We start from the raw sequence: 57671 nt of genomic DNA, 5'->3' as shown, positions 1-57671 counted from the left end.
CCAGCCGCCGTGCAGGTTCAGGTCGGAGTCGAAGTCGTTGCCCACCACGACGTTGCCGGACGCGGACCATTGAAAGGTGAAGTGCCGCAGGTTGCGCGAGGTGTTGCCGGCGTAGAGCGAGTCCCACACCCGCGAGCCGCGGAAGTAGCCGTTGCCGCCCTTGCCCTTGTTCCACGAGCCGTCGAGGTGGTTGTCGACGATCTGCAGGTTCTTGGCCTCCTCGGTGACGATCGGGTGCGACCCGGTCATGTCCGCGCGGATGCCCTTCACCCACGAGTTCGCCGCCCACTTGAAGACGATGCCGTGCATCTCGTCGGCCGGAGCCATGTTGCCGTAGTTGTTGACGGCCTCGGCGGGGTCGAGGTTCGGCATCGCCTGCGTGAAGCCGAAGTTCTCGAACCCGACGCCGAGGACCGGGTCCACCAGCGGCGACACCTTGGAGTCGTAGGTCGCCCCGCCGATCGCCGGTGAACCGTCCGAGGTGGAGTTGACCGGCACGTCGAACTCCAGCGGCTTGTCGAGCGTGACCGTCGTGCCGGAGACCGAGGTGACGGTGAAGATCTGCTGGCGCATGTGCATGTTCAGCAAGGGATACGTCGTTCCGGTCGCGAACTGCTGCTCGTAGAACTTGACCGAGTTGGCGGCGCGGACGTTGACCAGCGTGCCCGCCTTGATGTTCGTGACGGACTGGACCTGGATGATCCGGTCACCGGCCTTCGCGGCGACCTTGACCTTCGCGCCCGCCTTCCAGTGCACGTTGATCGTGCCCTCGAAGATGTCCTTGCGGTTCTCCGGCGCCGAGGCGTAGTCGCTCGCGTAGCTGGTGTGCACGCCGCGCGACTGCACCCGGAACAGGCCGCGGCCCGGCCACAGCCAGCCGCCCTTGCCCTGCCCGAACGTCATCCCGTCCTCGTCCCAGTCCGACCCGTCCGGCGTGAGCGCGTCGTAACGGGTGGTGGCGTCAGGGGAGTAGACGACCCTGGTGGTGGTGGCGCCGGCACCCCTGATGATCAGGTAGTCGGCGTCGACGTGGACCTCCTTCGACACCCTGAGCTCACCGGCCGGCAGGGTGATGAGGCTCAGCTTCGAATAGCTCGCGCTCGGCGAGCACTGCGTCCGGATCGAGTCGACGGCGGCCTGCAGCCCGGCGGTGTCGTCGGCCGAGTCATTCGGCTTGACGTTGAACTGCGAGGCGAGTTCGGCAGCCGTGATCTGACAACTCGCGCTCGGGTTCAGCTCATTGTTTCCGGGTAGCACGCCATTGCCGCGATACCCCGCTTTCGACCAGTCGTACAGGCCGGAAATAGGTGAACGCCGGTTTCCTGAAGAGACATCTAATCCGGTCAGCGCAGGTGCGGCAGTCGCAGTGGTTGCCGGAACGGCGAGTGAACCGATTAAGAGCAGGGTTAGCAGAGAGGTGGAGGTTCGCATCATTGACAACCCTCGTTCGGCAGGGCGGGGCCATTTCTTTGTAGTCGAAGGTTGCATATGTGTCAAACATTCACATTCTTGAAAAAGGGAATCCTGAAATGGTTTTCACTGACGGATTGTTGCCCGTTCGGACACCAAGGTGGGCCTGCCCGTGCCGCGGGCCGGAGTGCCGGGACTTCTTCCCTGTGGCATGGAATCTTGCCTCTTCTGTCATCCGGATGGACGCAGAGAACGCACGAAAGTGGGGGTATCGGCGGGGTAGTGCGGGGCAGGGAGAGCACCCTGATGCACCCTCCGGCGCACCCGTTCGTGTCCGAACCAACCCCTGATCGGCGGATCGCCGCCTGGGCCAAAGGCTGCAAAGGTCGGTTGCTGTTCGGCAGTGAGCGTTCCAACGAACAGGAGCACCACAGGATCATGGCGAGCCCCACTGTGAAGCCGGTTCTGCGCACCGACTACCAGCGTTCCGTCGCGGACTACTGGAACAAGGAGAAGGACCCGGTCAACATCAAGCTCGGTGAGGTCGACGGTCTTTACCACCACCACTACGGACTAGGTGCGTACGACCCGGCCGTGCTGGAGATGGGCGACGACGCGATCATCGCCGAGATGCACCGGTTGGAGACCGCGCAGGCCGAGGTGCTGCTCGACGCCTTCGCCGACATCCCGATCGGCGGCCACCTGATGGACGGCGGTTCCGGCCGCGGCGGCACGAGCTTCATGGCCAACGCCCGGTTCGGCTGCCGGGTCGACGGCGTGAGCATCTCCGAGCAGCAGGTGGCGTTCGCGAACAACCAGGCCGTCGAACGCGGTGTCGCGGACCAGGTCCGGTTCCACTTCAAGAACATGCTCGACACCGGCTTCGAGACCGGCTCGTTGAACGGCATCTGGACCAACGAGACCACGATGTACGTGGACCTCCAGCAGCTGTACGGCGAGTTCGCGCGGCTGATCGCGCCCGGCGGCCGGTACGTCTGCATCACCGGCTGCTACAACGACCTGACCGGCGGCCGTTCGCGCGCGGTCAGCCAGATCGACCAGCACTACATCTGCAACATCCACCCGCGCAGCGAGTACTTCAAGGCCCTGGCGGACAACGGGTTCGTGCCGATCAGCGTGGTCGACCTGACGCCGGACACCATCCCGTACTGGGAGCTGCGCGCGAAGTCGTCGGTCGCGACCGGCATCGAGGACCCGTTCCTCACCGCGTACAAAGAGGGCTCGTTCCACTACCTCTTGATCGCGGCGGACCGCGTCTGATGAGCAACCTGCTTTCCGGGCCGTCCGGGCTGGGCACTTCTGCTGCCCGGCTCGGGCGGCCCGAGGCCGTCGACCTGCCACCGGTGCCCGGCTACGCGGAACGTCCGTGGGGTGACGGCACGGCGCCCGCTCTTTACGTCCCGGTGGTGGAGCGCGAGGACGACCTGCTGGCCGCCGCGGTCGACGAGCGGCTCGTCGGGTGGGCGGAGGGGTGCGGTTTCGAGGAGCCGGAACGGTTCCTGGGCGGCAAGTTCGGCCGTCTCGCCGTGCTCACCCACGTGGACACCGACGACGTCGAACAGCTGCTGATCGCCGCGAAGCTCAACGCGGCGTGGTGGGCGGCCGACGACCTGTACGCCGACAGCACGGAGATGGGCGCGATCCCGGCCGAGCTGCCACCGCGGCTGGCACTGGCCATGGCCGCGATGGACCCGGTGGCGCCCGCCGCCGAGTTCACCGAGGAACTGGAGGAGGTCCTGGCCGCCGACCCGGTGCTGGTGGGCCTGCGGTCGGGCATCGCGCACCTGTCGTCACGCAGCACACCCACTGTGGTGCAACGGGTCTGCTACTCGACGTTCGCGATGTTCGTGTCGTGGAGCGCCTACGCGGCGTGGCGGCACACCGGCAACTACCCGCCGGCCTGGCAGTACCTCGCGACCAGGCAGCACGACACCTTCTACACGTCGATGACGCTGATCGACGCGGTCGGCGGCTACGAGCTGCCCGCGCCGCTGTACTACGACCCGCGCGTGCGGCAACTGCTGACCGCCGCGGGCACGGCGTCGGTGATGGTCAACGACCTGGTGTCGGTGGAGAAGGACGCCGCCGACGAGAAACCGGTGTGCAACATGGTGCTGCAGATCGCGGCGGACCGGGAGTGCTCGATCGCCGAGGCCACTGCCCGGACCGTGGAGCTGCACAACCAGCTGGTGCGCGACTTCGAGGCCGGGCACAAGGCGCTGCTGGCGGTTCCGTCGGTGGAGCTGCACCGGTTCCTGAAGGGCACCAAGGCCTGGATGGGCGGCGGCTTCGAATGGCACACCACGCATCCGCGCTACAAGTAGCCGCTCGGGGTCCCGCAGTGTTGGCGGGACCCCGAGCGGGTATGCGCGATGCATGCGATTAGGTGTGCTCGACATCGGATCGAACTCCGCGCAGCTGCAGATCGTGGACGTGCGGCGGGGTGCGCCGCCGTTGCCCGCGCACGCGGTGAAGTAACCCACGCTGCTCGGCGAGGAGATCCTGCCGGACGGGTCCATCAGCGACGACGGCGTCGAACGGGTGGTCAGGGCGGTGGGGGACGCCGTGACCACCGCCAGCTGACACGGTGTCGACCAGCTGTATCCGTTCGCGACCTCCGCGGTGCGCGACGCCACGAACCGCGAGGAGGTCGTCGACCGCATCCAGCGGGTCGTCGGGATCCGGCCGCAGTTCCTCGACGGTGAGCAGGAGGCCAGGCTGACGTACCTGGCGGCGCACCGCTGGTACGGCTGGTCCGCCGGCCGGTTGCTGCTGTTCGACATCGGCGGCGGCTCGATGGAGATCGCACTGGCCGGGACGCCGACCCGGACCTGGCGTTGTGAATGCCTCTGGGCGCCGGGCGGCTGACGCGCGCGATGCTGGCGCACGATCCGCCGAAGCGGTCGGAGGTCAGGGCGCTGCGCCGGTACGTGCGCGAGACGTTGAGCGAGGTGGTCGACCGGCTGCGCTGGGAGAGCGTGCCGCGCAACGTGGTCGCCACGTCCAAGACGTTCAAGCAGCTGGCCCGGTTGGCCGGTGCGCCACCGCAGCGCGAGGGCCCGTTCGTGCGCCGTGTGCTGACGATGAACGACGTCCGCGACTGGATTCCGCGGCTGGCGCGGATGTCGGCGGCGCAGCGGGCGCGGTTGCGGGGTGTGTCGCAACCCAGAGCTCGGCAGATCCTGGCCGGGGCGGTCGTCGCGCACGCCACGATGAGCGCGCTCGGGGTGGAGCGGCTGCGGGTGTGTCCGTGGGCGTTGCGCGAGGGGATCATGTTGCGGCACCTCGAGACCAACGCGAGTGGCAGCGCCGAACTGCCGTTGCAGGCGCTGGTGCGCAACGACCAGCCGGACGCCACGGTCACGCCGTTGCACCAGTGAAGCGGTCACCCCTTCACGCCGGTGTGCGCCAGACCTTCGATGAACTGCCGCTGCGCCAGCACGAACACCACAAGGATCGGCACGGCGGTCATCGTGGCGGCGGCGAGCTGGACGTTCCACATCGGACCGCCGTAGATGTCCACGAACTGGGTGAGCGCCTGCGGCAGCGTGAACATGTCCGGTGTGGACAGATACACGATCGGCTCCAGGTAGAGGTTCCACGAGTGCAGGAACGTGAAGATCGCGACCGCACCCAAAGCGGGCCTGGCCAGCGGCAGCGCCACCCGGTAGAAGATGCCGGCGCGCCCGAGCCCGTCCATCCGCGCGGCCTCCTCCAGTTCCGGCGGCAGCGCGATGAAGAACTGGCGCATGATGAAGATCGCCAGCACGCACGGGGCCCCGAAGATCGGCACGATGATCAGCGGCCAGTGCGTGTTGGTGAGGCCGAGCGACTGGAAGAGCTGGAACAGCGGCACGATCGTCACCTCGCTCGGGATGAGCAGGCCCGTCAGCACCACCACGAACAGCACGTTCTGGCCGGGGAAGCGGATGCGCGCGAACGCGTAGCCGGCCAGCGCCGCCACGGCCATCGTGCCGATCGTGACGACCACCGCGATGTAGAGGCTGTTCCAGTACTGCTGCCCGAACGGCTGCATCCGGAACACCTGCTCGTAGGTGGAGAACGTCCAGTCCGACGGCAGCAGCGACTCGGAGAAGATCTCGCTGATCGGCTTCATCGACGAGGTGACCATCCACCACGTCGGGAACACGAACGGCACGCACAGCAGGCAGAGAAGTCCGTAGAGCGCCACCTTTCGCTTGTTGACGTCACCGCTCATGCAGCACCCACTTCCGGCGCATCTGCCACTGCAGCAGGGTCAACGCGGCGACGATGACGAACAGCAGCACCGAGAGCGTCGCGCCGTAGCCGAAGTGGTGGAACTGGAACGCCTGCTGGTAGAGGTAGTAGATCAATACGGTGGTGGACGTGCCGGGGCCGCCCTGGGTGAGCACGGCGATCTGCGCGAACACCTGCAACGAGCCGACGATCGTGATGATCGACGTCAGCAGGATGGTGGGGCTGATCAACGGGATCGTGATGCGGCGGAAGCGGGTCCACACACCGGCGCCGTCGATCTTCGCCGCCTCGTACAGCGGCGCGGGCACGCCTTGCAGCGCCGCGAGGAACAGCACCATGTTCAGGCCGACGTTCTTGATGACCTGCACGACGATCACCGAGATCATCGCGGTCGAGTCGCCGCGCAGCCAGTTCGGGCCGTCGACGCCGAAGAACCCGAGCAGGCCGTTCACGCTGCCCTCCGGTTGCAGCACCAGTTGCCAGACCAGGGTCCACGCCACCAGCGACACCAGGACGGGGGAGAAGAACAACGTCCGGAACACGGTGGTGCCGCGGAGTTTCTGGTTCAGCAGCACGGCGAGCAGCAACGCCAGCGACAGGTTCAGCACCACCAGACCAGCGGCGAACCAGGCGGTGGCGACGAGAGAGTCCCGCAGCTTCTCGTCGCTCAACAGTTGCTGGTAGTTCTCGGCGCCGATGAACTCGAACGTGCCGCCGAGCACGTTCCACTCGTTGAGGCTGTACCAGCCCACCAACGCCAGCGGGATGAGCACGAACGTGAGGCTGCCGAACAACGCGGGCGCGACGAACAGGTAGCCGACCAGGTTGTCGCGCCTGCGGTACGTCCAGAACGTCACTTGCGCTCCAACAACGGCTTGATCTTCGTGCAGACGTCGTCGAGGACCGCGCCCACCTGAGCATCCGGCTTCCACAGCGGGTCCAGCGCCGCGCGGATCGTCTGGTTCAGCTCCTCCTGGCCCTGGTGGCTCGGCTTCACCACGCCCTTGCTGATGCCCTCGACCACGACCGACTGCAGCTGCTCCGGCCGGATCAGCGGGTTGCTCTTGGCCAGGGTCTGGGCGTTGAGCAACGACGACCGCACGGACGGGAAGAACTGCGCGAGCTTGGCGGAGTTGGCCTCGTTGGTGAAGAAACCCAGGAAGTCCGCGGCCGCCTCGGCGTTCTTCGACCGCTTCAGGACGCCGACACCGGCCTGGCCGATCACCGCGTAGTCGCCCTTCGGCCCGGACGGCAGCGGCATGAGCGTCCAGGTGAACTTGGCGTCCTTCAACGCCCCCGCGCGCGAGATCTGGCTGATGGCCATCGCGGCGTTGCCCGCGAAGAAGTCCACGGTCGTGCCAGGGCCGGGAATCGCCTTGTCGGTGAAGATCGCCTTGTGGACGAACGACATCGCGTCCTTCATCTCAGCACTCGAAAACCCGCACGACCGGCCGTCCTCGCTCCACGCGTTGGCGCCCCAGCCGCGCCAGATCGCCGAGAGCACCGCCCAGTTCTGGTACTTGAAGTCCGGCAGCACGAGGCCTTTGCCGGCAGCGGAGGCCGCGATCGCCTGGTCCCACGTCCACCGCGCCGGCACGTCCTTGACCAGGCTGGTGTTCACGAAGAGCCCGAACGGCGAGGTGGAGAACGGGTACGCGTAGAGCTCGCCGTCCTTCTCCCACAGCTTGGTTGCGGACGGCGTGAGCTCGTCGGCCTTCTCGATCTTGCCCTTGATCGGGGCGAGCGCGCCGGAGGAGACGAAGTCCGGTGCGGACTCCTCCAGGATCCACGCCAGGTCCGGCGCGTTGCCGCCGGCGATCTGGGTGGTGAGCGTGGTGGTGTAGCCGTCGGCCGGGATCGAGTCGAACTTGATCTCGGTGACGTCCGGGTGCGCAGCCTTGTACTCGGCGGCGATCTCGTTGAGCAGCTTGAGATGCGCCTCGTTGGCGGTCCACACGGTCATGCGCAGCGACTTCGGGCCGGACGCGGCGGATCCGCTGCACGCGGTCACCGCGAGCAGCCCGGCGAGGATGAGTGCTAGCAGCCTGGACATCGTTGTCTCCCTGGGCTAGTAACCGGACACGTCCGGCCAGCGGAGCTCGACCCCGTCGCGGCCCAGCCGGTGCTGGAAGTCCGCGAGCAGGCCGGGGGTGTTGCGCACCGCGCGAGGGGTGACTCGGTGCGCCAGGCAGAAGTCCGCGAGCGCGCCCGCGACCTCGCCGACGTTCCACTCGACCGGGTGCAGCCGGTGGGAACCGTTGGTGATGTGGGTGGTGCCGATGTTCTTGCCCGCGGGCAGGAGGTTCTCGACCCGTTGCGGGATGAGCGCCCCGAGCGGGATCTCGAACGGGCAGCTCGCGACGTCGAGGTAGTTGTCGCCGCCGGTCGACGGGTGCAAATCGATGCGGTACATGCCGACACCCACAGCGTCGGCGTGCTGCACGGCGCCCTTGTCGCCGCGCACGGCGAGCGAGAGGTCCTGCTCGACGATCGTGTACTCGGCCCTGATCCGCCGGGACTCGCGGATGTAGGGCGCCTGCGCCAGACCGTCCGCGCTGCCGGTGACGTCCCCGCGCAGCCGCAGACCCGGAAATCCCGTGCCGCCGTCCGGGCGTGGTGCCTCGGTCTGCAGCCAGTGGAGGACGGATTTGGAGAGCTCGCGCGCTTTCGCGATGTGGTCCTGAGCGTCCGGCACGTCGATCACCGGCGACTCGAAGTAGTCGATCATCGGCCAGTTCACCAGGCAGATGTCGCTCGCGTAGGCGCCGTCGACGAAGTTGCGCCGGGCGGCGATGCGGCGGAACGTCCACAGGTTGCTGTCGCCCGCGCTCAGCCGCTGGTCGGAGACGACGCTGTGCGGGTCATCGTCGGGGTTGGGCGTGAAGGTGCGCTCGGCGATGGTGAGCGTGCGCGGATCGGGGGAGCGGAACGACAACATTCGGTCGCCCCAGTAGTCCGGCTGGTAGTCGCGCCAGAAGCCGTACCGTGCGGGCCGGTCGATCGTGTGGTCGCCGTCGACGTGGTCGATCGCGAAGCACACCGACATCGCCTGCATGTTGGCCGGCTGCGCCGCTTCCGGCGCGCTGGGCTCCCCGGTGTCCAGTGTGGACTCGAAGCCGGTCACGTACTCGGTGCCGGACAACGGGAGCAGCTCGCCGGTCTCCGTCGCGTCCAGGACGTACGGCGCAGAAAGCTCGATCTGCTCGCCGTCGTGCTCCACGGTGACCGACACGATCCGGTCGCCGTCCGTGCGCGCCTCGACCGGCCTGGCGGGCTGCAGCACGGTGAGCTTGCCGCTGCCGCGATACGGCGCGAGCATCTCTTCGATCACCGCCACGGCGACGCGCGGTTCGTGGCAGAGCCTGCTCACGTTGCCCGCGCCGGGGTTGAGCTCTCGCCACGCCCGTGCGCGCGGGGTCAGCGGGTAGTGGCGGCGGTAGTAGTCGCGGATGCCGTCTCTGAGCGCCCGGTAGCTCGCGGTGACACCGAACCGCTCCACCCAACTGTGCTCGTCGGGTGGCACGGCCTGGCTGGTCAGCTGCCCGCCGAGCCACTCGAACTCCTCGGCGAGCACCACGCGGCGACCCGCGCGCAGGAGTGCCAGCGCGGCGGCGACACCTCCGAGCCCGCCGCCGACGATGACGGCGTCTGCGTTGTCCTGCAAGGGTTTCCTCCTGATCAACCCAGCGTCGAACCCGCGACGAACTCGCAGGTCAGCAGCTCTCGGGGTGTGGTGCCGTGCTCGATCACCTCGGTCAGCGCCTGCACCGCCCGGCGCCCCATCTCCCGGCGGGGAATGCGGAAACCGGTGAGGTCGAGGTCCTGAGGGGCAGGTCGGGTAGCGGCGCCGAGCGTGAGCACCGAAAGATCACCAGGTACCGACAGGCCGCGCTCGCGAGCGGCGAGGACGAGCGCCGCACCATCGGAGACCTCCTCGGCGAGCACAGCCGTGATCCCCGCACCGAGCAGCGGATCCAGGCCGGTGAACGGCACGTGGACGCCGTCGACACCATGTGCGGCAACCGCTTCACGAAACCCGCGCAGCCGGTCGGCCGACGACTCCGCACCCTTGCCGGCACCCGCGTAAGCGAACTTGCGGTGGCCCAACGCAACCGCGCGGTCGACCAGATCGCGGACCGCCGCCGGGTAGTCGGCGCCGACGTGCGGCACCGCGCCACCGGCGTCGTCCCGCCGCCCGATCGACACGAACGGAATCCCCTCGGTCAGCAGCTGCGCGAGGTCGTCGCGGTCGACGGTGCGACCGAGCAGCACGCAGCCGTCGGCGAGGCGGATCCTGCTGTCGTCGCTGAAGATCCGCCGCCGGCCACCGGCCGCCTTGGCGCTGGTGAACAGCAGCAGGTCGCAGCCGGCCTCCTCGGCCTGTTCCTCGATGCCCTCGAGGAACGGCTGGTAGAAGTCGGCGCGCGTGCTCGGGAAGACCGCCTCGTAGGTGAACACGCCGAGGATGCGGTTGCGCTGGTCGTGCAGCCTGCGGGCGATCGGGTTGGCGACGTAGCCGGTCCTGCGGATCACCTCCAGCACCCGTGCGCGGGTCTCCGGCGCGATGCGGACGCCGCCGTCCTGCCGGTTGTTGAGCACCAGCGACACCGTGGCCTGGCTGACGCCTGCCATCCGGGCGATGTCCTGCTGGGTGAGCCGCTTGGCCATGAGCACCTGCCAATTCGAATTGGCAGGGAGTCTGCGTCAGCACCCCGTACGCCGTCAACCCTGTAGTAATTCGAATTAGCATCTTGACGGGCCGCAGCTGCACGGGCGAGGGTCCCGAGAGTCTCCCCCTAGGAGGTAGGCCAGTGAACGCATTCAGCCGTCGCAGCCTGATCACCGGTGCCACCGCGATCGGACTGCTCACCGCCCTGCCGTCGCCGGCACTCGCGCTGCCCGCACCGCCGCCCGTCACGCCGAACCGCCGCTCGTTCGCGCCCGACGAGCAGCGGTTCGCGCAGTACCTGATGGCCGTCTCGCCGATGGTCGCCGACATGGACTCCAGCGGCTTCTTCGGCGGTGGCTGGTGGCGCAGCCCCAACGCCCCGTACAACGCCCGCGTCCAGGAACACGTCTACACGCTGGCGTGGTTCGCGACGCAATCCCGGTCGTGGAACCCGTATCGCGGCAACGCGCAGGTGATCGCCGCGCTGGACGCGGGGCTCGGCCACTACCTCGGGCTGCAGCACGCCGACGGTTCGTGGCCGGAGTACTCCGCGACCCAGCACTCGCTGGCGGCGACCGGGTTCGCCATGGGATACCTGAGCAAGACGAACGCGCTGCTGCGCCGGGCCGGTGTGCTGCCACAGCGGCAGGGGCAGATCACGGCATCACTGCGGCGGGCGATGACGTGGTTCCTCGACCCCGGGAACAACGTCGTCTGGCAGCGGCCGCTCACGTGGGCGAACCAGACTTCCTCCGGCCTCGCTGGTGCCGCGCTCGCGTTGAAGCAGGACCCGGACGCCGTGCTGCGGCAGCGTTTGACCGAGGCGTTCGCGCGGCTCGCGGCGACCGGGCAGAGTCCGGCCGGCTTCTTCTACGAGGAGTCCGGTGCGGACACCAACTACAACTTCGAGGTGATGCTGCCGGAGCTGGCCGACGCGTGGCGGCAGTCCGAGGACGCCAATCTCGTTGCCATGGCCCGGAAGTACACGGACTGGCTCGGCTACAACCTGCTGCGCGAACCGGACGGGTCCGGGTGGTTCGCGAACATCGCGCCGAACTCGCGCACGTCGTCCCGGTTCTACGCCGACGTCCGGCCGGATCCCGAACGGACGGCGTTGAACAACCAGTTCGTTCCGGTGGCGCCGGACCTGGCCGCGTTCGTGTCCAGCCGGGAGGATCTGGCCGCGGCACGGGCCGCGTGGGCCGCCGATCCGGCACCGGTGCCGGCGTTGGTCAAGCCGGACACGTCGCCGCGCATCCTCGCGCACGCGATCTACGGCGAGCGGTACCCGAGTCGTGCGGAACGGACGGCGGCGATCGCGCGGTTGCCGTACCAGCAGGCGCGCTTCACCGAGCGGCGCAGCGATCAGGGGCAGGACTTCCTGTTCGTGCGGCGGCCGCGGTTCTACCTCGGCGGGTACTTCGGGGCACGGCGGGCGACCTCGTTGGCGCGCACCGGGCTCACGTTCCTGTGGCACCCGGTCGCCGGCACGGTCGTGCAGTCCATGAACAACAACAACCACGCGTGCTGGGCGACGGTGTTCCCCGGTCAGGCGCCGGACTCGAACGGGCCGCAGCAGGCCGAGTTCCTCGGTGGCGAGCCGTACCGGTTCCGGTACCGGACGCCTTCCGGCTCGGTCGTGACCGAGGTGACCGTTGGTGATCGGATCGTGCGGTCGGTGCGGGCCAGTTCGGCCGCGACCGAGCAGATTCCGTTGGTGGTGAAGGATTCCGACGTCGTTGCGCTGGACTCGCGCGGGCTCACGTTGAGGCGTGGACGGGTCACGTTGCGGTTCGACTGGGCTCAGCAACTGGATCCCGCGTTGCGGCCGGCGTCGACGATTGCCTATCCAGGGCGCCGAATGCACATCCTCACGGTCCCGCACGACGGCACGTTCACGCTGACGATCTCAGCGAGTTAGTCCACATTGGACAGTCGGTTCACCCTGATGTCGCAACGGCAGGCCGCATGTCCGCGCTGCTCGCGGGGTATTCGGTGATCCCAAACCCAGGTCCCCGTCCGGGAGGAGTGTGGTTGTGATGGCACACCTGCGTCGCCTTGTCGACGTTCGCACCGGTGACGAGTTCGATCAGCCTGTTCCCTTCGGCCTGGTGTACCCGGTGTGCACCGCGGACGGGTCGGCGCCTCCCAGTCAGCGCGGACGAACCTGGGAACACCTGGTGGCGAGCGACCGCGAACTGCGACCTGTGTCGTGAGATCCGTGTGAAGGTCACCCGCACCGGGTATTGCCTGGTGCGGGTGACCCGGTCGGGCGCCCGTGCGAAGGGAGTTCGACGTGGACTTCGGACAAGGGCTGACCGATGCCTGGCGGGCGGTCGCGACGTTCCTGCCCAAGCTGGCGGCCTTCCTGCTGATCTTGCTGATCGGCTGGTTCGTCGCCAAGGCGGTGGCCAAACTGGTCGACAAGGTGCTCGAACGGGTCGGCTTCGACCGGCTCGTGGAGCGCGGGGGCATCCGGCAGATGCTCTCTCGGAGCAAGTACGACGCCTCTGATCTGCTCGCAAAACTCGTCTACTACGCGCTGCTGCTGATCACGTTGCAGATCGCGTTCGGCGTGTGGGGACCCAACCCCGTTTCGGAGCTGTTGACGGGCATCGTGGCGTGGCTGCCCAAGGCCGCGGTCGCGATCATCATCGTCGTGGTGGCCGCGGCGATCGCCCGTGCGGTCAAGGACTTCATCGCCAGCGCTTTGGGTGGCCTGTCCTACGGCAACGTGCTGGCGAACATCGCGTCCGTCTTCATCTGGGCGTTGGGCATCATCGCGGCGCTGAACCAGATCGGCGTCGCCACCACGGTGACCACTCCGGTGCTGATCGCGGTGCTCGCGACGGTCGGCGGCATCCTCGTCGTCGGCGTGGGCGGCGGCCTGATCCGGCCGATGCAGCAGCGGTGGGAAGGCTGGCTGGGACGCGCGGAGCAGGAGCTGCCGCAGGCCCAGGCTCAGGCCGAGGCGTACCAGCGCGGCCGTGAGGACGCGGTCCGCGCCCGCACGGAGACGGAGACCGTGACGCGTGAGGTTCCCGTCGAGGACCCGGTGCTCGGTGCTCGGCGGCCAGAAGATCGTTGATTTCGCGGAACGAGGCGCATCCTTCGGGGTGCGCCTCGTTTCTCACGCGAGCTCGTTGGACAGCGGCCTGGTGTCGTGTGCGTGCGCCAGCTGGCAGACCGCCATCAACCGGACACCGAGCCACGACGTGGGAGTCCAGTCCGTCTCGTGCTCCAGCAGCCCTTGGGCGTACGAGGCGAGCAGCACGACCGCCGCCACCGTGCCCGCACCTTCCACACCGAACAGCAGGATGTCGCGCACCGCGGCACCGTGCTGGTCGACCTCGGCGAGCAGCGCGGGCGTGACGGCGAGCGCCGTCCACCCCGCCATCCCGATCCGGTCGGACAGCTCGGAGATCCACCTCCGCGCGTTGTTCACGCCAAGCATCCCGACACGGTAGCTTCCGCCGGTAAAACCCTGGTTTGAGGGCGCTCGAACCGGGTACCTCCACGCTCTGCGTCAAGCAGTCGGCGCGCTGACTCGGCTGTGGAGGCGAAACGATGACGCTCGACGACATGTCACTGCAACAGGTCCGCGTGACCGCGTTGGAGAAGCTGGACAACGCCGTCTGCACTGCCCTCACCAACATCGAGGCCGACGACGCCCGCAAGGCTTTGAGCGAGGCGGTGGCCGACTGCATCGCGACCGACGCCGTGCCGCCGCCCCAGGTCATGGCTTGCGTGGAAGCCGCCGACGAGCACCTCGGCTACGGCGAGCGGATGGAGGCGCGAACCCTGCTGACCGTCGCCCACCGCCTGCTGGCCCGCGTGCCGCGCCCGGTGCTGCCACGTCCGTCCACTCCTGGTGACGTGATGCTGCACGGGTGATTGGTGCACGGCGGTCCCGGGTATTCGAACGCGTGTTCGGATGAAAGGGGATTGTCGTGAACCGCACACCGGAGAAGGATCCGCGCGACTGGACCACCGGTGACGAGCCGATGACCGGGCCGCAGGAGTCCTACCTGCACACACTCGCCCAGGAAGCGGGCGAGGAGGTGCCGGGCGACCTCACCAAGGTGGAGGCGTCGCAGCTCATCGACCGGTTGCAGGAGAAGACGGGCCGCGGCACCTGACCTGGGGCCTGTGTCGAAGTCCCGTCCGCGATGGCCGGGCGCCCTGGTGGGATGTCAAAACGTGGAACTGCTCGCCAAACTGCGCTGCAGCCCGTCCCGGACGACCACGATCGTGCAGGCCATCCTCGTCCTGCACCATGTCGAGACCCGATCTGCCCAGGTTGAAAAACGCTCAGTGATGGTGATCGCGGGCAAACTGGGCCGGTGTCTGGCCGTAGTAGCGACGAAACATCCGGATGAAGTGGCTGCTGTCGGCGAACTGCCAGTGTGCCGCGATCTCCGAAACCGTGGGGTGGGACGGCGAGAGGAGCGCGTGGCGCGCCTGCTCGAGGCGACGTCGGCGGATGTACGCCGCGACGGGCTCGCCGGTTGACGCGAAGGCCCGGTGCAACGTTCGCAGCGAGACCTTGAGGTGGCGCGCCAGCAGCGCTGGTGTCAGGTCCGGGTCGGTGAGCAGTTGATCGGCGAGGTTGCCGGCCGCGTGGACCAGCGGGCCGGCCAGGCCGGGTTCGGCGCCGTCGAGATACCCGTGCAAAACCCCGCGGACCAGCTCCACCAACGCGTTGCGGCTGGCGTGGACGCCGCCATCGCTGAGGTCGCCGAGTGTCGCGTGGACAACACTCGTGTGTGCCAGCAGCACACGAACTTCCGCGGCGGCGGCCGGGCCGGTCGCTTGCGTGCCGTCGGCGAACAAACCCAGCGCCCCGGCGGGCAGCCCGATCACCTGGGCGGTGGTGCCCGCGGCGACGTCGTAGCCGGTCAACCCGGTCGAGCGGCTCAGCAGGAACTGGCCGGCGTCGACAGCTGTCGTGTCGCGTTCACGTCTGAGGATGTAGGCGCCACGATGCACCACGTAGAGCCGCAGTTCGCCAATGTCGGGAAACGCGGAATCGACCCGTACGCGCGTGGCGGTTTCGAAGTTCGTGATGACTGAGTCCCCGACGCGGGAGGCGAGACCACGAACGACGGCTCCGGCAGTGGCTTCGTGGTGGAACGCGGGCAACGTGAAACCGTCGCCGACCTGCGCTTCCCAGCTGTCGCGGAAGGCGTCGACACCGAACCGTTCGGTGTCCAGCCGAACCGAGCCGCGTACCGAGTCCATCCGGCCATCCAACCACGTGGCACGCATCGTCGATCGAGACGGCACGCGTGTCCAAGACCCCGGCGGTACCGGATTTTTAGGGTCGGGACGTGGATCCGAAAACCTATCTGCACCTGTACTTGCAGCAGGTGCGCGACGTCCTGGTGTGGAAACTCGACGGCCTGTCCGAGTACGACGCGCGCCGGCCGCTCACCCCGACCGGAACGAATCTGCTCGGACTGGTGAAACACCTGACGGGCAACGAGTTCGGCTACTTCGGCGAAGTGTTCGACCGACCCGCCCACGCGGGGGAGTGGCTGGTCGACCGCACTCAATCAGAGGACTTCCTCGCCCGCCCCGAGGAGACCCGCGAGGACATCATCGCGCAGTACAAACGGTCGTGGGAGCACGCTGACGCCACCATCGCGGCACTCGATCTCGACTCACCCGGCAAGGTGCCCCACTTTCCCGAAGGCATGCGCGACGTGACCTTGCAGTGGATGCTCGTCCACATGATCACCGAGACCTGCCGGCACGCCGGTCACGCCGACATCGTCCGCGAGCTCATCGATGGCCGCGCCGGCTACCACCCAACGGTCAGCAACCTTCCCGACGGGTGGTCCGAGTTCCACGATCGTGTCGAGATCGTGGCACGTGAGGCCGCCCGTATCACCGGCGACCGCACGCGGGACACGTAGTTCAGAACGTCAGCAGGGCGAAGAAGCACTCAACGAATGGCTGCCCGCTGATAAAACACGCGCTAGCTGCGGGCCTGAGCGCGGGAGCTGACCACCCGCACCGACTCGAGGTCCGAATCGGCCGGATCCGGCAGCTGCATCCCCGCGGCGAGCCCGCTCCGCACGTAGTCCAGCACCTCGTCCGTGATCACCTCGCCAGGCAGGATCGCCGACGCCCCAGGCGGATACGGCGTGATCATCTCAGCCGAGATCCGCCCGGCCGCCTGGCCCGCCGGCACCTGCTCCACCTCGGCGAAGAACGCGTCGCGTGGCAGCATCGCCGTCTCCAGCTGCAACTCGTCCGGCGACGGCAGGTCGACGGGCTTCGGGGCGGGCAGGTCGGCGGCGAGCAGCGCCTGCAACGCCTCGACCAGCTTGGTGGCGGTGCGGTGGTCGTCGGCGTGGGTGAGCTGGGCGACGACGCGCCGGTGGTCCGACAGGCCCAGGGTGACGCGCTGGTGCTCGCGCAGCCAGTCGGTCGCCTGATAGCCGCTGATGTGCAGCCCGGACACGTCGATCACGATCTTCAGCGGGTCGAACGAGTGCACCAGGTCGTCGAACTCCATCACGTGCAGCCCGGGCAGCGAATCGATCGCGGCACGGGTCGACTCGGCCAGCGCCAGCACGGCGGTCAGCATGGCCTCGCCCTGCTGCACCATGTGCCGGCGCCAGCCGTCGAGGGTCGCGTAGACGAGCGAGGTCGGGCTGGTCGTGCCGAGCAGGTCCTCCCGGCCCTTCAGCACCGCGGGGTCGACCAGCGAGCCCTGCAGGTGGAACACCGAGCTCTGTTCGACCGCGGCGCCGGACTTGTGCACGCTCGTCACGACCACGTCGGCGTCCGCGTCCATGCCCCAAGGCGGCAGGTCGGAGTGGAACGGCAGATGCGCGCCCCACGCCTCGTCGACGATCAACGGCTTGCCGAACGAGTGACACACCTCGGCGATCGCCTGGATGTCACCGCACGTGCCGTAGTCGGTCGGCGTGACCAGCAGCATGCCCTTGGCTTCCGGCTCGGCCTCGAAAATCTCTCGCACCTGATCAGCAGAAGGCGGGTGCGCCAGATGCCGTTCCGCGTCCCACTGCGGACTGATCCACACTGGACAGACGCCGCTGAGAATCAGCCCGGACACCACGGACTTGTGCGCGTGCCGAGGCACGATCAGCTTCTCGTGCGGCCCGGCCACCGACAGCATGGCGCTCTTGACCGACAACGAGCTGCCGCACGTGGAGAAGAAGGCGTGTGAGGCGTGGACCGCGTCCGCCATCAGCTCCTGGGCGTGCTCGATCACGCCGCCGCTCATCAGCCGGTCGTCGAGGCCGTTCAACGCGATCACGTCCGCCTCGAACACCTCGCGCCCGAGCACGTCGAGCACCCTGGGGTCGACGCCCCTGCCCTGCCGGTGGCCCGGCGGCGTGAACGGCACGTAGCCGCGCGAGCGGAACTCCTGCAACGCTTCCAGCACCGGTGCTCTGCTGTGGTCCATGCCGGGGGAGTAGCCCGAACGGAGGCTGTTCGAACATCACCGCAGCAAAGGTCGCACGAGCTCGTGAATGTGCGGCGACGGCTCCATGCCCAGCTCAGCGTGCAGCCGCGTGCGGTAGCTCTGGTACTGGCGCACGGCCTGCGCCGGGTTGCCGTCGGCCAGATGCAGCTCGACGAGTGTGCGGTGCGCGCTCTCTCGCAACGGGTCGGTCTGCACGGCGGCGAGCGCGGCCTGGTACGCGTGGTGATGATCTCCGCAGGACCGGAACCGGGAGCTGAGCGTCTCCAGCGCGCGCAACCGGGCCTGGCGCCACCAGTCGCGCTCGGCCTGCACCCACGGTTGCCACCAGCCAGGCAGCAGGTCTGCCTTGAGCATCCCGACGGCCTCCGGACTGGCACCCGGCGCGGCGGCGAACGCGCACGCACGCCGGAAGTCGACCTCGACGTCCGCGCCGAGCACGAGCGTGTCCTCGGTGACGATGACCAGTGGTGTTTCAGGTTTCACCAGGCGCCACAACGACGACCGCAGGCAGGCACCGGCTCTTCGGGCACTCGTGTCCGGCCAGAGCAGCGTGGCGGCGACCGGCCGGGGGATCGGGGCGTCGCGCAACGCCAGCATCGCGAGCAGCCTGCGCGCGCCGGGCACCACGTGGATCGGCGTTGGGCCGCAGTCCAACCGGAAGCCGCCGAGCAGCTGGATGTGCAACCGCGTCATAGCGGCCTGAGTGCCCGGTCGTTGCGGCCTCACACACCCTCGCGCAGAAATTGCTCCGTCCTGACCAGCGGCGGTGACGCGGGCGTGGCGCGGGCGTGGTGAACGCGCGCCGTCCGGGTCACGGGCGCTGCCTAGCGTCGGTTCTCCCGAGCCAGGGAGGCGAGATGTTCCTGCACACCAGCAGGTTGCAGTTCGAGGCGAAGCCCGACCGCCCGGACGCGCACTACGCCCGCAAGCTCCAGGAGCTGATCGGCGGCGCGTACGGCGAGATGACCGTGACCATGCAGTACCTGTTCCAGGGCTGGAACTGCCGGATGGAGGGCAAGTACAAGGACCTGATCATGGACGTGGCCACCGAGGAGATCGGCCACGTCGAGATGATCGCGACGATGGTGGCGCGGCTGCTCGACAACGCGCCGTCCGAGGTGACCGCCCAGGCGGTGGCCGACGACCCGGTCATCGCGGCGGTGATCGGCGGCATGGACCCGCAGCAGGCGATCGTCAGCGGCGGCGGGCCGACGCTCTCGGACAGCAACGGCGTGCCGTGGAACGGCCGGTTCATCGTCGCGAGCGGCAACCTCATGGCCGACTTCCGCGCGAACGTCGCTGCGGAGGCGCAAGGCAGGTTGCAGACCGCACGGCTGTACAACATGACCGACGACACCGGTGTGCGGGACATGCTGAAGTTCAACCTCGCCCGCGACACAGCGCACCAGAACATGTGGCTCGCCGCGATCGAGGAGTTGCAGGAGGACGGCCTCGAAGGCCCGATCTCGCCGAGCGCGTTGTTCGACGAGGAGTACGCCGAGCACGCGGGCACGATCTGGCACAACTCCGACGGGCCCGCGGGCGCCGAGGGCGGCTGGGCGTCCGGCACGGCACCGGACGGCGTGCACGAGTTCTCCTACGTGATGGACCCGGAAGCGTTGGGCGGCAAGGCAACGGCGCCGGCACCGGACCCGCTGCTGTACGCCACCAGTCCCGCGAACCTCGGGCTGATCGAGAAGGCGATCCGCAAGCTCACCTGAGGAGGTCGGCAAGATGGTCGGCATCACGGTGCCAGCTCGCGTCCGGTCGGCCGCCGTCGTCATGGGGCCCGCGTTCGTCGTCGCGGTCGCCTACGTCGATCCCGGCAACTTCGCGACGAACATGGCGGGCGGTGCGGCGCACGGCTACCTGTTGTTGTGGGTGATCGTCAGCGCGAGCCTGCTGGCGATGTTCGTCCAGTACCAGTCGGCGAAGCTCGGCATCGTGACCGGCCGCAACCTGCCGGAGCTCTGCCGCGAGCACTACCCGCGCCCGGTCACCGGGATGCTGTGGGTGCAGGCGGAGCTGGTGGCCATGGCCACCGACCTGGCGGAGTTCGTGGGCGCGGCGGTGGCGCTGAACCTGTTGTTCGGCGTGCCGCTGCTGCCCGCGGCCGGCATCACCGCGGTGGTGTCGTTCGGCATTCTCGCGCTGGCGCCGTTGCGGCGGCGCCGGTTCGAGTCGGTGATCGTGGGCCTGCTCGCGATCGTGCTCGGCGGTTTCCTCTACCAGACGCTGCACCTCGGTCCGCTGACCGGAGCGGCGGCCGGGCTGGTGCCGGGGTTCGCGGGCGTGGACAGCGTGCTGCTCGCGACCGGCATGCTCGGCGCCACGGTCATGCCGCACGTGATCTACCTGCACTCGGCGCTGACCCAGCGGCACCACCGGCCCGGTGACGTCCGCGGTGTGCTGCGGGCCAGCCGCACCGACATCGTGGTGGCACTGGGCATCGCGGCGATGGTGAACGTGAGCATGCTCGTCGTGGCGGCCGGTGCGTTCCACCAGGCCGGTGCGCCGCGGGAGTCGTTGGAGGACATGCACTCCGGGCTCGGTCAGCTGCTCGGGCCCGGTGCGGCACTGGCGTTCGCGCTGGCGCTGCTGGCGTCCGGGCTCGCGGCGTCCAGCGTGGGCACCTACTCCGGTCAGGTCGTGATGGAGGGGTTCCTGCGCCGCCGGATTCCGTTGTGGCTGCGGCGGTTCGTCACGATGGCGCCCGCGCTCGCGGTGCTGGCGTTCGGGGTCGACCCGACGAAAGCGTTGGTGCTGAGCCAGGTCGTGCTGTCGTTCGGCATCCCGTTCGCGTTGGTGCCGATGGTGTTGCTGGCGCGGCGGCGGGATGTGATGGGCGCGTCGGCGAACCGGCGCGGTGTCACGGCGGTCGGTGCGGTGGCGGCGCTGGTGATCTCCGCGCTGAACATCTTCCTGTTGGTGCGAACGGTGGTGGGCTGATGATCGCGGCACTCGTGCTGGGCGTGGGGATCGGCGGTTTCCTCGACGGCATCGTGATCCACCAGCTGCTGGGCTGGCACCACGTGCTGTCGGGTTGGTACCCGAGGGAGGACATGCGGTTGATGATGCTCGGCGACGGGCTGTTCCACCTGCTGTGCCTGGTCTTCGTGCTGATCGGGGTGGCGCTGCTGAACCGGCGCGCTCCGCTGCCGAACCGGGTGCTGCTGGGCGGCATCCTCGCCGGGTGGGGTGCGTTCAACCTGGTCGAAGGGGTGGTCGACCACCAGGTCCTGGGCATCCACCACGTCCGGCCCGGCCCTGACCAGCTCGCCTACGACCTGGTCTTTCTCGCGTCCGGTCTGGTGCTCGTGGTGATCGGGACGCTGTTTGCCCGGCGGGTTCGTGGGTAGCCGTTTCGTGTGGAAATCGAACAGAGGGTGACCGAGTCGAGCCTGCTGGCGAGCTTCGCCGACTACGTCGACGCCCAGCGGCTCGTGGACCGGATGTCGGACGACGGCTTCCCGGTCGAGAGCGTGCGGATCGTGGGCGAGGGCGTCCGGACCGTAGAACAGGTGACCGGCCGGATGACCCGAGGCAGGGCGGCGGCGTCCGGCGCCGCGGGCGGTGCCTGGTTCGGTGTGTTCATCGGACTGCTGTTCGGGCTGTTCACCTCCGGCGCCGGCTGGGTGTGGCTGCTGCTGATCAGCATGCTGATCGGTGCGTTCTGGGGTGCTGTGTTCGGGTTCGTCGCGCACTGGAGCACGCGCGGGCAGCGGGACTTCTCCAGCGTCATGACGTTGCAGGCGCAGCGGTACGAGGTGCACGTGGACAAGGCGCAGGCCGCGCAGGCTGCGCGGTACGTCCTCTGAGGCCATGCAGACGTTCTTGCCGTTCCCCGACTTCGCCGCGACGGCGCGCGTGCTGGACCGCCGCCGGCTCGGCAAGCAGCGGGTGGAGACGTTGCAGGTGCACCGCGCGCTGGTGGTGCCGGGCCACGGCTGGCGGCACCACCCCGCCGTGCGGATGTGGGCCGGGTACGAGGAAGCGCTCGTGCGGTACGGGCTGGAGATCTGCGCGGTGTGGCGGGCCGCCGGGTTCCTCGACACGTGCGAGGTGACCATGCGGTCGGACCTGGCCCGCGCCAAGGACATCACGATCGTGCGCACCCAGGCCGAGCTGGCCGCGGCGGGCGCACTGCCGCACTGGCTGGGTGACGAGACGGTGCACCGCAGCCACCAGTCGGCGTTGGTGCGCAAGGACCCTGAGCACTACCGGCGGTACTTCCCCGGTGTGCCGGACGATCTGCCCTACGTGTGGCCGGGCTCGGAGCCGCCGACGCTGACGCGGACCGTGAACCCGTCCTCGTCGCAGCCCATCGACACGTAGTCGCACGTGCGGTGCAGGATCCACAGTCCGAGCCCGGCCGAGCGGGTGACCGTGGTCGGCATCAGCCCTGCCATCGGGTCGGACGGGCCTGGGCCCCGATCGTTCGCCGTCACGACCACGCGCGAGTCGTCCGCCCACAACCGGAACCGCACCGGCCCGACGCCGTGGCTCAGGCCGTTCGTGACGATCTCGCTGGCCGCGTACACGACGTCGTGCGAGTTGTCCTCGCTGAGCCGGATGCCCGCGATCGCCGCACCGACCGCCTCCCGCACGGCGGCGGGCGTCGGGTCGACCAGCGAGACCAGGGGCGCGCCCCGTTCCAGCACGTCCGGCACGGGTCTGCTGAGTTCGCCGCCCGTGCCGAAGCCGGGGTTCGGCTCGTGCTCGCCGGACGCGGTCGCGATGTACTCGTGGGCGCGTTCGACGTCGGCGAGCACCTCCGGCGGGGTGATCCTGGTGTCGTACGGGCACAGGCCCCGCAGCGGGAACTCGGCGAACGCCTGGTTGACGGCGTTCTCGTAGCGGCCCCACCAGTCCCACGGCACGCCGAAGCCGGGGTGCGGGACGTCGCCGATCGTGCGGATCCGGGTCGCGCCCTGCTGGGCGTGCTTGCCGAAGATGTCGCGGTAGCTCGCGATCGCGTCGGCCGGCCGGGCGTACTGGTCGGCGCCGGGCACGTAGGTGACGGCGTCGTCGCGGCCCAGCGCGTCCCGCAGCAGAGCCGTGTTCTTCTCCGCGCACGCGACCAGCGTCGGCTGGCTCTCGCGCAGGCCGCCCTCGACGAACGGCACCGCGATCGCGAGGAAGTCGTCGTCCGAGCCGTAGAACGCCGTCTCGTGGTGGAAACCCGTCATCGGACGCACTCCACGTCGCGCAGCTCGAGGAGCGACACCAGGCGCGGCAACGACGATCTCTGCGAGCGCAGGACGAGCGTTGCCGCGTTCGAGCGCGCGTACCCTTGCAGCGCCAGCAGGCCGTGGTGGTCGATGAACCGCAGACCGGTGGCGTCGACGCGCAACGGGTCACGTGCGGGTGCCGCGTTCTGCAGCGCCAGCGACAGCAGGTCGAGGCTCACCCCGTCGATCTCACCGTGCAACGCGATGCCATCTGCCGTGGCGTGCAACCGAAAGGGCGCGCACCAGGCGTTGTTGACCGGGTGCAGCGAGTTGAGCCGCGCGATCGCCGGCTCGGACAGCTCCGCGCGGTGGTAGCCGCACATGGCGGAAAACGGTTCCGCGGTCATGTACTTGTCGATCAGGTGCTCGTAGCGGCAGAACGCGTCGAGCGAGTCCGACGAACGCACCAGCGCCGTGGCGTCCGCGGCCACCCGCAGCCCGGTGAAACCGTCCCGGAGCGCCGCGCGCGTCGCCTCCGCGTACGCCGCGACCTGCTCTTCCGGCATGTGGTGGCGCGACTCCAGCCCGGTCACCTCGGCGCGACCGTCGCGCAACGCCTCACCCAGAACGGGTTCGGATTCCAGGTGCGTGGCGAGGTCGTCACCGCGTGCGACATAACAGACGCGCTGCCCCTGCCGGAGGCCGTCGACGAGGAACTCCGCCGCGCGTGCGCGAAACTCGGCGAAGTCGTCGAAGGGCCAGCAGAGGTGGTCGTTCGGGTTCATCCCGACGACCACGTCGGTGACACCGGACGTGCGCATGGCGCCCGATACTACGCCGGGCCCGAGTGCTCCATCCGAGCGAACATCGGGGCGCACACCCAGGTCGACTGCGCTACGGTCGGACCGGGTTGAGCAGGCAGCCCAGGTGCTGTTCAACGAGAGGTTGCCGCGTGCGCACCGATGACGACGTTCCCTTCCGCGCCACGAGCGAGAGCGTGGGCGAAACCGTCGTCGTACACGTCGCCGGTGCACTGGACCAGGTGACGGCCGATGAACTGTCCCACTGCCTGAGCGGCGCGCTCCACCTGGTGAAACCACCCGAGCCGCTGATCGTGGACCTGACCGAGGTGGACTTCCTCGGTGCGTGCGGCATCGGGGTGTTGCTGGAGCACCAGGACCTGTGCCTGAGCAGGGGCAGCGCGCTCGAGGTCGTCGCTTGCAGGCCCGCGGTGCTGCGGCCGTTGCAGGTGCTGGAACTGACGAGCGTGCTCGGTGTCCGGCCGACCCTCCATCCACAACGGACCTGAAGGAGGCACGCCCACGGACGACGCGCCGTACACGATGCTCGCGCACCTGCTGGAGGACAGCCACCTCGCGACGCTGGAGCGGTTGCCGGGGCTGGTCGAGCAACGTGCCGCCCCGGTGGGACTGTCGGAGATCCTGATCCTGCTCGCGGACCTGCGCGAGCAGTCGCTGGTGGCGCTGCACCCGGACGGGAAGCGCACGTTGCCGGTGGACGCGAGCCTCGCGGGCAGGGCGTTCCGCGACGTGGCACTGATCGCGACCGCACGGGACGGTGGCCACCACTTCTGGATCCCGTTGCTGGACGGCACGGAACGCATCGGCGTGCTCGGCGTTGCCGCGCGGAGCAGTGACAGGTCCACAGTGGACTGCGTGCGGGCGTTGGCATCACTGGTCGCGTTCATGCTGGTGAGCAAACGCCCGCACAGCGACACGTACCAGATGCTCGTGCGCTCCCAGCCGATGGCGATCGCCGCGGAGGTCGTCTGGCCGCTGATGCCGCCGCTCACCTTCGCCACGGACAACCTCGTGCTCACCGCAGTGCTCGAACCGGCCTACGAGATCGGTGGCGACGCGATCGACTACGCGATCCGCGGCGACGTCGTGCACCTGTCGATCTTCGACGCGATGGGCCACGACCAGTCAGCGGGCTTGACGGTCGCGCTGGCCACCGCCACCTGCCGCAGCCATCGGCGCCGCGGCGCGAACCTGGTCGACACCAGCGTCGCCGTGGACCAGGTGATCGGCGAGCAGTTCGGCGGACGCAGGTTCGCCACCGGTGTGCTCGCCGAGCTCGACTACCGCACCGGCACGCTGCACTGGGTGAACCGCGGCCACCCGCCGCCGCTGCTGATCCGCCAGGGCCGGTGGCTGCACCAGCTGCAGTGCCGTCCCGCGCCGCCGATGGGCTTCCAGCTGCCCGCGGCACCGGTGCTGTGCCGCGAACACCTCGAACCAGGCGACAGGTTGTTGTTCTACACCGACGGCATCGTCGAGGCGCGCGACACCCGCGGCCGGCAGTTCGGCCTGCGGCGGTTCGCGGACTTCGTGATCCGCCGCGAGGCCGACGGCTGCTCGGCGCCGGAGACGTTGCGCCGCTTGATGCGCACGGTGCTCGACCACCAGCACGGGCGGCTGCAGGACGACGCGAGCGCGTTGCTCGTGGAGTGGCAGCACGACCGCGAGAAGACGCTGCTGGTGCGTACGCCTACCCGTGCCTGATCCGGCGTGGAGCTGGCGCGCGCAGATGCTGTCCAGGTGCGTGCGCCGTGCCCATGCCCGTGCCTGACGCAGCGCGGAACCACCGCGAGCAGGCGCTGCCCCGGTGCGAGCCCCCTGCCCGTGCCTGAATCCAGCGCAGCACCACCCAGGGCACGACGAGCCCCGGTGCGAGCCCCTACCCGTGCCTGATGCCGCGCAGCACCACAGCGCACGACGAGCCCCTACCCGTGCCTGATCCAGCGCAACACCACCCAGAGCACGACGAGCCCCGCCACGAGCCCGAGCCCGGACCGGGCCACCGCCGCGCGTTCGGCGTTCTCCTGCCGGCGGAGCGCCTTTTCCCTGTTCATGCGCGCTCCTAGAGCATCGGGGGCATCGCGCGGTAGCTCTCGGTGTAGTAGTCACCGGTGCGCTGGCGGTAGTCCTCGTGGTTGTCCGGGTCGTACTCGGGCGCGTTCTTGATCTGCTCCTTGGTGCGGTCGACGTAGACCTTGCGCTCCTCGTGGTCCACTCGCTGCACGGTGCCCACGGGCAGCACGACGGTGCGTCCGAAGATCCACGGACCGGTGGAGATCATCAGGCAGTCGTTCGGCACCTTCGCGTTGTCGTCGTCGATCTTGCCGATGCTGCCGTCGGTCGCCTCGACCTCGTACCCGATCAGGCCGGTGTCGGGGCGCTGGGCGAGTTCCGCCTCGTCGTGCTCGTGCTCCGTCCAGGACGGGTCACGCCACACCCACGGAACGAACGGGACTGGTTGCATCTCGACCTCCCTGTGGTCTGCGCCGGGGGTACCCGCTCAAACCTGGTCGAGGAACCTCTTCATCAGCTCGATCTGCGCGACGCGGGACCTCTCGATCCGTTCCGCGAGCGATTTCACCTCCTGGTGGGCGCCGCTGCCGGACTGCCACCGTGCCATCTGCACGGCGTCGTCCTGGTGCGCGATCAGCACGTTCAGCAGCCGTTGGTCGAACTCAAAACCCCGCAACCCCTGCAACCGGGAGATTTCCGAAGGATTGGTGCGCCGCATGTCCCCGTGCCCCGCGTGCGAGTCCGGCGGCGCGGTCAGCGGTTCACCCCATGAGGTGAGCCAGCTCTTCATCGTGCCGATCTCGGTGGCTTGGGTGGACTCGATCGCCGCGGCGAGCATCCGCAGATCGGCCGACGACGCCCGGTCCTCAGCCAACGCGACCATCGCGACGCCCTGCTCGTGGTGCGGAATCATCATCTGCAGGAACATCACGTCCAACGGGTCACCGCGCAACGTGGTGTCCGGAGTGCAGCCGGACACCACGAACGCGAGCAACAGCAGGAAGATCCGCATCAGACGCGTTTCCACAGGGCCGGCGTGTTCGGCGGTTCCCACCCGGCGATGGCCGTGTGCGCTTGCACGCACTCGTAGCCGAGGCCGTTGTAGGTCACGCGGTTGCCGGTCTGGTACGTCGTGCCCGCTGCCCATGTGCCGCCGACCGGCGGGGGAGTCGTGGTGGTCGTGGGCGTCGGATTGCTGGTCGTCGTCGGCGGCGGCGTCACCCCGCCGCCGAAGTCGACGTCCGAGCACGTGTAAAACGCTTCTGCGCTGCCGACGACGCGTTGCCAGATCGAGTAGATGATGTGGCGGCCGGTGCGTTGCGGGATGTTCAGCGTCCAGTTCGTGAACGTCGTGGGGTTCTGGTTGTTGAACGTCTGCAGGTGCACGAGGTCCGACCAACGCAGCGGCTGTGTGGGGCTCCAGCCCTGCCTGGTGAGGTAGAACTCGAAGTTGCTGTTCGAGTGCGGCGCGGACGCGTGGTAGGTCACCGTCAGCGACCCGGCCGAGATGCGCTTGGCCGGCCAGTCGGCGCGTTGCAGGTCGAGGCCGCGGTACTTGTCGCGGCCCGCGCTGCACAGCTTGCCGTCCGGGATGATCTCGCGGTGCCGGCCGCCGGCGTCGAGCAGCGACACTTCGTTCCAGTCGTAGAACGCCTGCGTGCCACCGGCCGCGACGGCCGCCTTGCACGCCTCGGACTTCGGGTTCTCCGGACCCTCCTGTTTGCACGTGTAGACCCGGCTGGCCGGATCGGACAACGTGCCGTGAGCGCTGGCGGTCGTCGGCACGAGGAACGCGACGGCCAGCGCGGTGGATGCGGTGAGACTCGCGAGAGCGAGCCGATTCCGTGTCTTCAAAGCTCCTCCTGGCAGGCGGAGGCGGCGAACACCGAGGTGTTCGCGCAACGGGATCGGCGGCCCGGTTCACGAGTGTAAACAAGTGGTTGGACCATTTCGACGGCCAAGCGAAGGAACTCAGACGCGGAGAACCTTTGACAACAAAGCATTCAGCGCGGTCGCGGTCGTCGTGGCGCCCGCCGCGATGCTCCAGCCGACAGGTCCGAGCGGTGTGCAGCCGAAGAAGCCGCTCACGCCGGGCGTCTGGATCACCGCCGCCAGCGCCGCGGCCGAACCGAGGCTCGCCGCGAGCACTCGCCGGTCCAGTCCGCCGGTCACCAGCGTCTGTCCCAGCTGCGTGCCCACCAACGCGGCCAGCGCGACCGTGCTCGCCCGCCGCGACCGCCCGGTGAGCCGGGCGACGGTCCACGCCGTGCCCGCGCCGAACGTCGTCGTCAACGCGCGCAGCAGGATGTCGCGGTCGAGCTGGCCGCCCAGTGACGTCTCGGGTCCTTCGTGGAGCAGGCTCTCCACCTGGTCGGGTTTCGGCGCGCGCAACGCGATGGCCAGCGCGGGTGCGAGGTCGGTCAGCAGGTTGACCAGCAGGATCTGCCTGGCGTTCAACGGTGCCCTGCCGGTGATCAGTGCCGCCAGGACGTTGAAGCCGATCTCGCCGAGGTTGCCGCCGAGCAGGATCGCCAGCGCCTCGCGCACCGACGACCACATCGCGCGGCCTTCCAGCACGGCGGCGGTGATCGTCTCCAGCCGGTCGTCGGTCACCACGAGGTCGGCGGCGCTGCGGGCGGCGGGCGTGCCGCGCCGGCCCAGTGCGATGCCGACGTCCGCCAGGCGGATCGCGGGTGCGTCGTTCGCGCCGTCGCCGGTCATCGCGACCGTGCGTCCGTCCCGTTGGTAGGCCTGGATGATCCGGACCTTGTGGGTGGGGCTGCAGCGGGCGATGACGTCCACTTCGGACAGTGCGGCGGCGAGCTTGTCGTCGTCGAGCTCGTCGAGCTCCGAGCCGGTGATCACGCGCTGGTTGTCGGACGGAAGAGCGGTCGAGGCGATGGCGTCGGCGGTGGCGGGGTGGTCGCCGGTGATCATCACGACCTTCACGCCGGCCGCCTCGAGTTGTTCCGCGGCAGGGGCGGCGCTGTCCCGCACGGGGTCGGCGAGCGCGACGAACCCGCGGAACTTGAGGTCCCGCACGGCTTCCTCGGACAGCTCGATGCCGTCCGCGACGCGTTCGGCCACCGCGAGCACGCGGTGACCCGACCCGGCCAGCTGCTCCATGCGGTCCTTGATCGTCGCGCGGGCGTCCTCGTCCAGCGTGCACCGGGCCAGCACGATCTCCGGTGCGCCTTTCACGCTGAGCAGCGTCCGCTTGCCGATCGTGCCGGTGGTCGCGTGGTAGCCGCGTGACGGTTCGAACGGCAGATCGGCCCGCCGCCGCCACGACTGGGCACCGGTGCGCACGCCCACTTTGGCCTTGCGGGCGCCCGACATCACCGCCCGGTCGGTCTGGTGTTCCAGGTCCTCGCGACTCCTGGCGGCAGGTGTGGCGCGAGCAGCGGCGGCCAGCACGTTGCGCAATGACCCGTCCAAAGAGGACACGCCGGCGATGCGCTCGACCGTGCCCACCTTGGCGAGGCTCAGGCTGCCCTCGGTCAGCGTGCCGGTCTTGTCGAAGCACAGCACGTCGACGCGTCCCAACGCCTCGATCGTGCGCGGGTTCCGCACCAGCGCGCCGTGATCGGCGAGCCGCCTGGCCGCGCCCAGCTGGGCGGCGTTCACCAGGAACGGCAGCCCTTCCGGCACCGAGGCGACGGCCAGGTTGACCGCGGCGCTCAACGTCTCCTGCGGCGGAATCCCGCGCAACAGCCCGGAACCGGTCACCGCGGCGGCGGCACCCAGCGCGAGCGGCATGGCGGTGCGGGTCAGCGACTCCAGCCGCGACTCGACGCCCGCGGTCGGCGTGCTCTGGCGGGCCGTGGCCATGCTGCGCCCGGCCTCGGTCGCGAGCCCGGTCGCGACGACCACCGCCACGGCGCTGCCGGTCGCGATCGTCGTGCCCTCGTAGAGCATCGAGCTGCGGTCGGAGATGTCCGCGGCGACGACCGGCGCGCTGTCCTTGGCCACCGGCAGCGACTCGCCGGTCAGCGACGACTCGTCCGCCTCCAGCGCGGTGGCCTCGATGATGCGGCAGTCCGCGGGCACGACGTCGGACGAGCGCAGCAGCACGACGTCGCCCGGCACCAGGTCGGCGGCGGCCACGGTGACCTCGGCGCCGTCCCTGCGGACGCTCGCGCCCACCGCGGACAGCTTGAACAGGTCCGCCAGCGCCCGGTCGGTCTGCACCCGCTGCACGCTGCCGACCAGCGCGGATGCCCCCGTGATGGCTGCGACCAGGCCCGCGTCCATCGGCGAGCCGACCGCCGCCGCCAACGCCGCACCCGCCGCCAGGACGGGCGTCAGCGGATTCGCGAGCTCCTCGACGAACGCCTGCCACAGGCTGAGCCCGAGCGGTTCCTCACCGGTCCCGGACGCACGTGCCCGTTGCTGGACCTCCTTGCCGTTCAGCCCAACGGAGGTGGCTTGGAGGCGCTCCAACACCACGTCGACCGGCATGAGATGCCACGGCGTGGTGCTGACCGGTGGCGAGATCGGCCGGGAAAGCAGCTGGTGAGCGCGCCAGTGTCCGAGCGCGAACCCGATCGCGGCGGCCGCGTTGCCCGCGAAGAGCCCTCGCTTGGCGGCGAGCGGACCCGTCGCCTGCACCGCCGCCACCGCGCCGACGCCGCTGCCGCCCGCGGCGAGCTTGATCCCGTCCGAGTCCACCCTGGACGCCACCCCGACCGCGTCGATCACCAGCGCGGCGGCCTCGAAGTCGTGTCCCACCAGCACATGCGCACCCCAGGCCGGTGGCTTTCCCGAGCGGAACGCACCGAGCCCGCAGTCCGCCGCCCCCAGGGCCTTGCGGTCACCGGACAGCAGCAGGACGACCCCGCCGTCCTCCTGCAGCTTCCGCACCGACCCGGCCAGCTCGTCGCCACCGGGTACGAGGTCGTCGACGAACGAGAACTTCGCGGCCTCGGTCTCCGCGGCCAGCACGACCCGTGCACCGGCCCTGCGCGCGGCGGCGGCGATGGCCTGCAAACCGTGCGCGTGCTGGACGGAGGCCCCGACCACGGCCAGCAGCTTCTGCCCCTTGGACAGGCCCAGCACGTCGTCGGCGCCCCGCTTGCGCAGCCGTTGCGCACCCTGCTTGCCGCGAGTGCCGTCGAGGGGACCGAGCCGCCAGCCGTCGGCTTGTTGGACCTGGTCAGGGGCCTGCGGGTCGAACAGCTCGAACGCGACGGAGGCGATCTCCTTCGGGTCGGCTCCGGCCAGCGGCACGACGTCGGTCAGCTCGGTCTGCCCGGTGCGCAGTGCCCGTTCGTCGAGCACGACCGTGTCGATCTGGCTGAGCCGCCGCAGCACGCCCCGGTCCATGACGATCACGCCGCGCTTGGCGAGGATGCGCCCGAGGTAGGTCGCGAACCCCTCCCGTGCGGCGGCGGGGGCCTTGGGCGTGGTCGCCAGTCCCAACGCCAGTCCACGCCGGACGCCGAAGAACGGCACAGCGGCGGCCGCGGCCACCGCGCCGACGCCCATCGCCCGTTCCGCGTACCGGTCGACCGGATCTGGTGGGACTTCGACGGGCCGGGGTCGCAGCACCGGCTCGCCCGCCGCGTGGTCAGGCCCCGCGACGAGCTCGGGTTCGGCCTTGTTCCAGGCTTTGCGGTAGGCGAGGGCCTCGCGGATCTGCGCGATCCGCTCGGCGCCGTCGAGCAGGATGCCCTCACCGCCGGCCGCGAGTCCCTGCGCGAGCGCGGACACGTGCGGCAGCAGCGAGTCCGTGCCGTCCTTGCCCACCAGCCCCCGCAGCTTGGGGTGGCGCTGGAAGATCGCCCCGAGCGCCGCCACCTCGGTGGGCAACGGCACCCACTGGGTCAGCCTGGTGATCGCGGAGAGTCCCAGTCCGACGGCGTCCGCGGCCAGTGCCGACACGGTTTGCCGCGTCCGTGGTCCCTCACACGGGTGGTGCAGCTCCTCGCAGGGTTCTTCCTCGGCGTGCTCGGCGGCGTGGTGCTCGGCCCGTTCGATGATCCGGATCAGCTCGGCGCGGCGTGGACCGGGCGTTTCGATCGCGACGACCACGCGCTGTGCGGGTGCGTTGACCCGTGCCCACGCCACGCCGTCGAGGTTCTCCAGGCGTTGCTCGACCGACTTGATCAGGCGCAGGGCGTGCGGGGTGTCGAGGCCGTGGACCTCGATGTGCAGCCGTCCCTGCCGCGCCCAGACCTGCCTGCGGCGAAGCCCGGCGACGTCCCTCAGCAACCCTGCCAGATCCACCAGATGGGGATGACCGACACTTGGAAACGTCAAACACCCGCGCGGACAGGTTCGATCATTAGGCTTCAACCCATGTCCGCCGGCCCGAGACCTGACGACGCGCACGCGCTCGACGAGCTGATCGCCGCGTTGCGGGCGTTGAAGGTGTGGGCGGGGAACCCCTCGTTGCGGCAGATGGAGAAGTTGTCCGGGCTCGCTCGCAGCACCCTGGCCGACGCGCTCAGCCCGCGCCGTAAGACCGCGCCCGCTTTGGAGGTGTTCCGGGGGCTGCTGCGGGCGTTCAGCGTGCCGGAGGACGAGGTCGAGCCGTGGCTCGCCGCGTGGCGCCGCGTTCAGTCGGAACCAGTGCGCGGTTCGGCCGTCGTACCCCGCCAGTTGCCCGCCGCGGTGCCGGGCTTCACCGGGCGCACCAAGGCGTTCAAGGAGCTGACCGCGCTGCTGGAGGGCGGCAGCAGGCTCGCGGTCGTGTGCGGGATTCCCGGGGTGGGCAAGACGGCGTTGGCCGTCCAGTGGGCGCACCAGGTGGCGGCGAGGTTCCCGGACGGTCAGGTGTACCTGGACCTGCGCGGCTACTCGTCCGGCCCGCCGGTGACCCCGGACCAGGCGCTGGCGCTCGCGATCCGCGCGTTCGGGGTGCCCGGCGAGGACATCCCGCTGCAGCAGGATGCGATGATCGGGATGTACCGGTCGATGACGTCCGACAAGCGCGTGCTGGTGATGGTGGACAACGCGCCCAGCGCCGCACACGTGCGTCCGCTCGTGCCGGGTGGGCCGGGCTGCATGACGGTCGTGACGAGCCGTGATCGTCTCGCCGGTCTCGTCGCTCGTGATGGCGCGCACCGCTTGGAGCTCGGCGTGCTCACGGCTGAGGAGGCGCCGGCCGTGGTGATCAGCGTCCTGGGCGCTGAACGCGTGCTGCGCGAGGAAGACGCCGTCGACGAGCTGGTGCGGCTCTGCGGCTGTCTCCCGCTGGCCCTGCGGATCACGGCCGCGAACCTCGCCGACCGTCCACATCAGACGATCGCGGAGCTGATGGAGGAGCTGACCGCGGGCGACCGGCTCACCGCGCTGGAGATCGAGGGCGACGCGGACGCCGCCGTGCGCACGACGTTCGACCACTCGTACGCTGCGCTCGACCCCGTGGCGCGGATGTTGTTCCGCCGCATGGGTGTGGCGCCGGGTCCGGACCTGCCGGAGCGTGCCGCCGCCGTGCTGCTCGACCGGCCGGACGCTTCGGTGGCGTTGCGCACGTTGGTCGCCGCGCACCTGGTCGAGGTCAAGTCAGCCGGGCGCTACGGACTGCACGACCTGCTGCGGCTCTACGCCCGTGAGCGTTGCGCAGCAGAGGAAAGCTCTACCGCCTGGAAGGACCGGCTCGACGAGCAGTACCTCGACATGGCCGTTGCCGCGGCACGCGCAGTGCGTCCGGACTTCTCGGTGCTCGCTTCGGTGACTCCACAGCACACGTTCTCCGGTGCCACGGAGGCGTTGCAGTGGTTCGACGCCGAGCGCGCGACACTGGTGTCCCTGATCGAACAGGCGGGCGCGCCGATGGCGTGGCTGCTGACCGACGCGTTGCGCGGCTGCTACTGGCTGCGCCGCCACACCGCGGAATGGCTGGCCGTCGCCCGCGTGGGCCTCGCTGCTGCCGCGGACGACCCGAGTGCGTCCGCGGCGATGCACCTGTCGCTCGGCACCGCACACTGGGGCGCGGGCGACCACCGTGCGGCGGCCACGCACTTCAAGCACGCGGTCGAGTTCAGCCGCGCGGCGGGGGACAGGTTCCGCGAGTTCAGCACGCTCGGCAACCTGGGTGGCGTCCACGCGGAGCTCGGGTCGCTGGAGGAGGCGGCCGACTGCTTCCGCCGCGAGCTGGCCTACTACGCGGAGATCGGCGACACGGCCCGGCGCGCGCGTGCGCTCGGCAACCTTGGCCTCACCGAGATGCGGCTCGGCCGGTTGGTCGAGGCCGCGGCGAACCTGGAGCTGGCCGTCGTGCTGCGGGAGGAGACCCGCTCGGCAGCGAACTCGCTGGGCGCGCTCGGCGTCGTGCACCGCTACCTCGGCGACCTGGACCAGGCCGCGCACTTCCTGCAGCGGGCGCGGCAGCTCAACCACGACCACGAGGACCGGGTCAGCGAGGCAGCGGCTCTGGACGACCTGGCCCGCGTCCACCGCGACGCCGGACGGCCGGAGGAGGCGCTGCGGTGTGCGGAGGAGGCGCTCGGGCTCGCGGTCGGCTCCGGCCGCGTGGAGATCGACGCGCTGATCACGGTGGCCGCTGTCCGCGGTCGCCGGGACGACCTGCGCCGGGCGTGGCGGATGGCGGTGGCGATCGGCTACGGGCCGGGCGTGGCGGACGCGCTGGTCGAGCTGGCCTGGCTGGACCTCGCGGCGGGTGACGTCTCCGCCGCCGTGAGGGACGCGACAGAGGCGCACGAACGTGCGTCCGCCACCGGGCAGAGCATCCTGGCCGGCCTCGCGCTCGTTGCCCTGACCAGCGCACACGAGGCTGAGGGCGACACCGACGCGGCTGCCGCGGCTCGGCGCAGGGCCTCGGACGTGCTGGAGAGCGCCGGGTACCGGGGTGTCCGGGATCGTCCGAACAGCTTGTGAGCGGCCACGGCGCTTGATACGACCGTGGTCGAAGGGGGAATCGCATGAAAATTCTGTCTCTGGCTGCCGCCTTGGTGCTGGGCGTGCTCGTCGCACCGTCCGCCGAGGCCGGTCCCGATCCTGTTTACGATCCCGGCTCGCTCGTTCCCAGCAGGTTCATCATGGCGCCCAAGAAGGCCGGCGGTGAAGCGGTGGCCTCGGGCGCGTTCGTCGAGTACAGCGTGTCGTTCGCCGGGCACTCGTACGTCAAGGACACCGCCGACGACGGCCGCGACGTCCAGGTGTGGGTGAAGTACGGCAAGGAAAAGGCCTACAGCTACACGGAGCAGATGGCGTCCGTGTCGGGGCTCAACGTGAGCAAGTCCTTCGCGTGGGCGTCGCCGGCGGGGATGTACGTCGACTTCGTCGAGGTGCGGGTGTGTCTCAGTCCCGGTGAGGACAACTGCTCGGGGTGGGGCTGACTGTCCGGATCTGTCCGGGGTCGTCCGAACGTCTTCCCTGGTGAAGGGCCCGGGGGGACGCTCGTTGGGTGATGAGTTCGTTGCTGCGCCGCCGGTCTGGCCTGGGGGTCTGGGCCGGCAGCGCGATTCTGTCCGCCGTCCACCTGCCTCGCAGCAGTTAGTTCCGTCCGATGAGTTCGGTCCGCGTGGCTGGTCCACCCTCTTGCGTACGTTCGAGAGGAGTGGGCCGCCGTGGACCTGCACAGCGTGATGTGTGTGAGTGACCTCGTCAGGTCGTTGGAGTGGTACGAGGTGTTCTTCGGGCGCAAGGCCGACGAGCTCATCGGCGAGGAGTACTTGTGGCAGGTGGGGGAGAACGCCTACGTCGTGATCGACGCCCGTGACGTGCGGTCCGCGCGGGTGGGCGGGTCGATGGTGACGTTCGGGGTTTCGGGACCGGAGTTGTCGGGGGCGCTGGCACGGTTTCTCGAGCACGGCGTCGCCCACGGGCCGGTGGAGACGTACTCCAACGGCGTGCAGCACGTCGAGGTGCTGGATCCGGACGGCAACAGCCTCTCGCTGGCTGCTCTGCCTTAGTTCGAGCCGTCCCACTTTTCCGCGGCCACAGCTGGGGAATCGCCCAGTTGTGGCCGTGTTCTTCTGCCCACCTGCGGAAACACTCTCCGGCCTGCTCTCGTCGTGTGAGCCGAAGCCCCTGCTCGTAGGGGTCGCGTAGGGGGATCGGGGGCCAGGTTTCCCGGCCAGGCTTGGACGCGCCGACTTCGCGGAGGTGTGCGTCCATGCTGATCCGGCCGTTGCCCGACCTGCTCGGGGCGAACGCCGCCCGTTTCGGTGCCAAGGTCGCCTTCGCCGACCCGTGGCGTTGCGTGACGTACGCCGAGCTGGAGCTCCGCACGCGTCGCCTGGCGGGACACCTGGCCGGGTCGGTCCCGCGCGGCGGCCGGGTCGCGATCCTGCTCGGCAACCGCGTCGAGATGATCGAGAGCTGCCTGGCGGTGACGCGGGCGAGTGCGGTCGGTGTCCCGCTGAACCCGTCTTGCTCCGACGCCGAGCTCGCTCATTTCCTCTCGGACAGCGGCGCTTCGGTCGTGCTCACCGACCAGCTGGATCGGTTGCGGCGCTTCGACATCCAGGCGATCGTTCCTGCGCCTCTGGCTTCCACCGATCCTGGAGTTCCGGCTCGCGACGACCTGGGACTCGACGAGCCCGCCTGGATGCTCTACACGTCCGGCACCACCGGCAGTCCGAAGGGCGTGATCTCCACCCAGCGCAGCTGCCTGTGGTCGGTCGCCGCCTGCTACGTCCCGATCTTCGGACTGTCCTCTTCGGACGTTCTGCTCTGGCCGACCCCGTTGTTCCACAGCCTCGCACACGTCCTGTGCGTGCTGGGCGTGACCGCTGTTGGCGCTACCGCTCGTATCCAGAACGGTTTCGACGCCTCCGCCGTGCTTTCGGCTCTGCACAACGACATCACGTTCCTCGTGGGCGTCCCGGCCACGTACCACCAGCTCGTCCGTGCCGCTTCCGACGTGTCAGCGCCCTCGTTGCGCGTCGCCCTGACCGCGGGTTCTGTCTGCTCTTCGGCGTTGCGCGACGACTTCGCGCGGCTGTTCGGCGCTCCGCTGGTCGACGGTTACGGCAGCACCGAGACGTGCGGCCTGATCGCCGCCGCCGGTCTGCCGGTACCGGGGGTGAACGTGCGAGTCGTCGATCCTTCCGGCGTCGACGCTCCTGAGGGCGAGGTGTGGGTCAGCGGCCCGAACCTCATGGTCGGCTACCACGGCCAGTCCTCGGGGTTGCGCGACGGCTGGTACCGCACCGGCGACCTGGCCCGCCGCGACCCCGACGGCTACCTCACGATCACGGGCCGCCTGACGGAGCTGATCATCCGCGGCGGAGAGAACATCCAGCCGGCCGAGATCGAACGCGTTCTGCTGCAGCTGCCCGGTGTCGCGGACGCCGCTGTGGTCGGCAAGCCGCATGCCGAGCTCGGCGAGGTCCCCGTTGCCCACCTGGCCGGGTCTTTTGATCCTGCGGCGGTGCTGTCCGCGTGCCGGGAGCAGCTCGCCGCGGTGAAGGTGCCGGAGGAGCTGTACCTCGTCGACGCCGTTCCGCGCACCTCGTCCGGCAAGATCGCGCGGCATCTGCTCGACCCTCAGCCTGCTCGGCTGGTCGCTTCGGGTGTGCCGCTCTACGGCGAGGAATGGTTGCCGGTCACCGGGTCTCATGCTTTCGATCTGACGATTGCCAACTCGTCGGACGTCTCCGAGGAGTTGGATGCCTGGTTGGCGTCGGATCCGGCGCCATCCGCGCGGTTCGTGATCGTGACGCGTCGAGCGATCGCTGTGAACGACACCGAAGGGGTTCTCGACCTCGCGCGTGCTTCCCTGTGGGGCTTGGCGAAGCCTCACCGTGTCGTGCTGGTCGACGTTGATTCCGACTCCGTCGACCTGCGGTCTGTGGTTTCTTCCGGCGAGTGCCGACTGGCGGTGCGGGGCGGGGTCGTGCTCGCACCTCGTTTCGTTCGGCTGCCGGCTCTGGTCGCTGGGGCGCGCACCTCGTCGGGGACGGCTCCGCTGGTCCTGCGCTGGCCTGCCGACCGCCCTGATCTCGGTGCCCGCTACGACGCTTTGGCCCGCCACCGGCGTTCTCAGGGACTGCCCGCGGTATCGGTTGCGTGGCCCGCTGACGTTCCCGTCGACCTGATCGCTTCGAGTTCGCACGCCTGTGTCCGAGCCGACGTGCCTGCGGTCGAACCGTCCGTTTCGGGCGCTGCGGCCCTCCGCTCGCGCCTGGCCGAACTGTCCTCAGTGGACCGTGATGCGGTTTTGCTGGAGATCGTCTCTTCAGCCGCTGCCCGAGTCTGCGGCGCTCCCGTCACTTCGGACGTCCCGTTCCGCTCGCTGGGCCTGACCTCGATCACCGCGGTTGCCCTCCGCAACGACCTCGTCGCGTCGACCGGCCTGTCCTTGTCCGTGACCTCCGCGTTCGACCACCCGACCTGCCGCGCCCTCGCCGCCCACCTGCGGGACCTGCTGTTCGGCTCAACTCAGGTCGCCGCTACTGCCCTCGTTCCTTCTGATGAGCCGATCGCTCTGGTCGGCATGGCGTGCCGCTATCCGGGTGGTGTGCGCTCGCCGGAAGACCTGTGGCGCCTGGTGGTGCAGGAGGTCGACGCGATCGGCGACTTCCCGCAGGACCGCGGCTGGGACCTCGACGCTTTGTACTCTCCGGACCCCTCTCATCCAGGCACCACCTACACGCGGCGCGGCGGTTTCCTTTACGACGCGGGGGAGTTCGACGCCGACTTCTTCGGCATCTCTCCGCGCGAGGCCTTGGCCATGGATCCGCAACAACGCCTGCTCCTGGAAGTCTCCTGGGAAGCTTTTGAACACGCCGGCCTGAACCCCTCATCGTTGCGTGGCAGCCAAACCGGCGTCTTCGCGGGCGTCATGTACCACGACTACGCCACCGGAGCCCGTGTCCCCTCCGGCGTGGAGGGCCACCTCGGCATCGGCACGGCGGGCAGCGTGGTGTCCGGCCGGGTCGCCTACCTGTTCGGCTTCGAGGGTCCGGCGGTCACCGTCGACACCGCTTGTTCCTCTTCGCTGGTGGCGTTACATCTGGCTGCTCAGTCGTTGCGTTCCGGTGAGTGTTCGCTGGCCCTGGCCGGTGGCGTTGCGGTGATGGCGACGCCTGCGACTTTTGTTGAGTTCAGTCGTCAACGAGGTTTGTCTGCTGATGGGCGTTGCAAGGCGTTTGCGGCTGGGGCTGACGGCACGGGGTGGTCCGAGGGTGTCGGCGTGGTCCTGTTGGAACGCCTCTCGGATGCTCAGCGCAACGGCCATCAGGTGCTGGCTGTGTTGCGTGGCTCTGCTGTCAACTCCGACGGCGCCTCGAACGGTCTCACCGCGCCGAACGGTCCGTCGCAGCAGCGGGTGATCCGTCAGGCGCTGGCTTCTGCTGGGTTGACCGCTTCCGAGGTCGATCTCGTTGAGGCGCATGGCACCGGAACTGTTCTGGGTGATCCGATTGAGGCGCAGGCGTTGCTCGCGACCTATGGCCAGGATCGCTCCTCGCCTTGCTGGTTGGGGTCTTTGAAGTCGAACATCGGCCACGCTCAGGCTGCCGCTGGTGTAGGCGGCGTGATCAAGATGGTGCAGGCGATGCGGCACGGTCTGCTGCCGCGCACGCTCCACGTCGACGCCCCGACTCCACACGTCGACTGGTCTTTGGGCGCTGTCTCGCTCCTCACCGAGGCCCATCCGTGGCCTTCTTCGAATCGCCCGCGTCGTGCCGCCGTCTCGTCGTTCGGCGTCTCCGGGACGAACGCCCACGTGATCTTGGAGGCCGCACCGGTTTCCGCGGGCCAGGAATTGTCAGACCTGCCTGAGATGATTGGAGTGGGGACCCGATCCCCCCAGGGGGCCTGCCAACCGGAATCGATTCCGAGCAATGCGCCGTGGTTGGTGTCTGCCGAGTCTGAGGCGGCGGTGCGTGCCGAGGTGGAGCAGCCGCTCGCGTTCGTCGAATCGCGTGACCCGGACTCGGCGGACGTCGCCGCGCTCGCGGCCTGTGCGTGGCCAGACGTCGATGGCGAGGCGGCGTCGTCGTTCGGTGTTGCCGATGCGAATGCCCATGTGATCCCGGAGGTTGCGGCGGATGTCTGGGAGTCGCAGCCCGTTCGGAGCAAAGCGCCGTGGCTCGTGTCGGCCAAGTCCGAGGCGGCCCTGCAAGCCCAGGTGGACCGGCTGCTGACGTTCGTCAAGTCGCACGACCTCGACCCGGCCGACGTCGCCGCCGCCCTCGCGACCCGCTCGGCCATGGCGCACCGAGCGGTGCTGAGCGACCACACCGAGATCGCGTCCGGCACCGCCACCGACACCAACCGCGTCCTGTTCGTCTTCCCCGGCCAAGGCTCACAATGGGCCGGCATGGGCCAGCAGCTCATCGCCGACGAACCGGCCTTCGCCCACCGCATGCAGGAGTGCGCACAAGCCCTGAGCGAGTTCGTCGACTGGGACCTGTTCGAAGTCCTGGGCGACGCAAAAGCACTCGAACGTGTCGACGTCGTCCAACCCGCACTGTGGGCCGTGATGGTCTCGCTGGCCCACCTCTGGCAACAACACGGCGTCGAACCAACCGCAGTGGTCGGCCACTCCCAAGGCGAGATCGCCGCCGCGGTCGTGGCCCAAGCGCTGTCCATCGAGGACGCGGCACGAGTGGTCGCGTTGCGCGCCAAGCTGATCGCCACCAAACTCGCCGGCAAGGGTGGCATGGTCGTGGTCAACGCCCTGCCGGAGCACCTCGACCCGCGGCTGTCCACAGCCGCGGTCAACGGCCCCGAGTCGTTCGTCCTCTCCGGCGACCTCGATGCGTTGGCCACCGTCGACGGCAAGCGAATCCCGGTCGACTACGCCTCCCACTCCGCCCAGGTCGAGGAGCTCCGCGACGACCTCCTCGCCGCGCTGGCGAGCCTCGAACCGCGCACCCCGGCCATCCCGTTCCTGTCCACCTGCGGCGGCGGCCCGCTCGACGCCGAGTACTGGTACCGCAACCTCCGCGAAACGGTCCGCTACGACCCAGTGGTCCAGCAGCTGACCGACCGGATCCTGCTGGAAGTCAGCCCGCATCCCGTGCTTCTGACCGGCTTCGGCACGCTGCGCCGCGACGATGGCGGGCAAGACCGCTTCCACACCTCGGCGGCCCAGCTGTGGGTGCGCGGCGTCCCGGTCGAGTGGCACTTCACGGGCCGGCACGTCGACCTCCCGACCTACGCCTTCCAACGTCGGCGCTACTGGCTCGAACCGTCCGCCGGAGGCCATCCGCTCCTCGGCCCGCCGATCGAACTGGCCTCCGGCGCCACGGCGTTCACCACCCGGCTCTCGCTCCGGACCCATCCGTGGCTCGCGGACCACGCGGTGTCCGGGACAGCCCTGTTGCCCGGCACGGCATTTGTCGAAATGGCGATCGCGGCAGGAGAAGGAATCGAAGAACTCGTCATCGAAGCACCGCTGATCCTCCCCGAACGCGGCGACGTAGAAGTCCAGACCGTCGTGGGCCCGGACGACCAGGGCCGTCGCACGATCACCGTGCACAGCCGTCGCGACGATCAGTGGCGCCGGCACGCGACCGGCACGCTCACCAGCAGCGAACCCGAGCCGTTCGAGCTGACCGAATGGCCGCCGAACGCCACGGCGATCGACCTGTCCGACGCTTACGACACCCTGGCCGCCCGCGGCTACGAGTACGGCCCGGCCTTCCAGTGCCTGACCGCGTTGTGGCGGGGTACCGACGAGATCTTCGCCGAGGTGAGCCTGCCGGACGACGGAGACTTCGGCCTGCACCCGGCCTTGCTCGACGCGGCTCTGCACCCGATCGCCATCGCGGGCTGGGGAGAAACCCAACCAGGCCAAGCACTCCTGCCGTTCTCGTGGAACGGCGTGGAGCTGATCGCCACCGGCGCCACGACCCTGCGCGTCCGGCTGACCCGCACCAACGACGGCATCGCAGTCCGACTGGCTGACGGCGCCGGCCAGCCCGTCGCAGCGGTGAAGTCCTTGGCACTGCGGTCAATCCCGCTGGCCGACCTCACGCCGACGATCAACTCGCTGTACCGCGTGGCGTGGCAGCCCATCGCGTTGCCCGCAAACACAGAGCTGCCGGACGACGTCGTCGTGCTACAGCCGAAGAACGTCCACGAAGCGCTCGACCAGCTCCAGCACTGGATCGGCGAGGACTCCAGGCTGGTCGTCCGCACCAACGGCGCCGACTTGGACAGCGCCGCGATCTGGGGTCTCGTCCGCTCGGCTCAGTCCGAACATCCCGGCCGCATCTTCTTGGTGGACACCGACGACACGTCATTTCCCGTGCTGCCCGATGAACCGCAACTGATGGTGCGCAACGGTCAAGCTCACGTCCCAAGGCTAGAACGCGCTCAACCGTCCACATCGGACATCTCTTTCGGCGGCACAGTGCTGATCACGGGCGGCACCGGCACGCTCGGCGGCCTGCTGGCAAAGCACCTCGTCACGACCCACGGCGTACGAGACCTGGTGCTCACCAGCCGTCGCGGGGAAGCGCCCGAGCTGGAAGCCGAGCTCACCGCCCTGGGCGCGCACGTCACGATCGCAGCCTGCGACGCCGCCGACCGCACCTCGCTAGCGGCCCTGCTGGACGAGATCGGCTCGTTGGCGGCGGTGGTGCACGCCGCCGGCGTCCTGGACGACGGCGTGCTCACCTCGCTGACTCCCGATCGCCTCGACACCGTGCTGCGCCCCAAGGCCACTGCGGCGTTGAACCTGCACGAGCTGGTGCCGTCCGTGCCGCTGATCCTGTTCTCGTCGGTGGCCGGCGTGTTCGGCGCCCCGGGCCAGGCCAACTACGCCGCCGCCAACGCCTTCCTCGACGCTCTCGCGCAGCACCGCCACGCCCGCGGCCTGCCCGGCGTTTCCATCGCGTGGGGCCTGTGGGCGCGCACTAGCACGTTGACCGCCCACCTGACCTCAGGCGTCCGCGACAACACGATCGCGATGTCCGACGAGACCGGCCTGGCCCTGTTCGACGCGGCGGTGCGCTCGGCCGAGCCCACCTTCGTCGCGGCGCAACTGGACCTGCGCCCGGCCGCGGTTGTGCCTCCGTTGCTGCGCGGGCTGATCCGCCCCCGTCGAACCGCCCGCCACACCGCTCTGCCCGAACATCAACTCCTGGACCTGGTCCGCACCACCGCGGCCGCCGTCCTGGGCCACTCCGCGGACGCCGTCGAACCGAACCGCGCCTTCACCGAGCTCGGCTTCGACTCGCTGACCGCCGTAGAGCTCCGCAACCGGCTCGCCGCCGCCACGGACGTCCGCCTGCCCGCCACCCTCGTCTTCGACCACCCAACCCCACTCGCTCTCACCGAACGCCTCCGCACCGAACTGTTCGGCTTGGGCGCTGCTCCCGTTGCCACGACTCGGGTTTCGTCCGATGAGCCGATCGTGATCGTCGGCATGGCGTGCCGCTATCCAGGTGGTGTCCGCTCGCCAGAAGAACTGTGGCGCCTGGTGGAACAGGAAGTCGACGCGATCGGCGACTTCCCCTCCGACCGCGGCTGGGACGTCGACGACTTGTACGACCCGGACCCGGACCGCCCCGGCAAGTCCTCGTCCAAGCACGGCGGTTTCCTTTACGACGCAGGGGAGTTCGACGCCGAGTTCTTCGGCCTGTCACCCCGCGAGGCGCTCGCGATGGACCCGCAGCAACGCCTGCTGCTGGAAACCTCCTGGGAAGCCCTCGAACGCGCCGGCATCGACCCGTCGTCGTTGCGCGGCAGCCAAACCGGTGTCTTCGCGGGCGTCATGTACCACGACTACGCCTCGCGGCTGGACGAGATTCCCGAGGACGTCGAGGCCTACCTCGGCCTCGGTACCGCTGGCAGCGTCGCGTCCGGCCGCGTCGCCTACTCGTTGGGCCTTGAAGGTCCGGCCATCACCGTCGACACCGCGTGCTCGTCTTCGCTGGTGGCGCTGCATTGGGCTGCGCAGTCGTTGCGTTCCGGGGAGTGTTCGCTGGCCTTGGCCGGTGGTGTGACTGTGATGGCGACGCCTGCGACTTTTGTTGAGTTCAGTCGTCAACGAGGTTTGTCTGCTGATGGGCGTTGCAAGGCGTTTGCGGCTGCGGCTGATGGCACGGGGTGGTCCGAGGGTGTCGGCGTGGTCGTGTTGGAACGCCTCTCGGATGCTGTGCGCAACGGTCATCAGGTGCTGGCTGTGTTGCGTGGCTCTGCCGTCAATTCCGACGGCGCCTCCAACGGTCTCACCGCCCCGAACGGCCCGTCCCAGCAGCGGGTGATCCTCAGCGCGTTGTCGTCAGCCGGCTTGTCGACGGCCGATGTCGACGTCGTCGAGGCGCACGGCACCGGAACCGTCTTGGGCGACCCGATCGAGGCGCAGGCGTTGCTCGCGACCTATGGCCAGGACCGCGCTGTTCCGCTGTGGTTGGGGTCTTTGAAGTCGAACATCGGGCACTCGCAGGCTGCTGCCGGTGTTGGTGGCGTGATCAAGATGGTGCAGGCGATGCGGCACGGGCTGCTGCCGCGCACGCTCCACGTCGACGCGCCGACCCCGCATGTCGACTGGTCCTCCGGCGCTGTCTCACTCCTCACCGAGGCTCGTCCGTGGCCTTCTTCGGATCGCCCGCGTCGTGCCGCCGTCTCGTCGTTCGGCGTCTCCGGGACGAACGCCCACGTGATCTTGGAGGCCGCACCGGTTTCCGCGGGCCAGGAATTGTCAGACCTGCCTGAGATGATTGGAGTGGGGACCCGGTCCCCCCAGGGGGCCTGCCAACCGGAATCGATTCCGAGCCAGCTGGCCACGCCGCTCGCGATGCCGTGCCAGGCGCCGCCGCCGATGCCGTTGCAGGTGCCGCCTGCGACGTCGTTTCCGGTGCCGCCTGCGTTCGCGTTCCCGGTGCCGCTGGTGGTGTCGGCGAAGGGCGCGGCGGCGTTGCGTGCGCAGGCTGAGCGGCTGCTGGCGTGCGGGGACGTCAACGCGGTCGACCTCGGCTTCTCGCTCGCCACCACGCGGGCGGCGCTCGAGCACCGGGCCGTCGTCCTCGGCAACGGGCTGGAGGCGCTCGCCTGCGGCCGAGTCAGCCCGCACGTGGTCCAGGGCGTGGCGACGGCCGGGCGCCGGGTGGCGTTCCTGTTCAGCGGCCAGGGCAGCCAGCGTCCGGGCATGGGGCGCGAGCTGTACCGAGCGTTCCCGGTGTACGCGAAGGCGTTCGACGAGGTGTACGCGCAGCTCGAACTCCCGGCCGAGGTGGTGTTCACCGGCGAGCAGCTGAACCAGACCGCCTACACGCAGGCGGCGTTGTTCGCGTTCGAGGTGGCGCTGTTCCGGCTCGTCGAAGCGTTGGGTGTGCGGCCGGACTTCCTCGCCGGGCACTCCATCGGCGAACTGACCGCGGCCCACCTGGCCGGCGTCCTCTCGCTGGAAGACGCGGCAACGCTCGTGACGGCGCGCGGCACGTTGATGCAGGCACTGCCCGCCGGCGGTGCGATGGTCGCGCTTCAGGCCGGCGAGCACGAGGTCCTGCCGAGGCTGACCGAGACCGTGGACATCGCGGCGGTGAACGGTCCGGAGGCTGTCGTGATCTCCGGTGCCGAGGAGGCCGTGCTCGCGATCGCCGCGCAGTTCCCGGACCGCAAGTCGAAACGCCTCGACGTCAGCCACGCGTTCCACTCGCCGCTCATCGAACCGATGCTCGCCGAGTTCCGGAAGGTGGCGGAAGCGCTGACCTACCGGAAGCCGTCCATTCCGGTCGTGTCAGCGATGACCGGCCAGATCGCCGACCTCAGCACGCCGGACTACTGGGTCGAACACGCGCGCCGGGCCGTGCGCTTCGGCGATGCGATGCGGACGTTGACGGACGAGGGCGTGACGGCGTTCCTGGAGCTGGGGCCCAGTGGCGTGCTGGCTCCGGCCGTGGACGGATGCGTGTACGCAGCTTCGGGCCACGAGCCGGCGACCTTGCTGACGGCTCTGGCCGAGCTGTACGTGCGGGGCGTGCCGGTCGAGTGGGCGCGGCTCTTCGACGGCACCGGTGCGCGCCGGATCGACCTGCCCACCTATGCGTTCCAGCGCAAGCGTTATTGGCTGGGCAGCTCGGCGCCGGTTGTCGTCGACGTGCCGGACACCGAAGATCTGCTCGACGTCGTGCGCGGGCACGCGGCGGCGGTGCTCGGGCACGAGAGTGTGGACGCCGTTGATCCTGTGCAGGCGTTCAGCGAGTGCGGCTTCGACTCGCTGATGGCCGTCCAGCTGCGCAACCGGCTGTCGGCGGCCATCGGCCGGACGTTGCCCGCGACGCTGCTGTTCGACCATCCGACGCCGCTGGCGCTGGCAGATCACCTTCGTGGCGCGCGGGTGACGGCGGTTGCGGCTCCGAGGGTGTCTGACGAGCCCATCGCGATCGTCGGGATGGCGTGCCGGTATCCGGGTGGGGTGCGGTCGCCGGAGGACCTGTGGCGGCTGGTGTTCGAGGGTCGCGACGTGATCAGCGATCTGCCGGTCGACCGCGGCTGGGACGCGTCCGACGTGCACAAGGGCGGCTTCCTGCACGACGCGGGGTTGTTCGACGCGGAGTTCTTCGGCATCAACCCGCGCGAGGCGCTCGCGATGGACCCGCAGCAACGCCTGCTGCTGGAGGTCTCCTGGGAGGCGGTCGAACGCGCGGGAATCGACCCGTTGTCGTTGCGCGGCAGCCAAACCGGCGTCTTCACCGGCGTCGTCTACCACGACTACGCCTCCCGCGGGTACGACCGCGCGCCCGAGGAGGTCTCCGGCTACCTCGGCACGGGCGGCGCGGCGAGCGTCGCCTCCGGCCGCGTCGCCTACACCTTCGGGTTGGAAGGCCCGGCCGTCACCGTCGACACGGCCTGCTCCTCGTCTCTGGTGGCGCTGCACTGGGCCGCGCAGGCGCTGCGCAACGGCGAGTGCTCGCTGGCGCTGGTCGGCGGCGCGACGGTGATGCCAACGCCGATCGCGTTCGCCGAGTTCGGCAAGCAGCGCGCGCTCGCTCCCGACGGCCGTTGCAAGCCGTTCGCCGCGGCCGCCGATGGCACCGCATGGGCAGAGGGCGTGGGCGTGCTGCTCGTGGAGCGGCTCTCCGACGCACGACGCAACGGGCACGAGCTGCTCGCGGTGCTGCGCGGGTCCGCGGTGAACCAGGACGGCGCCTCGAACGGCCTGACCGCGCCCAACGGCCCGTCACAGCAGCGGGTGATCCGGCAGGCGTTGGCGGCGGCGGGGTTGCGTGCTGCTGATGTCGACGCCGTTGAGGCTCATGGCACCGGTACTTCTTTGGGCGATCCCATCGAGGCGCAGGCGCTGCTCGCGACTTACGGCCAGGACCGCGCTGTTCCGCTGTGGTTGGGGTCTTTGAAGTCGAACATCGGGCACTCGCAGGCTGCTGCCGGTGTTGGTGGCGTGATCAAGATGGTGCAGGCGATGCGGCACGGGCTGCTGCCGCGCACGCTCCACGTCGATGCGCCAACGCCGCACGTGGACTGGTCTTTTGGCGCTGTCGAACTCTTGACGGAGGCTCAGCCTTGGCCCGCTGGTGATCGGCCTCGGCGTGCGGCGGTGTCGTCGTTCGGGATGAGCGGGACGAACGCCCACGTGATCTTGGAGGCGGCGGACGCCCCGGAATTGTCAGACCTGGCTGAGACGATTGGAGTGGGGACCCGATCCCCCCAGGGGGCCGGCCAATCGGGATCGATTCCGTGGGTGGTGTCGGCCAAGGCTGAGCCGGCGTTGCGGGCGCAGGTCGAGCAGTTGGAGGCGTTCGCGGGCACTGTGCAGGGCGTCAACCCGGCGGACGTCGGTGGCACTCTCGCCGGCCGGTCGGTGTTCGCGCATCGGGCGGTGTTGACCCCAGACGGGGCGGAGATCGCGTCCGGAGTGGCAGGAACAGCAGCGCGGGTGGCGTTCGTGTTCCCCGGCCAGGGTTCGCAGTGGGTGGGCATGGCGGTGGAGCTGATAGAAGCCGTGCCCGTGTTCGCCGCGCACATGAAGGAGTGCGCGGACGCCCTGAGCCGGTGGGTGGACTGGGACCTGTTCGAGGTGCTCGAAGACGCTGAGGCGCTGGAGCGGGTCGACGTGGTGCAGCCGGCGTTGTGGGCGGTGATGGTGTCGCTGGCCGGGCTGTGGCGGGAGTTCGGGGTTGAGCCGCAGGCGGTTGTCGGGCATTCGCAAGGTGAGATCGCGGCTGCGGTGGTGGCGGGTGCGCTGTCTGTTGAGGACGGTGCGCGGGTGGTTTGCTTGCGTAGCAGGGCGATCACGGCGCTCGCGGGGACCGGTGGCATGGTTTCCGTTGCGCTGCCGGAGGAGAGCGCGGCTGAATTGGCGGCGCGATGGGACGTGCACGTTGCGGCGGTCAACGGGCCTGCGACGGTGGTGGCCGGCGCGCCTGGACAGCTTGAGAAGTTGCTGGCCGCGTGTGAAGAAGAAGGCGTTCATGCGCGCAGGATTCCGGTGGACTACGCCTCGCACACGCCGGACGTCGAGGCGGTGGAGGAAGAGGTTCGGGTAGCGCTGCAAGGCATTGCGCCGCGCACGAGTGGGATCGGCTTCTACTCGACGTTGACGGGCGAGCGGATCGACACCAGTGAACTGAACGCCGAGTACTGGTACGCGAACCTGCGCAACACGGTTCGGTTCGAGCACGCCGTGCGGAGGCTGGTCGAGGACGGGTACGGGGTGTTCGTCGAGGTCAGTTCGCATCCGGTGCTGACGGTCGGCGTTCAGGAGACGGCGGAGAACGCGGTCGTTGTCGGGTCGTTGCGGCGGGATGACGGTGGCTGGCAACGGTTCTTGGCGTCGTTGGCGCAGGCTTGGGTTGGTGGGGCGGGTGTTGACTGGCGGAAGCTGTTCGTGGGTGCACGGCGGGTGGACTTGCCGACGTATGCGTTCCAGCGTGAGCACTACTGGCTGAAGTTGCGTCCGGAGATAGTCGCCCCGTCGGGGCATCCGTTGCTGGGGACGGCGACGGGTGTGGCTGAGTCGGGCGGGTTCCTGTTCACCAGCAGGTTGTCGTTGGAAACCCATCCGTGGCTGGCGGATCACGCGGTGCTCGGCTCGGTGTTGTTGCCGGGGACCGCTTTCCTCGAGCTCGCGTTGAGAGCGGCCCGCGAGGCCGGTTGCGGGGTGGTGGAGGAGCTGACGATTTCCACGCCGTTGGTGCTGGCGGAGGACGTGCAGCTGCAGGTGTCGGTCGGTGGGCCGGATGCGAGCGGGCGGCGGACGGTTGGGGTGTACTCGCGGACTGCTGCGGACTGGGTGTGTCACGCCAGCGGTGTGCTGGCTCCCGGAGTAGCCCCGCACGTGGACATCGGGGAGTGGCCGCCGGCTGGGGAGGAGATTCCGGTGGGCGACCTGTACGAGAGGTTGAGCGGGATCGGGTTCGACTACGGGCCGCGGTTCGAAGGCTTGCAACGGGTTTGGCGCACCGAGCACGAGGTGTTCGCCGAGGTTCGGCTGGATGAGGAAGCCGGGTTCGAGCTGCACCCGGCGCTGCTCGACGCGGCGTTGCACGCGATTGTCCTGGGCGGGCTCGGTGGTAGCGAGGGTAGGTTGCCGTTCGCCTGGAACGGGGTGTCGCTTGCGGGCGCCGGGGCGTCGGCGCTGCGCGTGCGGTTGAGGTCGGCCGGGAAAGACGCGGTTTCGCTCGCTGCCACCGATGAGAGCGGTCGCGCTGTGGTGAACGTGGACTCGTTGGTGATCAGGCCGGTCTCGTCGGAGTCGCTGTACGCGGTGGAGTGGACGCCGATTCCGGTTGTGCCTGCGGAGTTGGCAGGCGAGGTCGTCGAGCTCGACGAGCCTGATGTGCACCGGACGTTGGCGCTGCTGCAGGAATGGGTTGCGGGGGAGCAGGAACGGCTGGTGCTCGTCACGAAGAACGCGACGAGCGCCGACCCCGACCTGGGTGCGGCCGCGGTGTGGGGGCTGGTGCGGTCGGCGCAGGCGGAGAACCCCGGCAAGATCGTGCTGGTCGACGTCGAGGGCTCGCGGGAGTTGCTGGCAGCGGCGGTGGCGACTGGTGAGCCGCAGATCGCCTTGCGCGGTAATGAGGTTCTGGTTCCGCGGCTGGTCCGGCAAGCGGTTGGTGAGCAGGTCGTGAGGTTGCACGGCACAGTGCTGGTCACCGGCGGCACCGGGACGTTGGGTGCGCTGGTTGCGCGGCATCTTGTTACTGCGTACGGAGTTCAGAAGCTGGTGCTGGCCAGCAGGCGCGGGATGGCCGCGGAACTGCAGGCGGAGCTGGGCGCTGAGGTCGTGGCGTGTGATGTCGCGGACCGGGCTGCGGTGGAACGGTTGTTGGCCGAGACGCCGGTGGATGCGGTGGTGCACCTGGCCGGGACGCTCGACGACGGCGTGATCTCGTCGCTCACGCCTGAGCGGCTCGACGGGGTGTGGCGGCCGAAGGCTGAGGCGGCTTGGCATTTGCACGAGTTGCTGCCGGATGTGCCGATGGTGTTCTTCTCGTCGGCTGCGGGGACGTTCGGCGGGCCGGGGCAGGCGAACTACGCGGCGGCCAACGCGTTCTTGGACGCGCTCGCGTTGCACCGGCGGGCTCGGGGACTGCCCGCGGTGTCGCTGGCGTGGGGGCTCTGGGCCGACGACAGCGGGATGACCGGCCACTTGGGCGAGGCTGACCGCGTGCGGATGGCTCGGAATGGCGTGCGGCCGTTGGGTGCGGACGAAGGCATGCGGTTGTTCGACGCGGCGTTGCGGGGCGGTCAGGCCGTGCTGGTGCCGATGCCTTTGGACATGGCGGCGTTGCGGGCTCAGGCGGTGGTGCATCCGTTGCTGCGCGGCCTGGTTCGGGTGCCGCGTGCGGAGCGGGAGCCGTTCGAGGAGACGTTGCGGACGGCCGGGGATCCGCGGCAGGTGTTGCTCGACCTGGTGCGGGGCGAGGTGGCCGGGGTGCTCGGGCGTCCGGTGCAGGCGGGGCGGACCTTCAAGGACCTCGGGTTCGACTCGCTCACGGCGGTCGAGCTGCGGAACCGGTTGAGCGCGGCGATCGGGTTGCGGTTGCCGCCGACGTTGGTGTTCGACCACCCGAGTCCTGCGGAGTTGGCCGAGCACCTGATGTCCGAGCTGCTGCCGGACGTCGTGGACGAAGAGCCCGACGAGATCGACGACATGGACACCGACGACCTGGTGCGGCTCGTGCTTGGAGGATCACATGGCTGAGGATCAGGTCGTCAAGGCGCTGCGGGTCGCGGTCAAGGAGAACCAGCGGCTGCAGCGCGAGAACGAGGAGCTGCTGGCGCGGCTGAACGAGCCGATCGCCATCGTCGGGATGGCGTGCCGGTATCCGGGTGGGGTGCGGTCGCCGGAGGACCTGTGGCGGTTGGTGGCCGACGGGGTCGACGCGGTCGGGCCGTTCCCGTCGGATCGTGGCTGGGACGTGGTGTACGACCCGGATCCTTCGGCGAGCGGGACCTGCTACACGCGGTCGGGCGGGTTTTTGCACGACGCGGCGGAGTTCGATGCCGGGTTCTTCGGGATCTCGCCGCGGGAGGCGCTGGCGATCGACCCGCAGCAGCGGCTGTTGCTGGAGACGTCGTGGGAGGCGTTCGAGGACGCCGGGATCGACCCGTTGTCGTTGCGGCGCAGCAGGACCGGGGTGTTCGCCGGGGTCATGTACAACGACTACGGCGCGCGGTTCCTCGACCGGGTTCCTGCCTCGTTGGAGGGGCATCTCGGCACCGGGAGCGCGGGCAGCGTGGCTTCCGGGCGGGTGGCTTACACGTTCGGGTTCGAGGGGCCGGCGGTCACGGTCGACACGGCTTGTTCGTCGTCGTTGGTGGCGTTGCACTTGGCTGCGCAGTCGTTGCGTGCTGGTGAGTGTTCGCTGGCGTTGGCCGGTGGGGTCGCGTTGATGGCGAGTCCGGCGGTGTTCGTGGAGTTCAGCCGGCAGCGGGGATTGTCGGTTGACGGGCGCTGCAAGGCGTTTTCTGCTGCGGCGGATGGCACCGGGTGGGCTGAGGGTGTCGGGGTGGTGGTGCTGGAGCGGCTTTCGGATGCTCAGCGGGCTGGACACTCCGTGCTGGCCGTGGTGCGGGGTTCGGCTGTCGGTTCGGACGGTGCTTCGAACGGGCTGACCGCGCCCAACGGGCCGGCACAGCAGCGGGTGATTCGGGCGGCGTTGGCGGCGGCGGGGTTGTGTGCTGCTGATGTCGACGCCGTTGAGGCTCACGGCACGGGGACTGTGCTGGGTGATCCGATCGAGGCGCAGGCTTTGCTGGCGACCTATGGGCAGGGTCGTGATCGGCCGTTGTGGCTGGGGTCGTTGAAGTCGAACATCGGGCACGCGCAGGCGGCGGCCGGTGTGGGCGGCGTGATCAAGATGGTGCAGGCGATGCGGCACGGGGTGTTGCCGGCGACTTTGCACGTGGACTCGCCGTCGCCGCACGTGGACTGGGCGGCGGGTGCGGTTTCGCTGCTGACGTCGGCGCGGGACTGGCCGGAGGTGGGGCGGCCTCGGCGGGCCGCGGTGTCGTCGTTCGGTGTGTCGGGGACGAACGCGCACGTGATCTTGGAGGGGGCGAGCGCTCCGGAACTGTCAGACCTGGCTGAGATGATTGGAGTGGGGACCCGATCCCCCCAAGGGGTCCGCCAATCGGGATCGATTCCGTTGGTGGTCTCGGCCAAGAGCGCCAAAGCGTTGCGAGCCCGCGTCGAGCAGACCCGCGAGGTCGTGCAGCGGGAAGCGGCGGAAGACGTGGCGTTCTCGCTGGTCACCACGAGGGCGCTGCTGGACCACCGAGCCGTCCTGGTCGGCGCCGAACAGGTCGAGGGCGTGGCCGACGTCGAGGGCGAAGTCTGCTTCGTGTTCCCGGGGCAGGGCGGGCAGTGGCCCGGCATGGCCAAGGACCTGATCGCGGACGAGCCGGCCTTCGCGGACCGCATGCGGGAGTGCGCCGAGGCCCTCAAACCGCACACCGGTTGGGACCTGACGAGAGTGCTCGACGACGCCGAAGCACTCCAGCACGCCGACAGGGTCCAGCCCGCGCTGTGGGCGGTCATGGTGTCCCTCGCCCACCTCTACCAAGAACACGGCGTGCGGCCGAAAGCCGTCGTCGGCCACTCGCAGGGCGAGATCGCGGCCGCGGTCGTGGCAGGAGCGCTGGACATCGCAGACGGGGCGAGGATTGTGGCGCTGCGCAGCAAGCTGATCGCGAAGAAGCTCGCCGGCAAGGGCGCCATGATCGCCGTTCGCGAGCTGCCGAAAGAGACGCCCCTGAGCATCGCGGCGATCAACGGACCGACCTCGTTCGTGCTGTCCGGCGATCCGCAGGTGATCGAACAGACCGAAGGCAAGCGGATCCCAGCCGACTGCGCGTCCCACTCCCAGCAGGTCGAAGAACTGAAAGAAGACCTGCTCAAGGCTCTCGAGGGCATCACGCCGCGGAAAGCCGAGATCCCGTTCTTCTCGACGGTCGACGAGAAGTGGCTCGACACCACCGAGCTCAGCGCCGAGTACTGGTACCGGAACCTGCGGCAGACGGTCCTGTTCGAGTCGGCCACAACGACGCTTGCCGACGAGGGATACCGCAAGTTCATCGAGGTCAGCCCTCATCCCGTCCTCGTCGGGGCGATGGAGGAGACGCTGGAGAACGTACCCAGCGCCGTCACCGCCACGCTCAAGAGAGGCAACGGCACGGCGGAGCGGTTCCGGACAGCGCTCGGTGAGGCGTTCGTGCGCGGGGTCGACGTCGACTGGGCCGGGATGTTCCCAGGGGCGCGGAAGGTCAAGCTGCCGACGTATCCGTTCCAGCGGCGGCGCTACTGGCTGGACGCCAAAACAGAGCACACGCCAGAACCCGAGCAAGTAGAGCCGCAGGACGTCGCCGAACTGGTGGCCGGGCTGACGAAGGCCGTGCTGAAGCTGGAGGACGACGAGTTCGACGCCGACAAGGCGTTCAAGGACATGGGGGTCGACTCGCTGCTGGCGGTCGAGCTGCGCAACCGGCTGGCCAGGGCGACAGAAAGACAGCTGCCCGCCAACGTCGTGTTCGACCGGCCGACGCCCGCCAAGTTGGTCGCGTACCTCCAAGGCGAGACCACGACGGTCGACTTCGCAACGGAAGGCGTGCTGGCAGAAGACATCCGGCCAACCCGAACAGAAACGCGACCAACGAACGAGATCTTCCTGACGGGGGCGACGGGCTTCCTCGGTGCGTTCCTGCTGAGAGACCTCCTCAAGCACACCACCGCAAGAGTTCATTGCCTCATCAGGGCAGCAGACGAAACCGAAGCCAGGGCACGGCTCGAGAAGAACCTGGAGTGGTACGGCCTCCCAACAGCCCCTGAAAGAACAGAAGTGGTCCTGGGAAACCTTGCCGAACCCAGGCTCGGCCTGACCGAGGAGAAGTTCGACGAGCTGGCGAGGACGATCGACGCCGTCTACCACGCGGGATCACAGGTCAACTGGCTGCACCCGTACCAGGAGCTGAAGAAAGCCAACGTCAACGGCACGGAAGAGGTGCTGCGCCTTGCCGCTCGCCACCGCACGGTGCCGGTGCACCACGTGTCGACCACCGGGGTGTTCGCGACGCCTGGAGGCCCGCACACAACAGAAGCGGAGACCGGCCCGGCACAACAACTTCCGACCGGCTACCAGCAGAGCAAGTGGGTCGCCGAGAAGCTCGTCGAACAAGCAAGGGAAAGAGGAATCCCGGTCACGGTGTACCGGCCGGACACCATCGCCGGCAGCCAGGTCGACGGCGCCTGCCAGACCAGCGACTTCGTCTGGCTGAGCATCAAAGGTTGCTTGCAGGCCAAAGCTGTGCCGGACGACGCGAAGGCGTTGTTCACGCTAACACCGGTGGACTACGTCAGCGCGGTCATCGTCGGACTCTCGCAAGACCCGAAGCACACGACGTACCACCTCTACAACAGCAAGCCGGTGAGCCTGGAAACGATCAAAGAGCGGCTGCGGTCCCACGGCTATCGGCTCGACGAAATCCCACGAGAGCAGTGGAACAGCCGCCAGAACAACGCGCTGCTGGACGTGTTCACGCAAGTCACGCAGGCAGAACGACTGCACATCACCTACGACGTCAAAGAAACCGACGAGGCCGGCCACCGGTGCCCGGAGATCACGGACGAGCTGCTGGACACCTACATCAGGTTCTTCCAGCGCACCGGTTACTTCCCGGAGGCCGAGAAATGACGCGAGAGCTCCGGGACTGCCTCGGCCACTTCGCCACCGGCGTCACCGTGGTCACTTGTGAGATCAACGGCGAGAAGCATGGCACGACGGTCAACTCGTTCACTGCGGTGTCGCTCGCCCCGCCGCTCGTCCTGGTGTCGCTGGATCGCAGGAGCAAGGCGTGCCAACGGCTCGACAACCGGCCGTTCGTTGTGAACGTGCTCAAGGAGAACCAGAGCGACGTCGCGCTGCACTTCGCCGGTATACCAGCAGCCGGTCTTGTGCCGTGGAACGGGATGAAGCTCAGGGATGCGTTGGCGCACATCGTCTGTGAGCCGTGGCGCAAGTACGACGGCGGTGATCACGTGCTGTACCTGGGCGAGGTCAAGGAGATCGAGGTCCATCAAGGTGAGCCGCTGGTGTTCTACCGCGGTGCCTTCCGCGAGGTAGGAGCGTGAGCATGACGCGGCCGTTGACCGGCGAGGAGTACCTGGAGAGCCTCAAAGACGGGCGGGAGGTGTGGCTGCACGGGGAGAAGGTCAAGGACGTCACGGAACACAAAGCGTTCCGGAACTCGGCGCGGATGGCGGCACGGCTCTACGACTCGCTGCACGACCCCGAACGCCAACCGGAGCTCACCGCGCCCACCGACACCGGCGGCATCGGGTTCACCCACCCGTTCTTCCGCACCCCGCGCACCCAACAAGACCTCAAGGCCGACCGGGACGCCATCGCCGGGTGGGCCAGGATGACGTACGGGTGGATGGGGCGCAGTCCGGACTACAAGGCGGCGTTCTTCGGCACGCTCGGCGCGAACGCGGAGCTGTACGAGCCGTTCGGGGACAACGCGCGGCGCTGGTACGCCGAGTCGCAGGAGAAGGTCCTGTACTGGAACCACGCGCTGGTCAACCCGCCTGTCGACCGGCAGCAGAACGAGGTCGAAGACGTCTTCGTGCACGTCGAGGAGGAGAAGGACGACGGGCTGATCGTCAGCGGCGCCAAGGTGGTGGCCACGGGATCGGCGATCACGCACTTCAACCTCGTGGCGCACTACGGGCTGCCGGTCAAGGACAAGCGGTTCGCGCTGGTCTGCGCGGTGCCGATGGGCGCGCCCGGCCTCAAGCTCATCTGCCGGCAGTCCTACGAGATGGCGGCGACGAGCCCGTTCGACTACCCGCTGTCGAGCAGGTTCGACGAGAACGACACGATCTTCGTGCTGGACCGGGTGAAGATCCCGTGGGAGAACGTGTTCAGCTACGGCGACCCGGACAAGGTCAACACGCTCATCCCGAACTCCGGGCTGGTGCAGCGGATGACGTTCCACGGCTGCACGCGGCTCGCGGTCAAGCTCGACTTCCTGGCCGGGCTGTTGCTCAAGGGCGTGGAAGCGACCGGTACCAAGGACTTCCGGGGCATCCAGACCCGCGTCGGCGAGGTGCTGGCGTGGCGGAACATGTTCTGGGCGCTGACCGACGCGATGGTGTCCACACCGGACCCGTGGCACGGCGACGCGGTGCTGCCGAAGCTCGACTACGCCATGTCGTACCGGTGGTTCATGACCCTCGGCTACCCGCGGGTCAGGGAGATCATCATGCAGGACCTCGGCAGCGCGTTGATCTACCTGCCGTCGAGCACCAAAGACTTCAACGAGCCGGAACTGCGGCCCTACCTGGACAAGTACGTGCGCGGCAGCGACGGCATGGACGCCGTCGAACGGGTCAAGCTGATGAAGCTCGTCTGGGACTCCATCGGCACGGAGTTCGGCGGACGCCACGAGCTCTACGAGCGCAACTACTCCGGCAACCACGAGGGTGTGCGCGCAGAGTTGCTCTTCGCCGCACAGCAGTCGGGGACCACGGACGCTCTCAAGGGGTTCGCCGAGCAGTGCATGGCCGAGTACGACCTCGAAGGCTGGACCGTGCCCGATCTGATGAACCCGTGAGAGGTGTGTGTGCAATGGCCGTCGACAACGAGCTGTACAACGAGCCGGGCACGTGGTGGGACGACGACCGCCCGATGGCCACTTTGCTCGCCCTCACGGTGGCGCGCTTCGGCTACTTCGAGGAAGCACTCGGCAAACACGGCGTGAGCCTGAAAGGAAAGCGTGTGCTGGACATCGGCTGCGGCGGCGGGCTGCTCGCCGAGGAGTTCGCGAAAGCAGGAGCCGAGGTCACCGGCATCGACCCGTCGCTCGAGTCCCTCGACGCCGCCAGAACACACGCCAGGCAGAACGGGCTCGACATCGAGTACCGGCACGGCATCGCGGAGGAGGTGCCGTTCGCGGACGAGGAGTTCGACCTCGTCTACTGCTGCGACGTTCTGGAGCACGTGTCCGATGTGGACAAGTCGGTCAGCGAGGCGGCCAGGGTGCTCGAGCCCGGCGGCTGGTACCTCTTCGACACGATCAACCGCACGGCCAGGTCGAAACTCGTCATGATCAAGCTGTTCCAGGAGTGGGACGCGTTCCGCTGGGCGCCGCGCGACCTGCACGACTGGGACAAGTTCGTCACGCCGGAGGAGCTGGAGCGGTCGCTCACCAGGCACGGCCTGAAAAACGAGGAGTTCGTCGGCTTCGTGCCCGGACGCAACCCGCTGAAGGTGCTGTCCCTGTTGCGAAGCCGGGCCAGGGGAAAGCTCAGCTACGGCGAGATGGGCCGCCAGATGCAGATCACCGTGTCCCGCACCGACATCTCCGGCGGCTACGGCGGCCACGCGCGCAAGACCCGTTGACAGGAGTTTCAATGATCGTGTCAAGCGACTTGGGCCGTTAGCTGTGGTGAGCGATGGAACTCCCGGCCATCGCGCAGCAGTGCCCAGATGACGTCGACCAGTCGCCGTGCCAGCGCGATGAGCGCT

General features: G+C 69.0%; 41 protein-coding genes (1 of these 41 running past the window's edge). 24 read left to right on the top strand and 17 right to left on the bottom strand.

All coding sequences use genetic code 11. From position 1 onward, the window contains the following. Positions 1-1257, bottom strand: the 5' portion of a protein-coding gene (locus DI276_RS52515) for a right-handed parallel beta-helix repeat-containing protein (RefSeq protein ID WP_232837052.1). 1014 nt of this gene lie to the left of the window's left edge; the window shows 1257 of its 2271 coding nt (coding positions 1-1257); it begins with the start codon at positions 1255-1257; its stop codon lies beyond the left edge, outside the window. A 591-nt stretch (positions 1258-1848) separates the two neighbouring features. Here DI276_RS52515 and DI276_RS31480 point away from each other — a divergent pair. The 4 genes from DI276_RS31480 to DI276_RS53290 all read left to right on the top strand — a co-directional run bounded on the left by DI276_RS31480 (position 1849) and on the right by DI276_RS53290 (position 4811). After that, positions 1849-2691 (top strand): geranyl diphosphate 2-C-methyltransferase, encoded by an 843-nt coding sequence (locus tag DI276_RS31480; protein WP_112270114.1) that lies wholly within the window; start codon positions 1849-1851, stop codon positions 2689-2691. Continuing rightward, positions 2691-3755: a family 2 encapsulin nanocompartment cargo protein terpene cyclase gene (locus tag DI276_RS31475; RefSeq protein WP_112270100.1), complete on the top strand. Its 1065-nt coding sequence runs from the start codon at positions 2691-2693 to the stop codon at positions 3753-3755. Before DI276_RS31480 ends, DI276_RS31475 begins: the two co-directional genes overlap by 1 nt. Positions 3756-4053: 298 nt before the next feature. After that, on the top strand, positions 4054-4299 hold the full coding sequence (locus DI276_RS53295; protein ID WP_332874723.1) for a Ppx/GppA phosphatase family protein: 246 nt from the start codon (positions 4054-4056) through the stop codon (positions 4297-4299). Beyond that, complete coding sequence (locus DI276_RS53290) at positions 4275-4811, top strand: Ppx/GppA phosphatase family protein (RefSeq protein WP_332874722.1); 537 nt, start codon at positions 4275-4277, stop codon at positions 4809-4811. Before DI276_RS53295 ends, DI276_RS53290 begins: the two co-directional genes overlap by 25 nt. A 5-nt stretch (positions 4812-4816) precedes the next feature. Here DI276_RS53290 and DI276_RS31465 read toward each other — a convergent pair whose 3' ends face one another. The 5 genes from DI276_RS31465 to DI276_RS31445 are packed head-to-tail and all read right to left on the bottom strand — an operon-like array spanning position 4817 to position 10338. Beyond that, positions 4817-5650, bottom strand: coding sequence for a carbohydrate ABC transporter permease (locus DI276_RS31465; RefSeq protein WP_112270098.1), 834 nt, complete (start codon positions 5648-5650; stop codon positions 4817-4819). Beyond that, positions 5640-6527 carry a carbohydrate ABC transporter permease gene (locus DI276_RS31460; protein ID WP_232837051.1) on the bottom strand — a complete coding sequence of 296 codons (888 nt, stop codon included), beginning with the start codon at positions 6525-6527 and terminating at the stop codon, positions 5640-5642. The genes DI276_RS31465 and DI276_RS31460 overlap by 11 nt, the downstream gene beginning before the upstream one ends. Beyond that, positions 6524-7723, bottom strand: coding sequence for an ABC transporter substrate-binding protein (locus tag DI276_RS31455; RefSeq protein ID WP_112270095.1), 1200 nt, complete (start codon positions 7721-7723; stop codon positions 6524-6526). Before DI276_RS31455 ends, DI276_RS31460 begins: the two co-directional genes overlap by 4 nt. A 15-nt stretch (positions 7724-7738) precedes the next feature. Then, complete coding sequence (locus tag DI276_RS31450) at positions 7739-9334, bottom strand: FAD-dependent oxidoreductase (protein WP_112270093.1); 1596 nt, start codon at positions 9332-9334, stop codon at positions 7739-7741. A gap of 14 nt (positions 9335-9348) precedes the next feature. Beyond that, positions 9349-10338: a LacI family DNA-binding transcriptional regulator gene (locus tag DI276_RS31445; protein ID WP_112270091.1), complete on the bottom strand. Its 990-nt coding sequence runs from the start codon at positions 10336-10338 to the stop codon at positions 9349-9351. A 143-nt stretch (positions 10339-10481) separates the two neighbouring features. On the opposite strand from DI276_RS31445, the gene DI276_RS31440 reads away from it, so the two are divergent. Both DI276_RS31440 and DI276_RS31435 read left to right on the top strand, forming a co-directional pair. Then, a complete protein-coding gene (locus DI276_RS31440; protein ID WP_112270089.1) occupies positions 10482-12260 on the top strand; it encodes a hypothetical protein in 1779 nt (592 codons plus the stop codon). Between the two features lie 375 nt (positions 12261-12635). Further along, on the top strand, positions 12636-13427 hold the full coding sequence (locus DI276_RS31435) for a mechanosensitive ion channel family protein (RefSeq protein WP_112270110.1): 792 nt from the start codon (positions 12636-12638) through the stop codon (positions 13425-13427). 42 nt (positions 13428-13469) lie between these two features. On the opposite strand, the gene DI276_RS31430 is transcribed toward DI276_RS31435, so the two are convergent. Continuing rightward, positions 13470-13793, bottom strand: a complete 324-nt coding sequence (locus DI276_RS31430) for a DUF6401 family natural product biosynthesis protein (RefSeq protein ID WP_112270087.1) — start codon at positions 13791-13793, stop codon at positions 13470-13472. A gap of 113 nt (positions 13794-13906) precedes the next feature. Here DI276_RS31430 and DI276_RS31425 point away from each other — a divergent pair, with 113 nt between their 5' ends. Both DI276_RS31425 and DI276_RS31420 read left to right on the top strand, forming a co-directional pair. Next, the gene (locus DI276_RS31425) at positions 13907-14233 is read left to right on the top strand and encodes a hypothetical protein (RefSeq protein WP_112270085.1); all 327 of its coding nucleotides are present in this window, start codon (positions 13907-13909) and stop codon (positions 14231-14233) included. 56 nt (positions 14234-14289) lie between these two features. Beyond that, complete coding sequence (locus tag DI276_RS31420; protein WP_112270083.1) at positions 14290-14478, top strand: DUF3072 domain-containing protein; 189 nt, start codon at positions 14290-14292, stop codon at positions 14476-14478. A gap of 172 nt (positions 14479-14650) precedes the next feature. Here the strand turns inward: DI276_RS31420 and DI276_RS31410 are convergent, their stop codons facing one another. Then, a complete protein-coding gene (locus DI276_RS31410; protein WP_198681027.1) occupies positions 14651-15481 on the bottom strand; it encodes a helix-turn-helix transcriptional regulator in 831 nt (276 codons plus the stop codon). Positions 15482-15669: 188 nt separating this feature from the next. Between DI276_RS31410 and DI276_RS31405 the strand changes: the two genes are divergently transcribed. Then, the gene (locus DI276_RS31405; protein WP_112270078.1) at positions 15670-16257 is read left to right on the top strand and encodes a DinB family protein; all 588 of its coding nucleotides are present in this window, start codon (positions 15670-15672) and stop codon (positions 16255-16257) included. A gap of 62 nt (positions 16258-16319) precedes the next feature. On the opposite strand, the gene DI276_RS31400 is transcribed toward DI276_RS31405, so the two are convergent. Both DI276_RS31400 and DI276_RS31395 read right to left on the bottom strand, forming a co-directional pair. Next, positions 16320-17780: an aminotransferase class I/II-fold pyridoxal phosphate-dependent enzyme gene (locus tag DI276_RS31400; RefSeq protein ID WP_112270076.1), complete on the bottom strand. Its 1461-nt coding sequence runs from the start codon at positions 17778-17780 to the stop codon at positions 16320-16322. 36 nt (positions 17781-17816) lie between these two features. Then, the gene (locus DI276_RS31395) at positions 17817-18494 is read right to left on the bottom strand and encodes an AfsR/SARP family transcriptional regulator (protein ID WP_112270074.1); all 678 of its coding nucleotides are present in this window, start codon (positions 18492-18494) and stop codon (positions 17817-17819) included. A 164-nt stretch (positions 18495-18658) separates the two neighbouring features. On the opposite strand from DI276_RS31395, the gene DI276_RS31390 reads away from it, so the two are divergent. The 5 genes from DI276_RS31390 to DI276_RS31370 are packed head-to-tail and all read left to right on the top strand — an operon-like array spanning position 18659 to position 22136. Further along, the gene (locus tag DI276_RS31390; RefSeq protein ID WP_112270072.1) at positions 18659-19522 is read left to right on the top strand and encodes a manganese catalase family protein; all 864 of its coding nucleotides are present in this window, start codon (positions 18659-18661) and stop codon (positions 19520-19522) included. A 13-nt stretch (positions 19523-19535) separates the two neighbouring features. Further along, positions 19536-20750 carry an Nramp family divalent metal transporter gene (locus DI276_RS31385; protein ID WP_112270070.1) on the top strand — a complete coding sequence of 405 codons (1215 nt, stop codon included), beginning with the start codon at positions 19536-19538 and terminating at the stop codon, positions 20748-20750. Further along, entirely contained in the window at positions 20750-21160 is a 411-nt protein-coding gene (locus tag DI276_RS31380; RefSeq protein WP_112270068.1) for a DUF2243 domain-containing protein, read from the top strand. Before DI276_RS31385 ends, DI276_RS31380 begins: the two co-directional genes overlap by 1 nt. A 27-nt stretch (positions 21161-21187) precedes the next feature. After that, on the top strand, positions 21188-21619 hold the full coding sequence (locus DI276_RS31375; protein WP_232837050.1) for a general stress protein: 432 nt from the start codon (positions 21188-21190) through the stop codon (positions 21617-21619). Positions 21620-21623: 4 nt separating this feature from the next. Beyond that, positions 21624-22136, top strand: coding sequence for an MSMEG_6728 family protein (locus tag DI276_RS31370; protein WP_112270066.1), 513 nt, complete (start codon positions 21624-21626; stop codon positions 22134-22136). Here DI276_RS31370 and DI276_RS31365 read toward each other — a convergent pair. Further along, on the bottom strand, positions 22058-22990 hold the full coding sequence (locus tag DI276_RS31365) for an anti-sigma factor RsbA family regulatory protein (protein ID WP_112270064.1): 933 nt from the start codon (positions 22988-22990) through the stop codon (positions 22058-22060). The two genes, DI276_RS31370 and DI276_RS31365, sit on opposite strands and share 79 nt — an antisense overlap. Next, a complete protein-coding gene (locus DI276_RS31360) occupies positions 22987-23793 on the bottom strand; it encodes an MEDS domain-containing protein (protein WP_112270062.1) in 807 nt (268 codons plus the stop codon). Before DI276_RS31360 ends, DI276_RS31365 begins: the two co-directional genes overlap by 4 nt. A gap of 131 nt (positions 23794-23924) precedes the next feature. Between DI276_RS31360 and DI276_RS31355 the strand changes: the two genes are divergently transcribed. Both DI276_RS31355 and DI276_RS31350 read left to right on the top strand, forming a co-directional pair. Next, on the top strand, positions 23925-24281 hold the full coding sequence (locus tag DI276_RS31355) for an STAS domain-containing protein (RefSeq protein ID WP_157985064.1): 357 nt from the start codon (positions 23925-23927) through the stop codon (positions 24279-24281). Then, positions 24247-25497, top strand: a complete 1251-nt coding sequence (locus DI276_RS31350) for a PP2C family protein-serine/threonine phosphatase (RefSeq protein WP_198681026.1) — start codon at positions 24247-24249, stop codon at positions 25495-25497. Before DI276_RS31355 ends, DI276_RS31350 begins: the two co-directional genes overlap by 35 nt. A 221-nt stretch (positions 25498-25718) precedes the next feature. Here the strand turns inward: DI276_RS31350 and DI276_RS53105 are convergent, their stop codons facing one another. From DI276_RS53105 to DI276_RS31330, 5 genes are all read right to left on the bottom strand, one after another. Then, entirely contained in the window at positions 25719-25847 is a 129-nt protein-coding gene (locus DI276_RS53105) for a hypothetical protein (protein WP_269814313.1), read from the bottom strand. A gap of 8 nt (positions 25848-25855) precedes the next feature. Then, positions 25856-26257 (bottom strand): PRC-barrel domain containing protein, encoded by a 402-nt coding sequence (locus DI276_RS31345; protein ID WP_112270058.1) that lies wholly within the window; start codon positions 26255-26257, stop codon positions 25856-25858. Positions 26258-26293: 36 nt separating this feature from the next. Further along, the gene (locus tag DI276_RS31340; protein ID WP_157985063.1) at positions 26294-26833 is read right to left on the bottom strand and encodes a DUF305 domain-containing protein; all 540 of its coding nucleotides are present in this window, start codon (positions 26831-26833) and stop codon (positions 26294-26296) included. Then, positions 26818-27660 carry a lytic polysaccharide monooxygenase gene (locus DI276_RS31335; RefSeq protein ID WP_157985062.1) on the bottom strand — a complete coding sequence of 281 codons (843 nt, stop codon included), beginning with the start codon at positions 27658-27660 and terminating at the stop codon, positions 26818-26820. Before DI276_RS31335 ends, DI276_RS31340 begins: the two co-directional genes overlap by 16 nt. A gap of 117 nt (positions 27661-27777) precedes the next feature. Continuing rightward, positions 27778-32034 (bottom strand): cation-translocating P-type ATPase, encoded by a 4257-nt coding sequence (locus DI276_RS31330; protein WP_198681032.1) that lies wholly within the window; start codon positions 32032-32034, stop codon positions 27778-27780. Positions 32035-32106: 72 nt separating this feature from the next. Between DI276_RS31330 and DI276_RS51355 the strand changes: the two genes are divergently transcribed. From DI276_RS51355 to ubiG, 8 genes are all read left to right on the top strand, one after another. Next, positions 32107-34650, top strand: coding sequence for an ATP-binding protein (locus tag DI276_RS51355; RefSeq protein ID WP_232837049.1), 2544 nt, complete (start codon positions 32107-32109; stop codon positions 34648-34650). A gap of 44 nt (positions 34651-34694) precedes the next feature. Beyond that, positions 34695-35111, top strand: a complete 417-nt coding sequence (locus DI276_RS31320) for a hypothetical protein (RefSeq protein ID WP_157985061.1) — start codon at positions 34695-34697, stop codon at positions 35109-35111. Between the two features lie 249 nt (positions 35112-35360). Beyond that, the gene (locus DI276_RS31315; protein ID WP_198681030.1) at positions 35361-35687 is read left to right on the top strand and encodes a VOC family protein; all 327 of its coding nucleotides are present in this window, start codon (positions 35361-35363) and stop codon (positions 35685-35687) included. Between the two features lie 203 nt (positions 35688-35890). After that, positions 35891-50848 carry a type I polyketide synthase gene (locus DI276_RS52510; RefSeq protein WP_157985060.1) on the top strand — a complete coding sequence of 4986 codons (14958 nt, stop codon included), beginning with the start codon at positions 35891-35893 and terminating at the stop codon, positions 50846-50848. Beyond that, positions 50841-54836, top strand: a complete 3996-nt coding sequence (locus DI276_RS31305) for a type I polyketide synthase (RefSeq protein WP_112270046.1) — start codon at positions 50841-50843, stop codon at positions 54834-54836. Before DI276_RS52510 ends, DI276_RS31305 begins: the two co-directional genes overlap by 8 nt. After that, positions 54833-55273, top strand: a complete 441-nt coding sequence (locus DI276_RS31300) for a flavin reductase family protein (protein ID WP_112270044.1) — start codon at positions 54833-54835, stop codon at positions 55271-55273. Before DI276_RS31305 ends, DI276_RS31300 begins: the two co-directional genes overlap by 4 nt. A 2-nt stretch (positions 55274-55275) precedes the next feature. Next, the gene (locus tag DI276_RS31295) at positions 55276-56757 is read left to right on the top strand and encodes a 4-hydroxyphenylacetate 3-hydroxylase family protein (protein WP_112270042.1); all 1482 of its coding nucleotides are present in this window, start codon (positions 55276-55278) and stop codon (positions 56755-56757) included. 14 nt (positions 56758-56771) lie between these two features. Then, positions 56772-57545 (top strand): bifunctional 2-polyprenyl-6-hydroxyphenol methylase/3-demethylubiquinol 3-O-methyltransferase UbiG, encoded by a 774-nt coding sequence (gene ubiG / locus DI276_RS31290; protein WP_112270039.1) that lies wholly within the window; start codon positions 56772-56774, stop codon positions 57543-57545. The last annotated feature ends 126 nt before the right edge of the window (positions 57546-57671 follow it).

This window comes from Lentzea terrae, assembly GCF_003265345.1.
GTDB lineage: Bacteria > Actinomycetota > Actinomycetes > Mycobacteriales > Pseudonocardiaceae > Lentzea > Lentzea terrae.
The sequence above is the reverse complement of the archived record's forward strand: the minus strand, read 5'-3'. Positions and strand labels throughout refer to the sequence as shown.

Coding starts and splice junctions, on each gene's coding strand:
- DI276_RS31480 (WP_112270114.1), top strand. CDS start 1,849: ATGGCGAGCCCCACTGTGAAGCCGGTTCTGCGCACCGACTACCAGCGT.
- DI276_RS31475 (WP_112270100.1), top strand. CDS start 2,691: ATGAGCAACCTGCTTTCCGGGCCGTCCGGGCTGGGCACTTCTGCTGCC.
- DI276_RS53290 (WP_332874722.1), top strand. CDS start 4,275: ATGCCTCTGGGCGCCGGGCGGCTGACGCGCGCGATGCTGGCGCACGAT.
- DI276_RS31465 (WP_112270098.1), bottom strand. CDS start 5,650: ATGAGCGGTGACGTCAACAAGCGAAAGGTGGCGCTCTACGGACTTCTC.
- DI276_RS31455 (WP_112270095.1), bottom strand. CDS start 7,723: ATGTCCAGGCTGCTAGCACTCATCCTCGCCGGGCTGCTCGCGGTGACC.
- DI276_RS31445 (WP_112270091.1), bottom strand. CDS start 10,338: ATGGCCAAGCGGCTCACCCAGCAGGACATCGCCCGGATGGCAGGCGTC.
- DI276_RS31430 (WP_112270087.1), bottom strand. CDS start 13,793: ATGCTTGGCGTGAACAACGCGCGGAGGTGGATCTCCGAGCTGTCCGAC.
- DI276_RS31425 (WP_112270085.1), top strand. CDS start 13,907: ATGACGCTCGACGACATGTCACTGCAACAGGTCCGCGTGACCGCGTTG.
- DI276_RS31400 (WP_112270076.1), bottom strand. CDS start 17,780: ATGGACCACAGCAGAGCACCGGTGCTGGAAGCGTTGCAGGAGTTCCGC.
- DI276_RS31395 (WP_112270074.1), bottom strand. CDS start 18,494: ATGACGCGGTTGCACATCCAGCTGCTCGGCGGCTTCCGGTTGGACTGC.
- DI276_RS31390 (WP_112270072.1), top strand. CDS start 18,659: ATGTTCCTGCACACCAGCAGGTTGCAGTTCGAGGCGAAGCCCGACCGC.
- DI276_RS31385 (WP_112270070.1), top strand. CDS start 19,536: ATGGTCGGCATCACGGTGCCAGCTCGCGTCCGGTCGGCCGCCGTCGTC.
- DI276_RS31380 (WP_112270068.1), top strand. CDS start 20,750: ATGATCGCGGCACTCGTGCTGGGCGTGGGGATCGGCGGTTTCCTCGAC.
- DI276_RS31370 (WP_112270066.1), top strand. CDS start 21,624: ATGCAGACGTTCTTGCCGTTCCCCGACTTCGCCGCGACGGCGCGCGTG.
- DI276_RS31365 (WP_112270064.1), bottom strand. CDS start 22,990: ATGACGGGTTTCCACCACGAGACGGCGTTCTACGGCTCGGACGACGAC.
- DI276_RS31360 (WP_112270062.1), bottom strand. CDS start 23,793: ATGCGCACGTCCGGTGTCACCGACGTGGTCGTCGGGATGAACCCGAAC.
- DI276_RS53105 (WP_269814313.1), bottom strand. CDS start 25,847: ATGAACAGGGAAAAGGCGCTCCGCCGGCAGGAGAACGCCGAACGCGCG.
- DI276_RS31345 (WP_112270058.1), bottom strand. CDS start 26,257: ATGCAACCAGTCCCGTTCGTTCCGTGGGTGTGGCGTGACCCGTCCTGG.
- DI276_RS51355 (WP_232837049.1), top strand. CDS start 32,107: ATGTCCGCCGGCCCGAGACCTGACGACGCGCACGCGCTCGACGAGCTG.
- DI276_RS31320 (WP_157985061.1), top strand. CDS start 34,695: ATGAAAATTCTGTCTCTGGCTGCCGCCTTGGTGCTGGGCGTGCTCGTC.
- DI276_RS31315 (WP_198681030.1), top strand. CDS start 35,361: ATGTGTGTGAGTGACCTCGTCAGGTCGTTGGAGTGGTACGAGGTGTTC.
- DI276_RS52510 (WP_157985060.1), top strand. CDS start 35,891: ATGCTGATCCGGCCGTTGCCCGACCTGCTCGGGGCGAACGCCGCCCGT.
- DI276_RS31305 (WP_112270046.1), top strand. CDS start 50,841: ATGGCTGAGGATCAGGTCGTCAAGGCGCTGCGGGTCGCGGTCAAGGAG.
- DI276_RS31300 (WP_112270044.1), top strand. CDS start 54,833: ATGACGCGAGAGCTCCGGGACTGCCTCGGCCACTTCGCCACCGGCGTC.
- DI276_RS31295 (WP_112270042.1), top strand. CDS start 55,276: ATGACGCGGCCGTTGACCGGCGAGGAGTACCTGGAGAGCCTCAAAGAC.
- ubiG (WP_112270039.1), top strand. CDS start 56,772: ATGGCCGTCGACAACGAGCTGTACAACGAGCCGGGCACGTGGTGGGAC.